The organism is Porphyrobacter sp. SLTP (genome assembly GCF_009905735.1).
GTDB lineage: Bacteria > Pseudomonadota > Alphaproteobacteria > Sphingomonadales > Sphingomonadaceae > Erythrobacter.
Window position 1 is genome coordinate 1 of the sequence record NZ_JAAALE010000013.1, and the last position, 55,586, is coordinate 55,586.

A 55,586-nucleotide genomic window follows, 5' to 3' on the forward strand; every position below is an offset into this window, starting at 1 on the left:
CGCATCACCTTGTCTCCCCGCTCTTCCAGCGGTTCGAGAAATCGTAGCCGGGCCGCGAGAAATATGACGGCGAGGAGGTCTCCCCCGTCAAACTGACCGCTGCCGAGCCGGTTTCCACCTTCGCGGTCGATGTCGATACCGGGGCCTATGCCAATGCCCGGCGGTTCCTGACCCAAGGCATGATGCCGCCCAAGGATGCCGTCCGCACCGAGGAGATGATCAACTATTTCCGCTATGACTATGCCCGGCCCAAGGATCGCAGCCAGCCGTTCAGCGTCACCACCGATGTCGCCAAGACCCCGTGGAACCCGGGCACTTACCTCATGCGCATCGGCCTGCGCGGGTATGATATCACGGGCGATGAGCGTCCGCCTGCGAACCTCGTATTCCTGATGGACGTCTCGGGCTCGATGAATTCCCCGGACAAGCTGCCCTTGGTCAAGACCGCGCTGGCGGGCCTTGCCGGGGAGCTTTCGCCCAAGGATACCGTCTCGATCGTCGTGTATGCGGGCGCGGCGGGAATGGTGCTGGAACCCACCAGCGACACCGCCAAGATTCGCCGCGCGCTGGATAGCCTTTCTGCGGGCGGATCGACCGCAGGCGGCGCCGGGATCGAGCTTGCGTATCGCATCGCCGAGGACAACTTCATCAAAGGCGGCGTGAACCGCGTGATCCTGGCCACCGACGGCGATTTCAATGTTGGAGTCTCGGACACCAAGGCGCTGATCGAACTGATCGAAAAGAAGCGCGAAAGCGGCATTACGCTGACCACGCTGGGCTTTGGCCAGGGCAACTACAACGAAGCGATGATGGAGCAGATCGCCAACAAGGGGAACGGCAACTACGCCTATATCGACACCGCCTTGGAAGCGAAAAAGGTGCTGGGCGAGGAGATGCAATCGACCCTGTTCACGATCGCCAAGGACGTGAAAATCCAGGTCGAATTCAACCCCGCCGCGATCGCGCAATACCGCCTTGTGGGCTACGAGAACCGGGCGCTGCGCGAAGAGGATTTCGACAATGATCTGGTCGACGCGGGCGAGATCGGCGCGGGTCATCAGGTGACCGCGATCTACGAAGTCGTCCCTGTCGGCGGCAAGGGCTGGATCGCGCCGCGCCGCTATGAGGACAAGCCTGATGCAGCGGCGACCGCCAAGCTGGCAGAGGCCGCCAACGTCAAGCTGCGTTACAAGCTGCCCGATGGCGATACCTCGAAACTGATCGAACAAGCGGTCCCCTCCGCCGCGCTCACCTCGGCCACCGCACCCAAGGGCGATTTTGCCTTTGCCGCAGCGGTCGCAGCTTACGGTCAGGTCTTGCGCGGGGACGAGATGATGCTGGGCTTCGGCTTTGACGACATCGGCAGACTCGCAGGCAGTCAGGACAATTTCTGGCGGCAGGAATTCCTGCAATTGAACCAGTTGGCCGCCAGCATGAAGGGCGGCTGATCGCAGGGACTTGGGCGAAGCCGCACGAGGCTGCTAGAGCGCATCGCCGCAACGTCATGATTCGCTTGGGAGCAAAAGCGCCATGTCCCCTGACCTGATGAATTATCTGCCGCTGATCCTGCTCGGTCTGGTTGCACTGGTGCTGGCCGTGTGGGTGCTCGCGCGCCTTAGCCGCAAGGCCCGTGTGATCGAGGACGAAAGCGGCACCCCGCTCGCCCGCGATGTGCTGGAAGATGGCGCAGCCCCTGCGGCGCGCAATCAAGCGTTGATCGATGCGCCGCGCGCAGTCGAGATCAATCAGGGCGCGATGTCGGCCGCTGCCAACAGTCAGGCGGTGGCAGCCGCACCGATGGCAACCGACGCCGAGGCCGGCCCAGCTATCACACCGACCGTCAGCCCGCCTTCCGCCGGCCCATCTGACGATCTGACCCGCATCAAGGGCCTCGGCCCCAAACTGGCTGCGCTGCTGGGCGAACTCGGGGTCCGCAGCTTTGCCCAGATCGCCGCGTGGCAGCCTGCCGATATCGAGCGGATAGATGCCCAGCTTGGCCGTTTCGCTGGTCGCATCACGCGTGATCAATGGGTCGAACAGGCGCAATTGCTGGCCGCGGGAGACGAAAACGCATTTGCGGCACAATTCGGCCGCAATGGATAATATTGCGCAAGGTTGACGTCCAATCCGTGATACACTTTGATTTGTGGGAGTCGGAGAAGCGGGAGAGGGTCAATGGTTTTGCGGATCTTGGTGGCCGAAGACGAGTTCATTACTGGATTTGATCTGTGCGACACTTTTGAGGAAGCCGGATACGAAGTTGAAGGGCCGCATGCCGGAATTTCCTCGGCGATGCTGGCCTGCCAAAAGGAAAAGCCCGATCTGGCGATCCTCGATATCGAGCTGACCGATGGGCTGTCGTATGAGCTGGCGCAGAAGCTGCTCGATGACAATGTGCCCGTGATCCTCCATTCCGAACGGCATTCCGCGACCGAAGTCGCTGCCCGCTTTCCGGGCGCGACCACGCTGGCCAAACCCTGCCCTCCGGCGATGCTCCTCGAAACTGTCAGCCGGGTCATTGCCCCGGCCTGAGCGCATGCTCACTTCCTGCTGGCGTCGCCCCTCTTGCCCCGGCCTGCCAAGCCTGCAAAGGCTGGGAGAAACACAATAAGCAGGAGCATGCCCGTGCACGGCACCAACAGCGCCCCCTCGCGGGCGGATTCGCGAATGGCCCCGTTCAACTGGGAAGACCCGTTCGACCTGGAAAGTCAGCTGACCGAGGAAGAGCGGATGATCCGCGACGCCGCGTACGGCTTTGCGCAGAGCGAACTTCAGCCGCGCGTGATCGACGCCTTTCGCGAGGAAACCGACGCGCCTGAACTCTTCCCGCTGATGGGCGCCGCGGGATTGCTGGGTGCGACCATCCCCGAAGAATTCGGCGGCGCGGGCGCGGGCTATGTCGCCTATGGCCTGATCGCCCGCGAGATCGAGCGGGTGGACTCGGGCTACCGCTCAATGGCGAGCGTGCAGTCGAGCCTCGTGATGCACCCGATCTATGCCTATGGCTCTGACGAACAGCGCCGCAAATACTTGCCCGGGCTTGCCGCCGGGACGCTGATCGGCTGCTTTGGTCTGACCGAGCCTGATGCCGGTTCAGACCCTGCCGGGATGAAAACCTACGCCCGGAAGGACGGGGATGATTACGTCATCTCCGGTAGCAAGACCTGGATCAGCAACGCGCCCTTTGCCGATGTCTTCGTGGTCTGGGCCAAGTCCGAAGACCATGGCGGCGCCATTCGCGGCTTCGTGCTGGAAAAGGGCATGGCTGGGCTCAGCGCGCCCAAGATCAAGGGCAAGATCAGCCTTCGCGCCTCCACCACCGGTATGATCATGATGGACGAGGTGCGGGTGCCGTCCTCGGCACTGCTGCCCAATGTCGAAGGCCTCAAGGGCCCGTTCGGCTGCCTCAACCGCGCGCGCTACGGCATCAGCTGGGGCGCGCTGGGGGCGGCAGAATTCTGCCTCCATGCTGCGCGCCAATATGGGCTGGACCGGCACCAGTTCGGCCGCCCGCTGGCCGCGACGCAGCTGTTCCAGAAGAAGCTCGCCGACATGATGACCGATATTGCGCTCGGCCTTCAGGCGTCACTCCGCGTCGGCCGCTTGATCGACGAGGGCCGCTTCGCGCCCGACATGATCTCGATCGTGAAGCGCAACAATGTCGGCAAGGCTTTGGATATTGCCCGGCAATCGCGCGACATGCATGGTGGCAACGGAATTTCCGAGGAGTATCAGGTCATTCGCCACATGGTGAACCTCGAAACGGTCAATACCTATGAAGGTACGCATGATGTCCACGCGCTGATCCTGGGCCGCGCGATCACGGGGATTGCAGCGTTCTGATGCGTCTGTTCGGCTACTTCCGCTCGTCGACCTCCTACCGCCTGCGGATTGCGCTCAACCTCAAAGGCCTCGCCTTCGAGAATGTGCCGGTCAATCTGGTGACAGCAGAAAACAAGGACGAAGCCTTCACTAGCCGCAACCCCTTCGGCTCGCTGCCGATGCTGGAGGCGGACGGGCGTGACCGCGCGCAGTCGATGGCGCTGCTCGAATGGCTGGATGAAGCCTATCCCGAGCCGCGGTTCCTGCCCGCCGATATCGAGACGCGCTACACGGTGCGCGAACTCGCTTACGGGATCGCGACCGAGATTCACGCGGTCAACAATCTGCCGGTGCTGAAGTATCTGAAAGACCCCCTCGGCCACACGCAGGACGAAATCGACACGTGGTATCGCCACTGGCTGGCGCGCACGCTGAACCCGGTCGAGGCGCGGCTGGCGCAGCTGGGTGCGGGCGATTTCCTCCAGGGTGACGCCCCCGGTCTGTTCGAGATCGTGCTGATCCCTCAGCTCGCGAATGCTCGGCGGTTCAATTACGACCTGACGAGCAGCCCCCACATGACCCGCATCGAAGCTGCCTGCCTTGCGCTGCCCGCCTTTGCTGCAGCGCATCCCGACAAGCAGATCGACGCACCCTAGATTTTTCCGGACGGAGGAACGCCCAATGAAACTCGCAACCCTCGATAATGGCACGCGCGACGGCAAGCTGGTGGTGGTCTCGAAAGACCTGACCCGCTGCTCGGCAGCAGGCTATATCGCGCCGACCCTGCAAGCCGCGCTTGATGATTGGGAGCGGATCGCGCCGGAGCTTGAACTGCTCGCCCGCGATGTCGAGCACGAGACCGTGCCGTGCGAACGCTTCCACGAGCGGCAGGCGCATTCCCCCCTGCCGCGCGCCTATCAGTGGGCCGATGGCAGCGCTTACATCAACCATGTCGAGCTGGTGCGTCAGGCGCGGGGCGCAACCGTCCCCGAGAGTTTCTACACCGATCCCCTGATGTATCAGGGCGGATCGGACAGCTTCCTGCGCCCGCGTCAGGATATCCCGCTGGGCGATCCGGCATGGGGCTGCGACATGGAGGGCGAGATCACCTGCATCACCGATGATGTGCCGATGGGCGTGTCTGCGGAAGAAGCAGCCAGCCACATCAAGCTGCTGATGCTGGTGAACGATGTGTCGCTGCGGGGCCTGATCCCGGCGGAACTGGAAAAGGGCTTCGGCTTCTTCCAGTCCAAGCCGGCCAGTGCCTTTTCACCCGTAGCAGTGACGCCGGATGAACTCGGCGAGGCCTGGGCTGACTATCTGATCCATCTGCCGCTGATGGTCGATCTGAATGGCGCGCCGTTCGGACGGGCGAATGCGGGCAAGGATGCGACTTTCAACCTCGCGCAACTCGTCGCCCATGCCGCCAAGACCCGTAACCTCGGCGCGGGCACGGTCATCGGCACAGGCACGATCTCGAACAAGGGTGCCGATGGCGGCCCCGGTCAGCCAGTGGCGGAAGGCGGCGCGGGCTATTCCTGCATCGCGGAAATCCGCATGATTGAAACGATCCGCGATGGGGCTGCCAAAACGCCGTTCATGCAGGTTGGGGACACGGTGCGGATCGAGATGCGGGACGCGCACAACCATTCGATCTTCGGAGCGATTGAGCAGCACGTCATAGCGGTTTAGACCTTGCTAGACCCCATCTAGACCCCCTCCAGCGCGCCGTCGCGGCGATGTTTCGCGTGGAACATTTGTGCGCGCCCACACCATCAGGAACTGACCGATGACCGACTACCCCACCCTCAAGATGTTCATCAACGGCGACTGGATCGAAGCCGGAGAGGCAGGCACGATGGACGTGATCAACCCCGCCACTGGCGCGGCAATCGGCCAGTGCCCCAAGGCCTCACCCGCGCAGCTCGATGCCGCACTGAAGGCGGCGGACGATGCCTTTGCGAGCTGGAGCCGCACTTCAGGGGCGGAGCGTTACGCGATCCTGCGCCGCGCCGCCGACCTGCTGCGCGAACGCGCGCCTGCGATCGCCCGGGTGGTGACCGCCGAAATGGGCAAGCCTCGCGCGCAGGCCATCGGCGAGATCACCTCGTCCTGCGACGTGATCGACTTTCTCGGCGAAGAGGCCAAGCGTCGCGGCGGACGCCTGATCCCGACACGCGGCGCGGCGCTGATCGCGCAGATGGTGACCCACGAGCCGATTGGTCCTGCTGTCCTGCTCACCCCGTGGAATTTCCCGATCAATCTGCCGGTCAAGAAGATCGCCGGTGCGTTGGCGGCGGGCTGCACTGCCATCCTCAAGCCGGCCGAAAACACCCCGGGCTCGGCGCAACTGCTGGTGGAATGCTTCGTCGATGCGGGCGTGCCCAAGGGTGTGCTCAACCTCGTCCATGGCGATCCCGGCCCGGTGTCCGAACACCTCATCGCCTCGCCCGTCACCCGCAAGGTGAGCTTCACCGGATCGACCGCGGTTGGCAAGCAGCTGGGTGCGCTCGCGGCGACCCACATGAAGCGCTTCACCCCGGAATTGGGCGGACATGCCCCGGTGATCGTCAGCAAGCACGCCGACCTGGACCGCGCGGTGGCGATGTGCGCCAGCACCAAGTTCCGCAACGCCGGACAGGTCTGCGTCTCGCCCACCCGGTTTCTGGTCGCGCGCGAGATTTACGACCGCTTCGTCGCCGAATTCGCCGCCGTTGCAAGCAAGCTGAAGGTTGGCGATCCGGGCGCGGATGAAAGCGTCGACATGGGCCCGCTCGCCCACGGCCGCCGGATTGCGGCCATGGAGCAGGTCGTGGCGGACGCTGGCGGCAACCGCGGCGAAGTCGTAACCGGCGGCTCCGTGATCGCTGGCAGTGGGTTCTTCTTCCAGCCGACCGTGATCGCCAATCCCTCGCCCGACAGCCGCTTCATGACCGAAGAACCCTTCGGCCCCATCGCCGGGATTGTGCCCTTCGATGCGATCGAGGACGCGGTCGGGATCGCCAATGGCCTCCGTTATGGCCTTGCCGCCTATGCCTTCTCGGGCGATCTGGACGAAGCCCATTACCTCGGCCGGGCGCTGCGCGCAGGCATGGTGGGGATCAACCAGCTGATCGTCTCTTCGCCCGAAACCCCGTTCGGCGGGATCGGCGACAGCGGGTTCGGATCGGAAGGCGGCGAGGAAGGCTACCTTGCCTTCACCGATACCAAGCTGGTCATGCTGGCCAAGTCCGGCGGTTAGGCGCGCAGGTTCTTCCAAGCGATCCGCGAAAGTAGCGACTTGCGCTGTTCCATCGGCTGGATTTGACCATAGCGCGCCCGCCGCACCTGTTCATCCTGCAAGCAAACAGTGCGTCGCATCAGATCTGGCCGGCTCGACCAGATGGTTGGTTTTTCCATGTCATGCGTCCCCGAAGTGCGTGTTGTTATATCGCAATGGATAGCATAAATTCCCTGCATAAATAGTGTCTTAATGCAGTTCTAGGTAAGAATCGCGCGGAGGGCCTAGGCCGTCGTGCGGCGAACCCCGGCGGCGCGAACATCGGCGAGCGTCGGATAGCCGTTGACCGCCATCAGCAGGTCCGCCTCGGCCAGGATCGAGCGCAGCACCCAAGCGGCCCCCTCAGCCCCGCCCAACGCCAGACCATAGGTGTACGGCCGCCCCACGCCAACCGCCCGCGCACCCATCGCCAAGGCCTTGACGGCATCGGAGCCGGAACGGATGCCGCTGTCGAACAGCACCGGCGTGTCGCCCGAGGCTGTCACCACATCCTCCAGCAGATCGATGGTCGCGATCCCGCCATTGGCCTGCCGCCCGCCGTGATTCGAACAATAGACTGCGTCCGCCCCGCAATCGACCGCGCGACGCGCGTCGTCGGGGTGGCAGATGCCCTTGAGGACGATGGGCAGCTTGGTCACCGACTTGAACCACGCCATGTCGTCCCACGTGAGCACCTGCCCAAAGGTCGCCGCCCAAGTAAAGATCGCCGCCGCCGGATCTTCCTCGGGCGGCTTGGCCAGCAGCGAGCGGAACACGGGGTCGGTGAAGTAGTTCTGCAAGACTTTGCCGCGCAGCTGCGGGAAGTTCGACGCGTTGAGATCGCGCGGCCGCCAGCCCGTTACCCAGGTGTCGAGCGTCACCACCAGCGCGCTATAGCCAGCCTCCTCGGCGCGGCGGATCAGGCTGGTCGCGAGTTCCCTGTTCTTGGGGGTGTAGAGCTGGAACCACGCGGGCGTATCGCCGCAGGCTGCCTTCACATCCTCCAGCGGATCATTGGCGAGGGTCGAAGCACAGAACGGCACCCCCGTCAGCGCCGCAGCGCGTGCGGCGGCCATGTCCCCATGACGATCCTGCGTCGCCTCTCCGTTCAGGCCGATGGGGGCCATGAACAGCGGCGTGGGATAGGTGTGGCCGAACAGTTCGATGCTGAGATCCCGCACCGAGCAATCGACCATCATCCGCGGCACCATGCCCCAGTGGTGGAAGGCAGAAGCATTGCTGTTTTGCGTATGCTCATCGCCGCAACCGCCCGCGACATAATTGGTGAGACCCGGCCCCAGCGCCTCATGTGCCCGCTTTTCGAGGGTGGCGAAATCGACCGGCCACGTCGGCAGAATGCCCCGCAAACCGGCGTTGTAGATTTCGTTCTGCATTGCGCCGAAATTGCTCATGGCGGCTGGTCTCTCCCGTTGCTTATGGGAACAGATCAGACGATCCACGGGTGCAGGGCAAGCGGTTTTCTAGGCGAAGAAGCGTTGCAGGCGCGGACGTACCTTGAGGAAGCGCAGGTAAGCGGCCTCCAGCACGCGCAACACAAAGCCATTGCGCGCGGCCAGCCCCAGCGGACGCAGCAACGGGATGGCGCGCCACATCGCCGCAAAGGCGGCCGCGCCAGAGTGGACCACGCCGTCTTCCTCGGCATGGAACCGGGCGAGCAGTTTCGCGCGGTCGATCGGGCAGGAAGGATCGGCGCCGCTCGCGACATCAACGAAGGTGATTGCCCCGCGCCGGTCGAGCCGACGCATCAGCGCGATCTCACGCAGGCACAGGGGGCAGGCACCGTCGAACCAGACCTTGACCGTGCCGCTCAAGGCGCGATCCACAGCCGGATCACATAAGCGACCGCGCCCAGCACGGCGACGCTCGCCGCCCAGATGCCCGCCATCCATAGCAAGCGCTGCCACAGGGGCTTCTCAGGTTCTAGTTCCGGCGGGGCGAGCATCAGTGATACCCCTCATGGCCGACCTTGCCGCGGAACACCCAATAGGCCCACACGGTGTAGGCGATGATCAGCGGCAAGGTCAGCGCGACGCCGACCAGCATGAATTCCTGGCTCCGCTCAGGCGCGGCAGCGTCCCAGATCGTGATCGAGGGTGGCACGACATTGGGCCAGATGGTGACACCCAGCCCGCTCATGCCCAAGAAGAACAGCGCAATCGCCAGCCAGAACGGCGCGGAATTGCCGGTCCCCCGGATCGTCCGGATCAGTGTGATTGCCACCAGCGCGGTCACAATCGGCACGGGTGCGACCCAGTACACCTCGGGCGCAGACAGCCAGTGCGCAGCATATTCGGGGTTGAGGGTGATGTTGTAGAGGCTCACCGCGCCCATCAGCACGATTGTCGCAAGCGCGGCCCGGAAGGCAACATAGCGCGCATGGGCCTGCACTCCGCCGTCGAGCTTCCAGATCAGCCACGTGCTGCCGAGCAGCGCATAGCCCGCAACCGTGCCAAGCCCGGTGAGGAAGGTGTACGGCGTCAGCCAATCCCACCAGCTGCCGGCATAGGCCCGACCGTCAACCTCGATCCCTTGCAGCAACGCACCGAGGATCATCCCTTGCGACATCGCCGCGACCAGCGAGCCGCCGAAGAACGCCAAGTCCCAGAACTTCTCATGAGCCGGATCACGCCAGCGATATTCGAACGCCACACCCCGGAACACGAGGCCGAGCAGCATCGCGATGATCAGCGGATAGGTCGCAGGCAGGATCACAGCATAGGCCAGCGGAAAGGCCGCAAACAGCCCGCCGCCGCCCAGCACCAGCCAGGTCTCGTTGCCATCCCACACCGGCGCAATCGAGTTCATCGCCCGGTTGCGGCCCTGCCCGACCCGGAAGGTCGGGAACAGGATACCGATGCCGAGGTCGAAGCCATCCATCACCACGTAGGCAAAGACCGCAAAGGCGATGATGAAGGCCCAGATGACTGTGAGATCCATCACACCGGCTCCTTTTCGGAAGGCGCTTCGGTCGGCAGCGGCTCGTCGCCGCCGGGGTTCTGCGTCGGACCGGGGGTGATCCCGGCGGTGCGGATCGGGCCATCAATCTCGCCCTTGATCCCGCTCTCGCCCGCATGCGGCGGTTTGCCCATCAGCTTGAGGATATACCACACGCCGATGCCGAAGACGGTGAAGTAGACGATCACAAACGCCAGCAGCGACGCCGCGACAGCAGGCGCGTCAAGCGGGCTGGCCGCATCGGCTGTCCTCAGCACGCCGTAAATCACATAGGGCTGGCGGCCCACTTCGGTCGTGATCCACCCGGCCAGCACGGCGGCAAAGCCCGATGGCCCCATGACCACAGCGGCACGATGCAACAACGGCATGTCAAAGAGCCGCCCACGAACGCGCCCGAACAGGCTCCACAGTCCAATCCCGAGCATCGCAAAGCCGATGCCGACCATCACCCGAAAGCTCCAGAACACGGTGCCGACCGGCGGCTCCTTGTCATCGGGGATCGTGTCGAGGCCCGCCATCGGCGCGTTCAGATCATGCTTGAGGATCAGCGAGGAGGCCTTGGGAATCTCGATCGCGTAACGCACTGTCCGGGCTTCGCTGTCGGGAATGCCGAACAGGATCAGTGGCGCGCCCTCGGGGTGGCTTTGGTAGTGCCCCTCCATCGCCATCACCTTGGCCGGCTGATGTTCGAGCGTGTTGAGCCCGTGCATGTCGCCTGCGAAAATCTGCAAGGGCGTGACGATCGCGGCCATCCACATCGCCATCGAGAACATTGTGCGCGCGTGCGGGTTGGCCTTGTCCTTGAGCAGGTGCCATGCGCCCACCGCGCCGACCACGAAGGCGGTCGTCAGATAGGCGGCCATCACCGTGTGGACCAAGCGATAAGGGAAGCTCGGGTTGAAGACGATGTCCCACCAGCTGGGGCCGGGCAGGAACTGGCCATTCGCGCCAATCTCGTACCCCGTCGGGGTCTGCATCCAGCTGTTGACGCTGAGGATCCAGAAGGCCGAAACAAAGGTGCCGAGCGCCACCATCAGCGTCGCGGCGAAGTGCAGCTTCTTGCCGACCTTCTCCATCCCGAACAGCATCACGCCAAGGAAGCCTGCTTCGAGGAAGAATGCGGTCAGCACCTCATAGGCCATCAGCGGCCCGATCACCGGCCCCGCCTTGTCCGAGAATACGGCCCAGTTGGTGCCGAACTGGTAGGACATGACGATGCCGGAGACGACGCCCATGGCAAAGGCAATCGCGAAGATCTTCAACCAATACTTGAACAGGTCGTGATAGACCGACTTGCCGGTCTTCAGCCACAGCCCCTCAAGCACCGCAAGGTAGCTCGCCAGCCCGATCGAGAAGGCCGGGAAGAAGAAATGGAAGCTGACGGTGAACGCGAACTGGATCCGCGCAAGCAGCAGAGCGTCGAGGTTCTCAAGCATGATGAGGGCGTAATCCCGTAGCTGCAGCGATCAAATGCAAAGGCTGCACCGGATATACGGTTTCAGGCCGAAAGGGTTGCAAGGCTCAACCCCAGAGCGCCAGCCCGCTGCGGTAGAGCATGTAGAAGGCCACCACGAAGATCAGCAGCGCGAAGACGGTCTTGAGCTGGCCGCCCGCCGACAGGCGGTGCGACAGCCGCGTGCCGGCCAGCCCGCCAGCCACACCGCCAGCGATGAATACGCCGGCCAGAACCCAGTCGATCAGGCCCGAAAGGGCGTAATTGCCAGCCGTCGCGAGCCCGAAGGCGGTCACCGCCACCAGGCTGGTGCCGACCGCATTGATCATCATCATGTCGGTCGAGGCAATCAGTCCCGGCACGATCAGGAACCCGCCGCCGATCCCGAAAAAGCCGCTGAATGCGCCCGTGCCGAGACCGAAGGCCATGAGGCGCGGGGCATTTTCGCGGTTGAGCCTGACATGGGGATCGCCTTCCGCCTTGCGGCTGCGCAGCATCATCGCGCCGACCACCAGCATGAGCAGCGCAAACAGGAACAGCAGCTTCTGCCCATCAAAGCTCTTGCCGAGGGTCGAACCGCCAAGCGCGCCGACGACGCCAAAAGCTGCATACATCAGGCCGCAGCGCCACCGCACATCTCCCGCGCGGGCATGCTGGAACAGGCCGGTCGCGGCATTGGCCGCCACTGCCAGCGCGCTGGTGCCGATCGCGACATGGGGGTTTGGCACGCCGACCAGATAGACCATCAGCGGCACCGCGAGGATCGACCCGCCGCCGCCCACGAGCCCGAGCGCGAAACCGACGAGCACGCCCGACATTCCGCCCAGCGCAAGGTGCAGCGGATCGATCATCTCTGCGCCGCGCTCACCGGCTCAGCTTTCGATCAGCCGCACGAGAAGCATTCCGCCAAGCATCGCGATTACGAAGATCGCTGCCGAGGCGGGCGCGATGGCCAGCGCGGCAAAGCCGGGCCCGGGGCACAGCCCGGCGATGGCCCAGCCAATCCCGAACAGCGCCGATCCGCCGATCAGGCGCGGGGTGATGTCGCTCCGGTCAGGCAGAGCGAAGCCATCACCAAAGAAGGGGCGCAGCATCTTGCGTTGCACGGCCCAGGCGAACGCCATCACCAGCACCGCTCCGCCCATCACAAAGGCGAGCGTCGGATCCCAGTCTCCGAACAGGTCGAGGAACCCGCGCACCCGCGCCGGATCGGTCATGCCGCCGATGGTGAGGCCTGCGCCAAAAATGGTGCCCGAAGCGAGCGGGACCAGCGTTTCGCGGATCATGGCAGCACCGCAAGGCCGAGCGCGTTCATCGCGGCGACTGTGGCAAAGCCGGTCGCCATGAAGGTGGCGGTGGCGACCAGCGACCGCTGCGACAGGCGGCTGAGGCCGCATACGCCATGCCCGCTGGTGCAGCCGCTGCCGAGGCGGGTGCCGACGCCGACGATCACTCCCGCGATGGCTAGCGTCACCGGATTGGCGAAGGCCGGGGCTGAAGCGGCAGTCTGGCTGGTCACGATCAGCGCCCCCAAGGGCAGGCCGATGATGAAGGCCCATGCGCCGAGCCGCGGTTGCGACCCGCTGGCAAGCCCGAAGGCGCGCGCGGCAATGCCCGAGACGCCAGCGATCCGCCCCGCCCCCAGCAGCATCAGCGCCGCCGCTAGTCCGATCAGAACGCCGCCGATCAGGCCATCAAGCGGTGCGGCATCAGGGAATCCGGGTAATGTCATACGGCGTTGACCGGGATCTTGAGGTAGGTGACGCCATTATCGTCCGGCGGGGGCATATGGCCCGCGCGCATATTCACCTGCACCGAAGGCAGGATCAGGCGCGGCATATCAAGCGTTGCGTCACGCGCCTCGCGCATGGCAACGAATTCGTCCTCGGTAATCCCGTCATGCGCGTGGACATTGCCTGCGCGTTCCGCGGCGACGGTGGTCTCCCACACATAGTCGTTGCGGCCCTTGGGCAGATAGTCGTGACACATGAACAGACGGGTCGCGGGCGGCAGCGCGAGGATCCGGCGCAGCGAGCGGAACAGCGTGCGCGCGTCCCCGCCGGGGAAGTCAGCGCGCGCCGTGCCGTAGTCGGGCATGAACATCGTATCGCCCACGAACACCGCCTCGCCCACCACATAGGCAATGCAGGCGGGCGTGTGGCCGGGGACATGCATGACTGTCACGGGCAGATTGCCGATGGTGAAGGTGTCGCCGTCCCTGAACAGCACATCGAACTGCGATCCGTCCCGCGCGAACTCGGTTCCGGCATTGAACAGCTTGCCGAACACGGATTGGACCGTGGTTATGTCTGCACCGATGGCGATTTTGCCGCCAATCTTCTCCTGAAGATAGGGCGCGGCAGAGAAGTGATCGGCGTGGGCATGGGTCTCCAGCAGCCATGTCACTTTCAGATTATGCGAAGTGACATGGTCGATCACCCGGTCGGCCGACAGCGTAGCGGTCCGCCCAGAGTTGGGATCGAAGTCGAGCACCGAGTCGATCACCGCGGCCTCAAGTGTCGCCGGATCGTGGACGACATAGGTGACGGTGAAGGTCGCCGGGTCGAAAAAGCTCGCGATTTCGGGGCGCAGTGCTGAGTCATCAACGGCCTTCAACACCTGCGCGGTTGCGCTTTGCAGCACAGGGTCAATCGCGCTCATTCCCAACCTCCCGTCATTTTCATAAATCGTGTATATGTATTGCAATTGAAGAGTCAAGTGCTATGACCCGGTCCATGGACCAGACCGCCTCCCCCCTTCCCCCCTGTGCAGGCCTGCGGATCGGCGATTTCGCCCCCGATTTCGAAGCGCGCAGCACCATCGGCCCGGTGCGACTCTCCGATCACCGGGGGCGCTGGCTGGTCTTGTTCTCGCACCCGGCGGACTTCACCCCGGTCTGCACCACCGAATTCGTCGCCCTCGCCCGCGAGGCGGCGGCGTTCGAGGCGCGCGACTGTGCGCTGATGGCGCTCTCGGTCGACAGCCTGTTTTCGCACTTCGCGTGGCTCAGAATGATCCGCGACCGCTTTGGCGTCGAGGTGCGCTTTCCCATCCTTGAAGACCCGACACTGGTGATCGCCCGCGCCTTCGGCATGGTCGGCGCGCAGGACAGCGACAGCGCGGCGGTGCGCACGACCTTCTTCATTGACCCCAAGGGCGTGATCCGGGCGATGACCTGCTATCCCGCAAACCTTGGCCGCTCGGTCCCCGAGATGCTGCGCATCCTCGATGGGCTCCAGGCGATCGACGCGAAGGGCGCCCTCGCCCCTGCCAACTGGCAGCCGGGTGAGCCGCTGCTCAATCCGCCGAGCCAGACCCTGGATGAGGTGTTCGACGCGAAGGACGCGACCAGCTGGTTCCTGCGCGATGAGCGGAGCGGCGACTGATGGCTGACGATGATCTGATCGAAGCGCTCAAAGCCCTCGCTCATCCCTTGCGCTGGCGGATTCTGACGACGTTGGCAGGCGGCGAGCGCAATGTTGGTGAGCTGGAGCAGGCGACCGGGATCGTCCAGCCGGGCCTGTCGCAGCAGCTTGGCGTGTTGCGCAAGGCCGGACTGGTCGCCACGCGCAAGGATGCCAAGCTGGTGTTCTATTCACTTGCGCCGGACGAACTCGGCGCGGTGACGGCGGCAATGGCGAAGGTCGCTCCGGCGAGCGCCACCCCGATCAGCGAGCCTGCCGCACAGCGCACGCCGGCACCCGGCGTCGCCAATTTTGCCCGAATGTCCTAGCCCGCAGCGGGCGGGTTTGCGAGCGCCGCGCGGAAGCGTCGCCGCACCAGCCACGGCTCCAGCCAGCGCCCAACGAGATAGATCAGCGCGAAGACACCCGCCATGAAGTACCCCTCATCCGGCGAATGGCGGCCTTCGTCCTTCTTCTCGTCTTTCTTCTTCTTGTTCGGATCTTCAGGCGCAGGCGCACCGAGGAATTGATCGACCGGGTTGAGCACCTTCACCGGCTTCGGCTTCTCATCCTTCTTCTCAGCCTTCTCCGACGCGTCGGCGCCCGCGCCTTCCCAGGCGTTGATCGCCACCGCCATCTGGGCAAAGCCGAGGAACAGCAGCGGTGCGAGGAAGCACAGCAGCAGCGCGTGGCTGAACAGGTCAAAGCGCAGCACCGCGCCCGCGCCGACCCGCTCGATCCGCAGCTGGCCGCAGGTGAAGGTTGCCAGCTTGTCCTGCGCGGCCGGGTTGTCTTTCGAATAGGTCAGCGTGCCGCCCTCCGCGCGCACGGCCGTCCCCGGCGTGCGCAGCAGCGGATCAAGCCGGGCGAAGACCTCCTCCGGCGCAAGCAGAGGGTCAATCGGCACATCGCCGCGCACCCGCCAGATGTGGTCGATCAGCGGCACCCTCATGGTCGGAAGGCCCGCCGGGCGTTCCGGGGAGGGCGCCGCGCCCCACGGCCCCGTTGTCTCACTGGCAATACCCCCAGACGTTCCGCTCACTCGGCAGGCTCCATCTGGGCTGTTTGAAGCTGCGGGTTGGCCCCGCGCCCGAAGCGCTTGTCCAGCGCGGCCTTGGTGCTGCGCCAGCCTTCGCGGAACGGGAAGATCATCGTCTCGCCAATATGCATCCGGCGTCCGCCTTCCATGCCCAGCACCTCGGCCTCACCATCGACACAGGTGCCGAAGATGCGGTCCCAGATGATCCAGGTGCCCGAGTAATTGCTGCGGGTTGCCTCGTAATCCTGCGAGTGGTGGACGGAGTGATGCTCCACCGTGTTGAAGATGAACCGCCACCAGCGCGGCGTGTTGAAGCGCACGTTGATGTGCTGATAGACGCTCACCGTCATCCCGATGGCCCCTGCCAGCAGGAAAGCGCGCGGCAGGAAGTCGAACAGTCCGCCGATGCCGAGGCCGATCAGGAACAGTTCGATCGGGTTGCCGACCGCGCCTTTGTTGATGTTGAGCTGGGTGATGTAGTGGTGCGGCGCATGGGTCAGCCACAGCGGGTACCAATTGTGCATCGCGCGGTGCATCCAGTACTGGCCGAAGTCGAAGATCATCGAGATCAGCACCGCTTGCAGCAAGAGCGGCAGGCCCGTGAACCAGCTGAACTTCTCCCAATCGAACACGCCCTGTACCGCTTTGATGATCACCCCATCGCCGATGTAGGCATCGACCATGCCGAGGAAGGTCATGCCGAGCCCGACATAGAAGGCGTCCGTGGCGAATTCCTTCCACGTCAGTTGCCAGCTTTCATAGCGCGGATTGACCCATTCGAGCGCCAGCAACAGGATCATCCAGCCGAGCCGGATGGCAATCGCGGTCGAGGCGACGGCGAGCCAATTGGGGGCGTAGTACCAGAACAGGATCGCGGCAAAAAGCATCGCGGGCTGGAAGTACGTGAACACGAATTGCTTGACCGGACCGCCTTGGACCCGGCCGATATTCTCCCAGCCGACAATCACCGGAGCATCTGCTCCGATAATACGCTTGCCCACCTGCACTCCGGCCATGAGGAACTCCCCTTAAGATGTCCGTTTCATTCCAAATACCCATGGCGACCTCCCCCATTCGAGGAAGTGGCCAAATGACGTAGGTTTGCGCGGACCCGTGGAAAGTGACGTGATTTCAGTGAGAAAGTGATCAATCAGCAAGATATCGCACGGCAATGGCCGTCGCGGCGGCGCGGGTTTCGACCCCGAGTTTACGGAACACCTGTTCCAAGTGCTTGTTCACCGTCCGCGGGCTTATACCAAGAATCTCGCTGATCGTCTTGTTGGTTTTGCCATAGCTCACCCACAGCAGCACTTCCGCCTCGCGCCGGGTCAGGCCGTTATGCTTTTGCAGGTCGGCGATCTTGCCATCTTCCCGCACTTCGGTGACGCGGATCAGGCTTTCGCCCGGCCGACCGGTTTCGACCAAGGCGAGATCAATCTCCAGCCCGCGCACATCGACGCGTGTGCTGGCCGGCGGCTGGACGGCGTCTGCGGCGATCAGACCGAGGGCTGCGCCGATCAAGGCTTCCGGCAGCACGCCGCGATCGGCGGTCCAGTCGGGATCGACCGCGATGAACAGCGCTTCGGCCTGCGGCGTGCACCAGATCAGCCCCGCATCCTCGCCCAGCGCCGCCAGACTGCGCCCGGCCAGACCGAGCGCCAGCCGGGAGCGATAGGTTGTGCGGGCATTGGCGAGGTGCACCTTCATCCGCGCCAGCAGTTCCTCGATCACCACCGGCTTGCGCACATAATCGACCCCGCCGGTGCCGAGCGCGGCGACCACGTGTTCGGGATCGTTGAGGCCGGTCATGAAGATCACCGGGATATGCGCGGTCGCCGGATTGCGCTTGATCGCCTGCGTGGTCTCGATCCCGCCGATGCCGGGCATGATCGCGTCCATCAGGATGAGGTCGGGCTGCACTTCGGCCAGCAGTTCAAGCGTCGCCTCTCCGCTGCGGGCGATCAGCACGGTCATGTCCTCGGCTTCGAGGGTATCGACCAGGAACCGCAGCGATTCCGGGCTGTCGTCAACGACGAGGATGCAGTCCTTAGCGCGCATCGGCAGCCACCGCTTTGGCAAGGTCGGCCAGCGCTTTCAGATCGAAGCTGTCGAGCACCCGCCGCATCCGTTCGGCCAGCGGCGCCGCTTCGGGAGCGAGGGCGGCGATGGCGTCGATCTCCGCTTCAATGGCGCGGACGTGGCCGATCCGCACCAACCGCTCGATTTCGGCGCAATGGGCAGCGGCACGGGACGCGATGCCTGGCGACAGGTGCGGAACGCCAGCTTCGGGCAGGTCACGGGCGGAGCCACCGGCCCGGAGCCATTCGAGCCCCAACTGGTCGGCAATCACATCGAGCAGCACAGTAAATTCGAACGGCTTCATCACAAACGTATCATTGGCCGGGCCGTCCGCAGGCCATGTGGCGGAATGGGGTCCCTCACCCGATAGCATCACGATCCGCAACGCCGCGCCGTGGCGGCGGCGCAGTTTCGCCGCAATGTCCCATCCGGACTCGCGTCCCAGCATCACATCGCACAGCACCAGATCGGGCTGCACCTGCGCGGCGAGCGCAAGGCCGGTCTCGCCATCGCTGGCGGTGTGCACCCGGAAACCCAGCGGTTCGAGCAGGCCGCGCACCATCGCCAGATGCGCCGTATCGTCATCGATCAGCACCACCCAGCGTTCACGCCCGAGATAGCCGGTGACAACGCCGGGCTCCGGCGCCGGATCGGTCGGCGGGCTGAGCGGCTGCGACAGCATCAGCCGCACGATGAAGCGCGAACCTTCCCCCGGTGCGCTCTCGACCCGGATTTCGCCGCCCATCATATGCACCAGCGCCTGCGTGATCGCGAGGCCGAGCCCGACGCCGGGCCGCTCGCCCGCCGGCCCCGCCACCCGCTCGAACGGCGCGAAAATCCGCTCCGCATCGCCGGGCGCGATGCCGATGCCGGTGTCTATCACCGTGAAGGTCGCCAGCTGGTTGCGATATTCGACCTTGAGCGTGACCGACCCGTGATCGGTGAACTTGATCGCGTTGGTCAGCAGATTGATCAGCACCTGCCGCAAGCGCTTGGGATCGGCATGGACGAACTCGGGCAAGCCCGGGGGATGGTCGAGCACCAGCGCGATCCCCTTCGCCTGCGCTTGCAGATCGAGCATGGCGATCAGCTGGGCGAGGAACTCGGGGAAACGGATCGCCTCCCGGCTCAGCTTCAGTGCGCCGCCTTCGACCTGCGCGATGTCGAGCAGGCCTTCGACCAGGTGCGACAGGTGTTCGGCGCTGCGGCGGATCACCCGTGCGGCATTGAGCGCGTCCTTGCCGTCATTGCGCTCCAGCAGCTGGGCATAGCCATAGATCGCATTGAGCGGGGAGCGGATCTCGTGGCTGACGCTGGCGAGGAAGCGGGTCTTGGCTTCGTTGGCGGCTTCAGCAGCTTCCTTGGCGGCGCGCAGCTGTGCGAACGCGTCGTCGGTCGGCCCTGTTGTGCCGTCGCCCTTCAGCCAATTGGTGATCCGCCCCGCCATCATGTCATCGCGAGGCGATATAGGCGCGCCAGCCGCCCAGATGGGTGATGTCCTCCGCCCCGGTCAGCGCGCGCGGTTCGGCGACGAAGCCCTTCACGCTGCTGCCGTCCGCCAGCGTCACCGTGCCGATGGCCAGCGGCGGCGGGACTTCGGCAACGAAGCTGCCGAAGCTGGCGAAGTCGAGCTCGTAGACTTCCAGCGCGATTTCCGCCCCGTCCTCGCTGTGCACCAGTGCGGGCTTGGGCGGGACGCTATCGGCCATCGCATAGAGCCGGTAATTGGGCGCAGTGGTGAAGGCGCCCACGAAGGTCGCTCCGCGCGAGGTCAGCTGCCAATGCAGCGGCATCCCTTCAAGATGTGCACCAACGACGGCGAGTTTGACGGTGTCCATGCGGTCTCCAAGATCGAGCGGGGGCGGAAGGGGAAGGTCGGCCGAAGCCAGATACGAACGCGCAAGATCAATGAGCGCACAATCGCTGTGTGCAGGCCCGATCAGCGTGATCCCGAAGCCCGTGCCATTGTCGCGCGCACCGGCGGGCACGGCCAGCGCGGCCATGTCGAGCAGATTCACGAAATTGGTATAGAGCCCGAGATTGCTGTTCAAGGCCACCGGCGCTTCAAGCAATTCGGCCACGCGATAGGTCGTGCCGGTGGTGGGAAAGGCGAGCACATCGACCTCGCCCCACATGCTCTCGGCATGGCGCTGCAACTCGGCGAGGCGGTAGATGCCGTTCCACAACTCGGTCGCCAGCATGGCGCTGCCGGGCGCGATGACTTCACGCACCACCGGGTCAATGGCGAGCGGATTGCTCTCGAGCAACGGAGCGATGGCGGCCGTGCGTTCGGCCACCCACGGCCCGCCGTAGAGCAGGCGCGCGGCTTCGAGCAGCGGGGCGATGTCGATCTCGACGATGTCGCCCTGCGCCGCCAGCACGCTGAGTGCGCGGTCGTAGAGATATTCAGCCGCGACATCGCCGAAGAACACTCGCTGGTCGCGGCGCGGCACGCCGATCCGGCGCCCGCTGATCGCCACGTCCGCAAGGGTGCGCGAGAAGGCATCCTCGGCGTCGAACCCGGCGATGACGGCGTCAACCGCCTGCGCATCGTGCAGGGCATCGGTGAACACCGTGATGCAATCGAGCGTGCGGCAGGCTGGCACCAGCCCGCGCGTGCTCCAGCGGCCCTTGGTCGGCTTCAACCCGATCAGGTGATTGAACGCGGCCGGCACCCGCCCCGATCCTGCCGTATCCGTGCCAAGCGCGAAGGCCACCAACCCCGCCGCCACGGCAATCGCCGAACCGGAGCTCGACCCGCCGCTGACATAGTCGCGGTTATAGGCGTTGCGCGGAATGCCATAGGGGCTGCGCGTGCCGACAAGGCCCGTGGCGAACTGATCGAGATTGGTCTTGCCGACACAGATCGCGCCCGCTGCCTCCAGCCGTTCGATCACGGTGGCGGAACGCTCGGGGCGGTAGGCGAAGGCTGGGCAAGCAGCAGTCGTCTCCAGCCCCGCAACGTCGATATTGTCCTTCGCCGCGAATGGCACACCGGCCAGCGGCAGGTGCTCGCCAGCAGCAACCCGTGCGTCAATGGCGCGGGCTGCGGCGCGCAGGGCGGCAGGATCGGCTCGGCTGATCCACACCTGCGGCTGGTGCGCATCATAGGCAGCGAGGCGGGCGAGCGTATCCTCGATCACGGCGAGCGCCGTGGCCGCGCCGCTGGTGACGCTTGCCGCGATGGCGGTCGCGCTGAGGCGGGCGAAGGCGCTCATGATGCTTTCCTCAAGGCCAGCATCGGCGCGCCGGGTTGCAAGGCCTGATGCTCGGTAATGTAGAGCGCGGCCACCGTACCGCTGGCAGGGCTTTCAAACGGGCATTCCATCTTCATCGCTTCGATCACCGCAATCACGTCGCCTTCCGCCACCACATCGCCGGGGGCGACCAGCAGCTTCCACACAGAACCGCCGAACGGGGCTTCGATGACGTCCGCGCCGTCCGGCACCTCGATTGCCGCCACATCGCCGCCGCCTGCCCCGCCCTCAAGCAGGTCGCTGACCCGGTCGAACTCGCCCGAGGCCTGCCACGCGGCGCGTTCGGCATCAAAGGCGGCTTGGCGGGTGGTCTCGAAAGCGGCGATGCTGGCGGCATTGTCGGCCAGGAACGCGCGGTAATCGGCGAGGCGGAAAGTGGTCTCCTCCACGCGGATCGACCGGCGGCCATGCGGGAAATCGCGGCGCCAATCGGTCAGTTCGTCGGCGGTGACAGGGAAGAACCGGATCTGGTCAAAGAACCGCAGCAGCCACGGCTTACCATCAACAAAGGCATCAGTCTGCCGGTGCGTGTTCCACACCTGAATGGTGCGCCCGAACAGCTGATAGCCGCCCGGCCCCTCCATCCCGTAGATGCACATATAGGCCCCACCGATCCCGACCACATTGGGCGGGGTCCAGGTGCGCGCGGGGTTGTATTTGGTGGTGACGAGCCGGTGGCGCGGATCGACCGGCGTGGCGACCGGCGCGCCGAGATAGACATCGCCGAGGCCCAGCACGAGGTAGCTCGCATCGAAGATCAGATCTTCGACCGCCTGCGCATCGGGCAGGCCATTGATGCGGCGAATGAACTCGATATTGTCCGGGCACCACGGCGCATCATCGCGTACCGTGCCGATATACTTCGTTATGGTCTCCTCAATCGCGGGATCGCGCCAGCTCAGCGGCAGGTGGACGATGCGCGAGGGCGCTTCGAAATCATCGAGATCCCCCATCGCCTCCTCGGCCGCCATCAGGGCAGCGAGCGCGCGGGGCTGGTCCAGCGTGGTACCGTCGAAGTGCAATTGCAGCGAGCGGATGCCCGGTGTGATGTCGATCACGCCGGGCAGCTTCATCGCCTCCAGCGCCTGCATCAGGGCATGGATACGGATGCGCAGCTCGATATCGAGCACGATGTCGCCATACTCGACCAGGATGTTGCGGTCGCCCTGCTGGCGATAGGTGGTCTTGGGGCGCGCGCCCTGCGCGGGGAACGCGGCGAGGACCGGCGAAAGGTCTGCGATGGGCACAGCAGGGCTCGGCGCGGTCGCTTGGTCCAGCGGTTCGGCGTTGGCCGCCATGGCGTCAGCAATCGTGACTGGCACGAAGCGCAGCCGGTCGTCGGGGCTGAGCTGGCCGATCTTCCACCGGTCCGCCGCGATCACGGTGAAGGGGCACACGAACCCGCCAAGCGACGGCCCGTCCGGCCCCAGAATGATCGGCATATCCCCGGTGAAGTCGACCGCGCCGATGGCATAGGGGTTGTCGTGAATATTCGAGGGATGCAGCCCCGCCTCACCCCCGTCGCGCCGCGCCCATTCGGGCTTGGGGCCGACAAGGCGAACCCCGGTGCGGTTGGAGTTGTAATGCACCTGCCATTCAGCTTCGAGGAAGCGGGCAATGTCGTCCGGCGTGAAGAAATCGGGCGCGCCGTGGGGGCCATAGAGGACGCGCAACTCCCATGTCCGGGCAAGCTCAGGCAGCGCAGCCGCGATACCCGCGCCGATCGCAGCGTCGCCCAGATGCAGCACATCGCCTGCCACCAGCCCCCGCGCGGCGTGGCCGCCAAACTGGCCCAGCGTGAAGGTCGCCGCGCTGCCGAGATAGGGCACCACATCAAGCCCGCCCGCGAACAGGATATAGCCGCGCATCCCCCCGCCGGTCGCCCGGCCCAGCGTCAGCGTTTGTCCGGCAGCAATCGCGATCGGCATCCCGCGCGGGGCTGGCGCGCCGTCGAGCTTTGCGCCGAAATCCGCGCCGGTCAGGCAAATAGTTGAAGGCGCCTCGAACAGCAGCGTCGGGCCGCTGGCGGTGACTTCCAGCCCCGCTGTGCCTTCGGGGTTGCCGAGCATGAGATTGCCCAGCCGGAAGCTCCGATCATCCATCGGCCCGGATGGCGGGACGCCCACATCCCACAGCCCGAGCCTGCCGGGAAAATCCTGCACCGAAGTCGCCGTGCCGCCTGCAATCACCCGCACCGCGCGGCGCGTATGGGTGACGGTGTCGAGCATCCGCGTCGAGACTTGCCCGCTGGTGAAGCCCTCGTGCCGCACGACATCGCGCAGCCACCGGAGGTTGGTCTCGATCCCGTCCACGCGGCTCGCATCGAGCGCCGCCTGCATCGCGCTGATCGCGCCATCGCGGGTGTCGGCAAAGCTGATGAGCTTGGCCAGCATCGGATCGTAGAACGCGCTGACCTCGCTGCCCGCCATGACCCAGGTCTCGGCGCGGATATTGTCCGGGAAGGCGACATTGGTGAGCGTGCCGATCGTCGGTCGGTATTCCATCGCCGGGTCTTCGGCATAGAGCCGCACCTGCACCGCGTGCCCGTGGGCGACGGGCGCGGGGGCATCGAGAAAGGCGAAATCGCCCGCTGCGCCCCGGATCATCCATTCGACCAGATCGATCCCCATCACCTCCTCGGTGACGCCGTGTTCGACCTGAAGCCGGGTGTTCATTTCGAGGAAGAAGAAATCGTCGCGCTGCGCATCGTACAGGAACTCGACGGTGCCTGCCGAAAGATACCCCGCCGCTTCGCCCAGCCGCACGGCGGCAGCGATCAACTCGGCGCGCTTGGCATCCGAGAGGCACGGTGCGGGCGCTTCTTCCACGACCTTCTGATTGCGCCGTTGCAGCGAGCAGTCGCGCTCGCCCAGCGCCATCACCCGGCCCTGCCCGTCGCCAAAAATCTGCACCTCGATATGGCGCGCGCGGGCGACATAACGCTCAAGGAAGACGCCCGCGTCACCGAAGCTCGCTTCGCCCTGCCGGACGACGGCGGCAAAGCCCTCGCGCACCGCCGCCTCGCTCTCGCAAATGCGCATGCCGATGCCGCCGCCCCCGGCAGTCGCCTTGAGGATCACCGGATAGCCGATCCGCGCCGCAGCCTCGGCCGCCTCGTCCTCGCCGGTCAGCAACCCGGTGCCGGGGGCGAGTGGCAGGCCATGCGCTTCGGCCAGCGCACGGGCGGAGTGCTTGAGGCCAAAGGTGCGGATATTGTCCGGCGTCGGCCCGATAAAGGCGATGCCGACGGCCGCGCAGCTTTCCGCAAACTCCGCGTTTTCGGCGAGGAAGCCGTAGCCCGGATGGATTGCCCCGGCGCCCGTCGCCTTGGCCGCTGCGAGAATGGCCTCGACATTCAGATAGCTCTGCGCCGCTGGCCCCGGCCCGATGCACACGGCCTCATCCGCCGCGCTGACATGGAGCGAACCTGCGTCCGCCTCGGAATAGACCGCCACGCTGCGTAGCCCCATCGCCTTGCAGGTGCGGATGATCCGCGTCGCAATCGCGCCCCGGTTGGCGATAAGGACGGTATCGAAACTCATGCGTTGGCGTTCTGGGCCACGATCATGCGCACCGGCGTCGGGTTGAAGCCGTTGCAGGGGTTGTTGATCTGTGGGCAGTTCGACACGACCACGATCACGTCCATCTCGGCGCGCAGATCGACGGTGAGGCCCGGCGCGGAAATGCCGTCAACGATACCCAGCGTGCCGTCTTCCTCCACCGGAACGTTCATGAAGAAGTTGATGTTGGAGACGATATCGCGCTTGCCGCGCCCCTCGGTAAGGTTGGCCTCAAGAAAGTTATCGACACAGGCATGCTGTGACTTGGTGTGATGACCATAGCGCAAGGTATTGGATTCGCACGAACACGCTCCGCCGATAGTGTCGTGATATTCCACCGCGCTGTCCACGATGGTCATCAGCGCGCGGCCTTCGTTCGAGAGAAGCATGGTTCCGGTGCGCAGGAACAGATTGCCCTGCGCTGCCACCGTGTCCTGCGCCGAGTACCGCTCGGCATCATCGGCGGCGGCATAGATCAGGAAATCGACCGCCTGATTGCCTTCCAGATCGACAATCCGCAGCACCTCGCCCGCCGCGACATGGTGCAACCACGGCGCGCGGGCGGGCACGATCTCGTCGTGAATGATGCTGCCGGTAAGGCCGGAGAGGGCCGGATCGCTGGTCATGGTTTGCCTTGCTTTTTGCGCGGGTTATCGGCGGTAGTAGTCCTCGGTATTGAGGAAGGCGCGCTGCCCTTCTGGCGTGGCATTGCGCACGGGGTCTTGTTCAGCCGCGATCGGGCCGCGCCATGCGGTGACGCGCAGCGGAGCGGAGTTCCAGCCCTCGCGCGGGTCGAGCACATGGGGGCAGTTGGCGATGACGACGACGACATCCATCTCGGCACGCAGCAGAACTGCGCGGCCCGGTGCGAAAGGGCCGACAATCGGCGTGATCGTGCCGTCGGTTTCGATCCGGGTGCCCTTGAACAGGTTCACGCACGGGTGGACATCGCGCCGCGTCAGCCCGTGCTTGGCCGCGCCCAGGATCAGCCGGTCGCGCCCATTGGGATAAGCGCCGGAATTACGACCCTCACCATATTTCCGCAGGTTGCTGGCGGCATTTGAGACACCGCAGAAGGTATCATGCGTGCCCGCGTCATCTTCAACGAGGCTCATCATCACCCGCCCCATGTCGCTGAGGAGCAGCTTGCCCGCGTCGAGATAGGCGTTCCACTGCACCTTGACCGTATCGGCGACGTTCAGCCGCTCGGTCGGCATGTCGGCGTTGAAGATGTTGAGGCTCGCACAGGCATCGCCTGCCTTGTCGATCAACCGCAGCCGCGTGCCGCGCGCGATCCGCCGGGAGGCATAGCCGCCCGGCGCGATGGTTTCTTCCCAGAGCAGGTCATCACCTGCGACGCCTTCGGGCAGGTCGCTTGCGACGGGCGGCAGGGTCGGCATCGCTTCGACCCGCGTACCGCCTTGCGCGCGGGCATGGTCGCGCGCGGCCTTGGGATCGGCGGTCGCGCTCATTCCGCCGCCTCCTGCCGCGCGGGCGGGAAGTCCTGTTCATGCAGCGGCGGCAACAGTGCCGTGGTGGTGACGAGCTGCAATTGCTGCACGCCTCGGATTGCGCGCAGGGCATCGCACAGCTGCTTGAGCCGCACCGCAGGCCCCTGCACCAGCAGCACTTCGAGCGACTGGTCCTCTTCGAGGAACACGTGCTGCGACGAGATTACCTCTTTCAGGTAATCCACCTGCGTTTCAGCGAGTTGCTGGCGCACCCTGCCACCGCCTCCAGCATAGACGATGGTCACGGTCCCCGCGAGCGTCTCGTCCGGTCGGGTCAGCGCCTCATGCTCGGCCAACGCGTGGCGGATCAGCTCGGCGATCAGCTGCGAGCGCGAGGGTAGCCCGCGTTCCTCCACCATCATGTCGAGCTGGCGGAACAGCTCAGCCGGCAGGCTCATGCTGAGACGCGCGAGGCGAGAGGGTTCGGGGGAGCTCATGCAGCGATCATTTCAATTATTACCAACTCTGTCAATCGTAATACCGTCGACCTCGACCTGTTCATCCGCCCCCGCTTCCGCAGGGACGTGCTGGACTTTGCGGGTCAATTCGAGGTCATAGACCACGGCTGCCCCATACCGTTGCGGGGCGTGCGGATCATGGCGGCGCTTGTCGAGCGTCAGCACCCGTGTGCCGAGCGAAAACGCCTCTTTGATATCGTGGGTGACCATGATGATCGTCAGCCCATGCTCGCGCCACAGCCGGGTGATGAGCGCGTGCATATCCTTGCGGATGCCGGGATCGAGCGCGCCGAAGGGCTCGTCCAGCAATAGGATACGCGGCCGCTTGATCAGCGCTTGGGCGATGGCGAGGCGCTGCTGCATCCCGCCCGACATCTGCGCGGGGTAGAGGTGGCGGCTGTCCGCCAGCCCGACTTGCTCCAGCATCGCCTCTGCCTCTGAGATCGCGGCGCGCCGGGCGCTACCGAACAGGCGGGCGGTGAAAGGCGAGGCGGAGAACTCCAGCCCCAGCAGGGTGTTACCCAGCACTGTCAAATGCGGGAACACCGAGTAGCGCTGGAACACCACCCCGCGATCCGGCCCGCATTCCGGCGGCAGCGGCGCGCCGTCCAAAGTGATCGTCCCGCGCGTCGGCTTCTCCTGCCCCAGCACCACGCGCAGCAGGCTGCTTTTGCCCGCGCCCGAAGGCCCGATGATCGACACGAAGGAACCCTCGGCAATATCGAGCGAAATCCGTTCGAGCACGACCTTCTCGCCATACTCGACCCACAGGTTTTTCAGGCTCAGCAACGCCATCAGTGCGCGGCCCCGTGCGCCCAGCCGAACAGGCGGCGGCTGCCGCGCGACAGGGCGAAATCCATCACCACGGCGAGGATCGCGATCCAGGCGACATAGGGCAGGATCACGTCCATCGCGAGGTAGCGGCGGACGAGGAAGATGCGGTAGCCCAGCCCTACGTCAGCCGCGATGGCTTCGGCGGAGATCAGGAACACCCAGGCCGGGCCCAGCGACAGGCGCAGCGCCTCGATCAGGCGCGGCATCGCTTGGGGCAAAGCCACCCGCAGTATCACGCCCCAGGAATTTGCGCCCAAAGTCAGAGCCTTGATCACCTGTTCGCGCGGCAGAGCGGCGATGTGTCCGGCCACGTCGCGGATCATGAACGGGGCGACCCCGATGACGATCAACGCCACTTTGGCCGTCTCGCCCAATCCGAACACGATGAACAAGATCGGCAGCAGCGCAATGGGCGGGATCACGGCAATCGCGGTGACAAGCGGGCCCAATGTGGCTCTCACCGGGGGCAATGAACCGACAACCAGGCCGACGCAAAGTGTCGATGCCGTAGCAATGCCAAGGCCTAGCCCCAAGCGCGTGAGACTGGCGAGGGTATCGGCCCAGAACAGATATTGGCCGGACAGCGGATCGGCTTCGAAGATCAGCGCCGCCATCGCTGCGGCCATTGCTCCGGGCAGCGGCAGGATCTTGTCCGCCGCGTTATCGGAATGGCGCGCGGCAGCGGCGACGATGTAGGCGAAGGCCAGCACCACCAGCGGCAGCGCGCCCAACAGGATCGCCCGGCCTCGCCCCGGCTGGGCGGTCACCCAGCGCATCGGCCTAGAGCTTCCCGTCGGCGGCGAGTTGCATATAGGTCGGATCGAAGCGCAAGGTGATCGCGGCCTTGTCACCCAGGGTCTTGCCGCCCGGGAACTCCATCCCAACCGCATCGGCCGAACGGGCACCTTGGCCGAACAGGCCTTGAGCAAAGCTGAAATCGCGCACGCGGGTCATGGTGGTGACCAGATCGGGCGAGGCCATTGCCATCAGCGCCGCCTTGGGATCGGCGTAGAGGAAGGTGGTGGCGAGCTGGCCTTCGAATTCCTCCGGCGTTGTCCCCGCCAGCTTCGCCATCGCGGCGCGGGCGGCAGCGCCCTCGGCATCCTGCCGGGCCATCAGCGTCATCGTTTCGTACCAGATCCCCGCCAATGCCTTGCCGAGATTGGGGTTCGCCTTCAGCACCGCCGTATCGACCACCATCAGGTCAAGAATCTCACCCGGGATATCGGCCGAGGTGAACACAGCCTTCGTGCCAGCGACACCCTTCATCGTGGTCACCTGCGGGTTCCACGCCACTGCCGCAGTCACATCCGGAGCGCTGAAGGCGGCGGCGATATCGGCGTCGGACGTGTTGACCGTCTTCACGTCGGTCAGCTTCATGCCAGAGGTCTCGAGCGCGCGGGCGAGCAGGTAGTGCGAGACCGAAAGCTCGGCGAGGTACACCTGCCGCCCCTTGATCCCCGCTACAGAATCCGCGCCCTTGAGCAGCACCGCATCATTGCCGTTGGAATAATCGCCAAGGATGATCGCCGAGGTGTCCTTGCCGCCCGCCGCCGGAATCGTCAGCGCGTCCATGTTGGCCACGGTCACGCCGTCCAGCTTGCCAGCGGTGTATTGGTTCACGCTCTCGATGTAGTCGTTGACCTGCACGAAGGTGATCTTGACGCCGTACTTGTCTTCCCACTTCTTCACGATTCCGGCCTGCTGGGCATAGGGCCAAGGCATCCATCCAGCATAGATCGACCAACCGATGTTGAAGTCGGTGCGGGGCGCGGATGCGTCCTCCTCGCTGCCCGAACAGGCCGTCACCGCAAGGGCGAGCGCGATAAGCAGGAAGCGGGCCGCGCGGCGGGCCAAGTGGCGCATGATTCGTCCCCTATGTTGCGGGTGCGAACATCCCCTCGTTTGCTGCGTTTGTCTATGGGGAATTATTACGATTGATTGCAAAAGTAATATGCGCAAGGTTGCGTCAGTCTGGCAGGCATTGTGCCCTTGCGGCGCTCCTCTCCTTTCCCTGCCATGCGTGGAGGCTCAGAGACCCATGACACCCATGATGCGCAATTCCGCTGCCCGCCCGCTTGCTCTTGCCCTTGCCGCCAGCCTTGCTGTCGCGGCGTGTGCGGCTGAGGAGAGCGAACCACCCACGGAGATGGTCGGCCCCGCGCCCGACCTCACCGAAACCGCGCTGAAAGTGCCAGGCTTCGCCGATTTCCTCGCGGTCGATGGCGATACGGTGTGGGTCACCAATGACGGACGGGTCGAGCAATGGTCGCCTGCGGGCAAGCTTGCCAGCACCCCTGTCCCCCGCCCCTGCGGCACGATGGCGATTGCGGCCGGATCGCTGTGGGTCGCCAATTGCGACGACGGTGAGCTGTGGCGCATCAACCTCAAGACCGCCGCGGTCGAAGCCAAGATCGCCACTGGCCTCGCCAATCCCAAGGGCGAAACCAATGTGATCGCGGGCGCAGGCTCTGTCTGGGTGCCGAGCGATCCGGCAGGCAAGCTGGCGCGGATCGACCCTGCGACCAATGCGATCGTCGCGACCGTCACCGTCACACCCGAGACGTGGTATCTCGCCTATGGCTTCGATGCGGTCTGGGCGGTGTCGAGCGAAGGCAAGGTGCTGGAGCGGGTCGATCCGGCGACCAACGCCGTCACCGGATCAGCCGCCCTGGGCGACACGCCCGGCTTCCTCGCAGCGGGTGAAGGCGCGGTGTGGGTGCAGGAACAGGGCGATGGCACGGTCGCCAAGGTTGATCCGGCCAGCCTCAAGATCGCGGGCCGCACCAAGGTCGGCGATAACCTCAAATGGGGCGATATCGATGCCAATGGCGGCGCGGTGTGGCTGCGCACCACGGATGATCAGACGATGGTGGTGATCGATCCCGCCACGCTCAAGATCCGCGCGCGGATGGGCGATGCGGTGGGCAGCGGCGCGCTGCGCTGGACACCCAAGGGCGTGTGGACCTCGGCCCATGACAACCAGACCCTGTCGTGGTGGAGCGCACCCGCGGCCCCGGCAACGGCCACACCCGCGCCCTGATCGGAGCAAAAAAGAAGCGCGCAGAGCGGGTCGTCTCTGCGCGCTTCAATTGGTTTTGCGACGCCCGCAAGGGCTCTTGTTGTTTTAGAACTTGTAACCGAACTCCACCCCGAAGCGCTGACGCGCACCCGGCGAGATGAACGATCCGCCGAACTCGACCGCGGTGATGACCTCGTTCAGATACTTCTCGTTGAACAGGTTTTCAGCATAGGCCGTGATCGACCAGCGCTTCGCATCCAGCCCGACGCGCAGATCAAACACACTGAAGGTGTCGCGCTGCGAAACCGAGTAATCGGCATCGCCCACGAAGGCCGGCAGCGCCAGCGCCGAACCCGGCAGCAGCCCGCTGAACAGCGTCGGGTTGGGATCATCCTGCAACGTGTGGAACCACGTCGGGCCGGTGATGCGGTAATCCGCGCGGGTGACGAAATCGATGCTGTCCGAAACCGGCAGATCAAGCTGCGTCCCGAAGTTCAGGGTGTAATCGGCGGTATAGGGCGACTTGTTGCCCACCGTCACCGGGCGCGAGGCGTTTTCGAGGATTTCGCTCTCGGTCACGTTGCCCGAACCGAACACCGTCCAGCCATCAAGGATTTCTGCCGACAGGTTAAGCTCGGCGCCGTATAGCTCGACCTCATCGATGTTCGACACCACGCGGAGCAGGCCGAAGCCGCCCACGAAGAATTCGAAGAACTGCATGTCTTCGACCTTGGTGTAGTAGCCCGCCAGATCGAAGGTCACTGCGCCGTCCAGCAGCGTGCCCTTCACGCCCGCTTCGAAGGCGCTGGAGACTTCCTTGCGGTACTGGTCGTCAATCAGCACGTTGGTGCCGATGAAATCGTTGAACGCGGAATCGACGATTGCGGCCGAGCCCTGGTTGTTGAACCCGCCCGATTTGAAGCCGATCCCCCAGTTGCCATAGAGGTTGATGTCGTCGGTCAGTTCATACCGCAGCGAGATTTTGGGCTGGAACTGCTTGAAGGTTTCCGATTTCGGCGCAATCGGCTGAACCGCGCCGCCCACGACGGTCTGGCCGGGGTTGATCGGCCCGCCCGTGATCGGATCGAACACCGCCGGCACAAGGCTGGACACCTGACGGTCCTCAATGTCGTAACGGCCCGCAAAGCTGACGTTGAAGCGATCGGACACATCGGCATCGATGGACGCGAAGGCCGCATAGACGTCGGTCTTGAACGCATCGTGGTAAAGCTGCGTGGTCGGGTTGTCCGATCCCGGCGCGTTATACAGCTCGCGGATGATGCCGCGGCCAAGGTCCGCCCCAAGGCTCACCCCAACCTCGCGGTCGATGTGGAGGTAATACGCGCCGACCTGCCAGTTGATCGCGCCGTCCCCATTCGAGGCGAGGCGGATTTCGCCGCTGATGTCTTCCTGCTTGCGGATCTGGAACTGGGTGCCGTCACAGGTGGTCGGGCTGTAGGGGCCGAAAGTCGAACCATTGACCGGATCGAAGATGAACGGGACCGGGTTATTGCCGATGAAGGTCGGCTGGTTCAGCGGGAAGCCGGTCAGCGCGGCGGTGCTGGCAAAGCAGGCGTTGGACGCCGCCACCGATGCCGGTGTCGCGCCGGGGAAGGTGAAGCGGGCAAAGTCGGCCGAGGTGCTGTCTGCAGTGAGCGACTGGTCGACATCGCTGTAGAGCACCCATGCGGTCAGCGTGGTGCTTTCAAACTCATGCTCGACCTTGGCCGAGGTTTCGAAGGTCACCTGATCATTGGTCGGGCGAATGTTCGAATAGAAACCGAAGGGATGCTCGTTCACATCTTCGAAGAACGCCGGGTTCACCGCCGCAAAGTTGGGCAGGTGGAAGCTGGCGTTGAAGTTGATCGAAGCGCCGCGCAGGTCCGCATAGCGCGCCTTCACGTCGAGCTCGGTGTTCGGCCCCAGCTGCGCCACGAAGCGCCCGTCGATGCCGAAGACTTCCTGATCGTCGATTGTCTTGGAATTGCCGAGGAAGCTGTTGCGGAAGAAGCCATCGGTGGTCGAATAATTGGCCGAGAGCACCAGCCCCGCGGTGTCGCCGATCGGGGTCGAGATGAAGCCATTGGCAAGGTAGGTGTTGTCCTGCGCCGCGCGGACCAGCATCCCGCCTTCCAGCGCATCGCCGGGCTTCAGCGTTTGCAGCACAATCGCGCCCGCCGCAGCATTGCGGCCATAGAGCGCGCCTTGCGGACCTTTCAGGATTTCGACCTGGCGCAGCGTGCCCTGGTTCTGGTTCAATTGCGCGGTGTTGGTCTTGAGGATTCCGTCGACCACCAGCGCGACCGAGCTTTCCGCGTCGCGCGCGCCGTTGATGCCGCGAATGTTGATCTGGGTGTCGCCCGCTTCGGCGGTGCCGGTGACGATGGTGACGCCCGGCGTCAGCTGGATGAAGTCATCCGCGCGCTGCACCCCGGTCTTGGCGAGCGTTTCCGCGCCGAACACGGTGACGGCGGCGGGGACGTCCTGCAAGCTTTCCGACTGGCGGCGAGCAGTGACGATGATCCCGCCTTCCTCCTCGGCAGCAGGTTCAGAGGCGGGGGCGTCCTGCGCCAGAGCGGGCGAGGACAGGGCAATGGCGCCGAGCGCCGCGCCAGAAGCAAGAACCAAACGGACATTCATGGGACGGCTCTCCTGAAGAGGATTGAGAGATAGGCGATCAGACGAGGACGTTGGCCCCGCTCATGTAGACATAGACTTCCTGGAACTTCGGGCCGTCCGCACCGGGGCGCAGTCGCCAGAAATTGGTGTTTTCCAGCAACGTCACCTGCCCGGCTGCATCATGCAGTTCGGCGGTGAAGCTCGCCGTGATGCGGCCATTGGCTTCGTCTACCGTGCAGGTGAAATCGCGGTGGATGATGGTTTCGTAGGCGCCGAAGAAATCTTCGAACATCCGGCGGATTTCGGCCTTGCCGGCGTGGCGCGTGAAAGCGGTCTGGACGCAGAACAGCGCGGTGTCATGGAAGCAGTCGAGCGCGCCTTCCATGTCCTTGGCATCGACGCGGGCGAAGTATTTGTTCAGCGCAAAGTCGATCAGCTCGGCGCGCGAGAGAGTGGGTTCGTACTGCATCAGACGTCCCCTTCTTTCAGCAGGTTGTCACCCGACATGTAGACATAGACGCGGTGGAACAACCGATCCTTCAAGTAGAAGCGGTTGCAATTTTCATACCGCAACTCCTCGCCCCCGTTGGGAGTGATCAGCACGGTGAACTGCGAGCAGATCGCGTTCGTCTCCGGGTCGGCGGTGTGGACGAAATTGCCGTGCCAGATGCTTTCAAAGTCGGCGAACAGCTTCACGAACATCGCCCGGATCGCCTCGCGGCCCTGATGGACGGTGTTGCTGGTCACCTCAGTCAGGATGGCATCCGGCGTGAAGCAATCGAGCACCTTGTCCATGTGCTTGTTATCGACCCCGTCGAAATACCGCTTGGTGACGATATCGACATAGACCGGATAGGGCAGCGCGGTCTGGCCCGACCCGCCCTCTTGCCACTCACTCATCAGTACCAGCCCTTTCGGATATCGGCGTGCTTGGGCACTTCGGGTGCGGGAAACGCTTTCTTGGAATGGGTCATCCCCAGTTCGATCAGCGTTTCCAATTGCTTGTAGGCGACCTGCCCGGGGTTGATCACCGGCACCGGCAGTTCGCTTTGCAGATAGGTCGCCGACTGGTGCATGGTGGTCGAACCCAGCACGATCACGTCCGCGCCATCTTCATTGATGGCGCGCATGGCCTCAGCTTTCAGCTTGGCGAAGACGACCTCTTCCTTGCCTTCAAGCAGTTCGGTCACGTCAGGCCGCGTGTCGATTGACCGGACCGATGCGCAGCGATGGTCCCAGCCGTGCTGGTTCAGCACCTTTTCGTAGAGCGGGAACCACTGCGGCCACATGGTGATGACGCTGAACTTCTTGCCCAGCATCATCGCGGCGGCAAAGCTCGCCTCGCCAGGGCCAACGACGGGGATGTTGAGAGCCGAGCGCAGCGGCCACAGCCCCGAATCGCTGACCGTGTCGATCAGCACTCCGGCGTAGCCTTCATCCTCTGCCGTCACCCCAGCCTGGAACACCGTCCAGTCCATCAACAGCGTATCGTGATAGGAATCGCCGAGCGCCGCGCCCCAGCGCACCGCTTCGAAGGTGGGCGCGAAGCCCGGGCGCACGAAATCGGCCGGAAGCTGCTGCGCGCGATTGGCGACGCCTGCTTCGTCCATTGCGATCGGTACGATGACCTTGATACGCTTCACGGCACTCCCCTGTTGCCCTGGTTCGCGTGGTTATTGTATACAAAACCATCTCGTCAAGTGCATAACTGAATTGCCGTGACAAGGCTGATGGGGTGTGTTCTTGCCGCCGCACAGGCTTGCGACTGGCGTCGGACGGCCTAGAACAGGAAGGGCATGATCATCCCCCGCACCTCCCCCCTCCCCCGGACCACAGCCGCATGAGCCGCGCATCCGAACAGGCCTATGCCAAGATCCGCTCGCATCTGATGAGCGCGGCGTTGAAGCCCGGCGAACAGCTCACCGAAGATCAGCTTGCGCAGATCACCGGGGTCAGCCGTACGCCTGTGCGTGAAGCGGTGCGGCGGCTGGAGGATGAATTGCTGCTGGTGCGCAGCGATACCAAGCGATTGTTCGTGGCCGATTGGAGCCGCGACGATATCGAGGAGATGTTCGCACTGCGCCAGATGCTTGAATGCCACGCGGCGGAGCGCGCCGCCCAGCGCCTTTCCCGAGAGCAGATCGGCGACCTGGAGGCGATCAACCGCGCTTTGAAGGCCGCGATCGAACAGCCCGAACCCGACGTCGTGCGCTTTCTCGAAGCCAACCGCGCCTTCCACGAAGTGATCATCGAAGCGGCCCATTCGCCGCGTTTGGGGCAGTTGCTGGGCCGGCTGGTTGAAGCGCCGGTGGTGCTGCGGACGGCACGCACCTATTCGCAGGACGACCTGCGCCAATCAGCCCGCGATCATGACGAGTTGATCGCCGCTTTTGCTGCCCGCGATCCCGATTGGGCCCGCGCGGTGATGGGCAGCCACTTGCGCCGCGCCTTCCACACCTTCGCCAAGACGGTTGGCCCGCCAGCGCCCCGCTATGGTAACGGCAAGGCGTAACAACGCACGTTCCCGGCCCGCGGTTCCAGCCGAACTTCCCGACCCAAGCATGATTGCAATTGTATACAAACCCGGTAATTGACCTACCGAAGCTTACCGCATCAGCAACAGGCGATTCATCATGTCAGGCCCAAAGTCCGTCTGCGCGATCGAACTGGTCGAAGTGGGCCCGCGCGACGGGTTGCAGAACGAACCCGACATTATTTCGACCGAAGTGAAGCTCGACCTCATCAGCCGCATGATCGGCTACGGTGCGCGGCGGCTGGAGGTGGCGAGCTTCGTCCATCCCCAGCGCGTCCCGCAAATGGCCGATGCCGAGGCGGTGATCGCGGGCCTGCCGGATCGGAGCGACTGCACCTATATCGGCCTCGTCCTCAACAAGCGCGGCGTGATGCGCGCGCTGGCCACCCGCGAAAATGGCGCCCGCGGGGTTGATCAGGTCGGCTGCGTCATCGTCGCCAGCGATACCTTCGGTCAGAAGAACCAGGGGCAGACGATTGCGGAAGGCATCGCCGAAACCCGCGCCATGCTGCGCTTCGCCCGCGCGGAGGGAATGCGCGCGCAGGTCACCATCAGCGCCGCGTTTGGCTGCCCGTTCGAGGGCGAGGTGAAGCACGAAACGGTGCTCGCCATCGCGGAGGAAATCGCCGCCGAAGCGCCTGAGGAAATCGCGCTGGCCGATACCATCGGCGTCGGCACGCCGTGGGAGGCGGGCGAATTGTTCGGCAAGCTGGGCGAGACGCTCGGCGGCACAATCCCGATGCGCGCGCATTTCCATAACACGCGCGGCACCGGCATTGCCAATGCGTGGGAGGCTTACAAGGCGGGCGTGCGCGTGTTCGATGCCTCGCTCGGTGGCCTCGGCGGCTGCCCCTTTGCCCCGCGTGCGACCGGGAACATCGCGACCGAAGACCTCATTTACATGATGGCACGTTCCGGGGTGGACACGGGCATCGATCTCGCAGCCGCGATTGCGGCCAACAAGTGGTTTGCGGATGTGCTGGGGCGCGAATTGCCCTCGGCCGTTGCGCGCGCAGCATAGAGCATAAGGACACAGCATGACGTACAGGTTGGGTGTTGATGTGGGCGGGACGTTTACCGACCTGCTGCTGTTCGACGAGGCGAGCGGCGCGTTCTGGCGGCACAAGACGCCGTCGACCCCGCATGATTCCTCGGAAGGCATCCTGACGGGCGTGAAGGCGATCATGGCGCAGGCGGGCATCACCGCCGAGGACATCACCTATTTCCTGCACGGCACCACCGTCGCCACCAATGCCGTGCTGGAAGGCAAGGGCGCAAAGGTCGGCCTCGTCACCACGCAGGGCTACCGCGACATCATGCAGATCGCGCGCAGCTTCGTGCCCGGCGGGCTTGCTGCATGGATCGTGTGGCCTAAGCCGCAGCCGCTCGCGCGCTTGGAGCACACGGTCGAAGTGCCCGGCCGCATGGATGCGCAGGGCCGCGAGGTCGCCCCGCTGGATGAAGACGCGGTGCGCGCGGCTTTGCGCAAGCTTAAGGGTGACGGGATCGAGGCGCTGACCGTCTCGCTGATGAACGCCTACTTGAACGGCGCGCACGAGGCCCGCATCGGCGAAATCGCGGCGGAAGAACTGCCCGGCATCCCCGTCTCGCTCTCCCACGAAGTCCTGCCCGAAATGCAGGAATACGAACGCACGCTGTCCACCGTCGCCAACGCGGCGGTGCGCCCGGTGGTGAGCAAGTATGTCTCGAACTTGCGTGACCGCTTGGCGACCGAGGGCTTCAAGGGCCGCTTGTCACTGCTGCGCTCAGACGGCGGCTTGATGTCGAGCCAGAAGGCCGAGGAACACCCGGTCAACATCCTCATGTCCGGCCCTGCGGGCGGGGTCACCGGCGCATTGTGGGTGGCGAAGAATGCGGGCTTCGAGAACATTCTGACGCTCGATGTCGGCGGCACCTCCACCGATGTCGCGCTGATCCAGGGCCTCGAACCGCGCCGCCAGCGCACCACCGAAGTGGGCCACCTGTCGGTCCGTGCCTCAGCGCTCGACGTGAAGACCGTGGGCGCAGGCGGCGGGTCGATTGCCCACGTGCCGCAGCTCACCGGCGCGCTACGCGTCGGGCCGGAGAGCGCGGGCGCTGTCCCCGGCCCGGTGGCCTACAACAAGGGCGGCACGCTCCCCACAGTGACCGACGCCAATGTGGTGCTCGGCTACCTGCCTGAAGACCTGCTCGGCGGCAGCTTCAAGCTCGACCGCGAAGGCGCGAAGGCGGCGGTGCAGACCATCGCCGATGCACTGGGCGTCACACTGATGGAAGCCGCGCGCGGGATCATCGACATCGTTAACGAGAATATGTTTGGCGCGCTGCGGATGATCAGCGTGCAGCAGGGCTACGACCCGCGCGAGTTCGCGCTGATGGGCTTTGGCGGCGCGGGGCCGCTCCACGTCAATGCGGTCGCCCGCCTGATGGGAAGCTGGCCCGCGATCTCGCCCGTCTCCCCCGGCGTGCTGTGCGCCTTGGGCGATGCCACCACCCGGATGCGCACCGAAACCGCGCGCAGCTTCTCGCGCCTCGCCAAGGACACCAGCATCGCCGATCTCGTCGCGGTCCTGGATGAAATGGCGGCGCAGACGCGCAGTGAATTGCTGGCGGACGGCATCCCCGAGGATCAGATCACCTCGCTGTTCGAAATCGACGTGCGCTATGCCGGGCAAGCCTTCGAAGTGCCGCTGACGATCACGCAGGATATTCTTCAGACAGACGGGATCGCCGGCATCCTCGCTCGCTTTGACGAGGAGCACCTACGCCTCTTCACCTTCAACATGGATACCCCGCACGAGATCGTGAACCTGCGCGCAGTGGCTCAGGGGCAGGCCCCCGCCCTCCCCGCTGCCGAGCTGCCCAAGGGCGACAGCGATCCGTCAGCCGCCAAGATTCGCGACCACACGGTGTGGATCGACGGGACGGAACGCGCCGCGGTGATCTACGACCGCGCGAAGCTGCGGCAGTGCGATGTCATCCCCGGCCCGGCGATCATCACCGAAATGGATTCGACCACGCTGGTCGAACACGATTGCACCGCACGCGTTGACGCTGTGGGCAACATCCTCATCACTCTGACAGCGAAGGGCTAAACCCATGCCGGCTCGCATCATCGAACCCAACACCACCCCGTTCCAGAAAATCGCCATCGACCCGGTGACGCTCGACATCATCGAGAACGCGCTGCGCAACGCCCGCATCGAAATGGACGCGACGCTGGTGCGCACCGCCATGTCGCCCGGCATCCGCGAACAGGGCGACGCCTTCCCGCTGATCTCGGACCCCGCCGGCAAAATGATCGTCGGCCAGTTCGGCAGCTTCATCGACGGCTTCCTCAAGCAGTTCGATGGCACGATTGAGGACGGGGATATGATCTTCCTGTCCGATCCCTATTCCTGCGGCGGCGCGGTAAGCCACTCGAACGACTGGCTGGTGCTGCTCCCCGTGTTCAAGGACGGCCGCCTGCTCGCCTACACTGCGATGTTCGGCCACCAGAGCGACATCGGCGGATCGGTCCCAGGCTCGATGCCCATCGGCGCGTCGTCGATCTTCGAGGAAGGCGTGCGCATCCCGCCCGTCAAGATCTGGAAAAAGGGCGAATACAACGAAGACCTGATGAAGCTGGTGATGCACCAGACCCGCAAGCCCGACTGGTGCCAGGCCGACCTTAACGCGCTCATCGCCTCCTGCCGCGTCGCCGCGCGCCGGGTGGTCGAGATGGCCGACCGCTTCGGCGATGACGTTTACGTCTCCGCCACGCAGGAGCTGCTCGCACGCAACCACCGCGCGATGAAGGCGCTGCTGGCGATGGCGGTGGCCGAGGAGCCGGTGAGCTTCGAGGATTACATCTGCGACGACGGCAAGGGCTATGGCCCCTACAAGATCCGCTGCACGATGTGGCGCGACGGCGACAAGGTGATCCTCGATTTCGAGGGCACCGATCCGCAGTCGGCGGCATCGATCAACTTTTTCCTCAATGAAAACATGTTCAAGATGTTCTTCGGCATCTACATGATCATGGTCTTCGATCCGCAGATCCTGTTCAATGACGGGTTCTACGATCTGATCGAGGTGCGCATTCCGTCGGGCTCGCTGCTGAAGCCGCACTTCCCCGCCGCGCTTTCGGGCCGCACCCATGCGCTGGGGCGCATCTTCGACATCTTGGGCGGGTTGCTCGGCCAGAAAACGCCGGAATTCCTCAACGCTGCGGGCTTCTCCTCCAGCCCGCACCTGTTCTATTCGGGCTGGGACAGCCGCGAGGACGGGACGCGCAACTGGTTCCAGCTGTTCCAGATCGGCTTCGGCGGCATCCCGGGGCGTCCGCTGGGCGACGGGCCGGACGGGCACTCACTGTGGCCGGGCTTCACCAACGTCCCCAACGAATTCCTCGAACGCTACTTCCCCTTGCGGATCGAACGCTATGCCACCGCGCCCGATAGTGGCGGAGCGGGCCTGCATCGCGGGGGCAATGGCATCCACATGACCTACCGCTTCCTCGCCGATGGCGAGATCGCGATCCATGACGACCGCTGGTTCGTCCCGCCCTGGGGCGTCAATGGCGGGCATCCCGGCAAGCGCGCGCGCAAGGTGCTCGAACGGGCCGATGGCTCACAGGAAATCGTCGGCAACAAGGTCGAAAGCGTCGCGGTGAAGGCGGGCGATCTGCTCCACTTCATCACCTGGGGCGGCGGCGGCTGGGGCGACCCGCTCGCGCGCGATCCGGAGCTGGTCGGCCTCGAAATCCGGCAGGGCCTCGTCACGGCTGAAGGCGCGCGCGCCTATGGTGTTGTTGCGGACGGAAACGGTGCGGTCGACACCGCTGCCACCGAAGCGCTGCGTGCCGAAATGACCAACTCGCGCGGGGAACTGCCGCTGTTCGACTACGGCCCGGGCATCGATGCCCTGCGCGCGAACTGCGAGGCCGAGACCGGCCTTCCTGCCCCGATCCAGCCAGTCTGGAACACTGTCCCCGGAATGCGCGAGGCAGCAGAATGAGCGCGCTTCAAGGGATCAAGGTTGTCGAAATGGGCCAGCTTCTGGCAGGCCCGTTCTGCGGGCAATTGCTCGGCGATATGGGCGCGGACGTCGTCAAGATCGAGCCGCCGGGCGCGGGCGATCCGATGCGCAACTGGGGTCAGGGCGACGAGAAGGTGCAGTGGGAAGTCATCGCCCGCAACAAGCGCTCGGTCACCTGCAACCTGCGCGTGCCGGAAGGTCAGGCGCTCGCCAAGCGGCTGATTGCCGAAGCCGATGTGCTGATTGAGAACTTCAAGCCCGGTACCCTTGAACGCTGGGGCCTCAGCCCGGCCGAGCTTCACGCGGTGAACCCCGGCCTGATCATCGCCCGGATGTCCGGCTATGGGCAGGACGGGCCGTACTCCGACCGCGCCGGGTTCGGCGGGATTGGCGAGGCGATGGGCGGGTGGCGCTACATCGTTGGCGAACCCGACCGTCCGCCGAGCCGCATGGGCATTTCCATCGGTGACACCCTGTGCGCAACCTATGGCGCGCTGGGCGTGCTCGCTGCGCTGCACCACCGCGAGAAGACCGGCGAGGGTCAGGTGGTGGACTCCGCGCTCTATGAAGCCGTGTTGCAGGTGATGGAGGGGCTGGTGCCCGAATATGACCGCAACGGCGTGATCCGTGAGCGTTCGGGTTCGGTGCTCAAAGGCATCGCCCCGTCCAACGTCTACACCTGTAAGGATGGCAGCTACATGATCGGCGCCAATGGCGATGCGATCTTCGCGCGGCTGTGTCAGGCGATGGGCCGCCCCGAACTGTCGAGCGACGAGCGCTATTCCTCGCATATCGCGCGCGGCATCCATCAGGACGAGCTCGACGCGCTGATCAATGACTGGACCGGCACGCTCACCGTCGACGAGGTCGATGCGCTTATGATCGAGTATTCGATCCCCGCCGGCCGGGTCTACCGCGCGCCCGATATGCTCGCCGATCCGCATTTCCAGGCGCGCGAGGCGATCATTGAGGTCGAGACGCAGAACCGTGGGCGGATCAAGATGCAGAACGCCTTCCCGAAGCTCTCCAAGACCCCTTCGACCATTCGCCGCCCTGCCCCTGCCGCGCCGGGTCAGGACAATGCCGAGGTCTTCGCCGAGCGGCTCGGTCTGGATGCCGCCGAGCTCTCGCGGCTGGCAGAAGCGGGGATCATCTGATGAGCGGCCCCTCGGCATCCGACAATTACGCCGGGGTGTACGAGGGCCGGCTCCAGCCGGGGTCGCGCCCGGCGCTGCTGATCGTTGATGTGGTGGTCGCCTACCTCACCGAAGGTTCGGCGCTGTTCATGGAGACCGCCGCTGCCGCGAAAGATGCGAACCGGCGCTTGGCCCAAGCGGCGCGCGCGGCGGGGGTGCCGGTGGTTTTCACCAACGTCCAATACAAGCCCGATGGCTCGGATGGCGGGGTGTTCTATCGCAAGGCCCCGGTGCTGAAAGCGTTTGTCGAGGGTTCACCGCTTGGGGCCTTTCCCGATGATCTGACCCCCGCACCGGGCGAGCGGGTGTTCACCAAGCAGTACCCTAGCGCCTTTTTCGGCACCGGCCTCGCTGACGTGCTCCATGCCGACGGGATCGATACGCTGCTGATCACCGGCTACTCCACCTCCGGCTGCGTCCGGGCGAGCGCGCTTGACGCGATGCAACACGGCTTTGTCCCGCTGGTGGTGCGCGAGGCCTGCGCCGACCGCCACCCCGCCCCGCACGACGCCAACCTGTTCGACCTTCAGGCCAAATATGCCGAGGTCATCTCCGAGGCCGAAGCACGGGCGGTGATTGCCGCGCACGCTGCTTGATCGAAACCAGCGATACTGGCCACCCGCTCTTTTGGGCTTGTGCGCGACGGTCTGGGCCTTCAAGTAACGCCGCAGCGGGCATCAACAGGGAGAAGCGCCTCGTGGCATTTGCAAAGTCGAGGCGATGGGCAATCGCCGGTCTGACGGGAACCGCCCTCACCGGCATCGCTCTCATAGCGAGCCCTGTGGCAGCGCAGGAACGCCCGGTTGCCTTCACCGGCGCGCGCATCCTGACCATGGCGGGCGAACCGGTCGAGAACGGCACAATCGTGATCAAGGATGGCAAGATCGTCGCGGTCGGCGCCAATGTCGCCATTCCCGCTGATGCCGAGCGCCGCGCGGTTGATGGCCGGGTGATCATGCCCGGCATCGTCGACACCCATTCGCATATTGGCCAAGTCGCAGGCGCGGACGGCTCTGGCCCGATCCAGCCCGAAGTCCGCGCATTGGATTCGATCAACCCCTTCTCGACCTCGATCGACAAGGCGCGCGCCGGCGGGGTCACCACCGCCAACATCATGCCCGGATCGGGCCACCTGATGAGCGGGCAGACCTTCTACATGAAGCTGCGCAAGGGCCGCACCGTCGATGACATCGCGTTCGAGATGAAGGGCGGCGCGGCGCTCGGCGGCATGAAGATGGCGAACGGGACCAACCCGATGGGCGGCAGCGGCTTCCCCGGCACGCGCGCCAAGTCCGCGTCGCTGGTGCGCGAGCAGCTGACCGAGGCCAAGGCCTATTGCGCCGGCGACCGCAAGAAGCGCGATCTGGGCAAGGAAGCGCTGTGCGAGGTGCTCTCGGGCGAGCGGCTGGTGCATTTCCACACCCACCGCGCCGATGACATCATGACCGTGCTGCGGCTCAAGCAGGAATTCGGTTTCAGCGTGCTGATCCAGCATGGCACCGAAACGTGGAAAGTCGCCGAGGAACTGGCCAAGGCCGGGGTGCCGGTATCGAACATCACGCTGGATGCACCGGGCGGGAAGCTCGAAACGGTCGACCTGCGGATGGACAATGCCGCCATCCTCGAACGCGCGGGCGTGCTCGTCTCGATCCATTCGGACGACGCAATCGTGGATTCACGCATGATGCTGCGCGAGGCCGCGCTGGCGGTGCGCGGCGGGATGAGCCGTGATGGCGCCTTGCGGGCGCTCACCATCAACGGGGCCAAGCAGATGCGGCTCGATGCCCGCATCGGCTCGCTCGAAGTGGGCAAGGATGCCGACTTCCTCGTGCTCGATGGCGATCCGTTGTCGACCTACACCCACGTGCTCGAAACCTGGGTGGAGGGCGACAAGCTGTTCGATCGCAGCCTGCCTGAGGATTTGTTGATGGCCACGGGAGGCTTTGGCGCGGGCAGCCCGATGGAAGCCTCGCACCACCACTGGGAAATTGCCGAAGCGGAAGGGCACAACTGATGCGTATCGCCGGATATTGCCTTGCCGCCGCCAGCGCACTCGCGCTTGGCACAGCGGTCCACGCGCAGGACATCGCGATCAAGGGCGGCGAGGTTCACACCATGGCCGGCCCTGCCATCACCGACGGGGTGGTGGTGATCGATGACGGCAAGATCGTCGCCGTTGGCCCCGCCGCCAGCACACCGATCCCCGAGGGGTTCACCGTGATCGAGGCCAAGGTCGTCACCCCCGGTCTGGTCGATGCCCGCACCGTGGTCGGGCTGGCGGGCTATCTCAATCAGGAGCATGATCAGGACCAGCTGGACGAAAGCGCCCCGGTGCAGCCGCAGCTGCGCGCAATTGACGCCTATAATCCCGGCGAGGCGCTGGTGGCATGGCTGCGCGGGTTCGGGGTCACCACGATCCACACCGGCCACGGCCCCGGCGCGCTGGTTTCGGGCCAGACGATGATCGCCAAGACGGTCGGCAACACCGCCGATGCCGCGGTCATCGTGCCCCGCGCGATGGTCGCCGCCAATCTCGGGTCCGGCGCGCTGGCCGAGGGCGGCAAGGCCCCCGGCACCCGTGCAAAGCAGATCGCAATGCTGCGTCAGGCGCTGCTCGCCGCCAAGGAAGGCGAAGCGCCCAAGCCCGCGAAGAAGGGCGAGGAAAAGTCCGGCCCTGACAAACCGCCCAGCCTTGACGTGCAGGTGATGCGCGATGTGCTCGCCCGCAAGCTGCCGCTGCTGATCACCGCCCACCGCGCGCAGGACATCATGAGCGCGCTGCGGCTGCGTCAGGAGTTCGGCATTGATGTCGTGCTCGACGGGGCGGCTGAGGCCTATCTGCTGACGGCCGAGATCAAGGCTGCCGGGGTCAAGGTCATCCTGCACCCGCCCATGGCGCGGCAATATGGCGAGTTCGAAAACGCCAGCTTCACCACCGGCGCAGCGCTGCGCGCCGCGGGCATTCCGTTCGCCTATCAGTCGGGGTACGAAGGCTACGTGCCCAAGACGCGGGTGATCCTGTTCGAAGCCGGGGTCGCGGCGGCCAACGGGCTGGCGTGGAATGACGCGCTGGCGAGCATCACCATCGATGCGGCGCGGGTGATCGGGCTGGAAAAGCGGGTCGGTTCGCTTGAAGTCGGCAAGGACGGCGATGTCGCGCTGTTCGACGGCGATCCCTTCGAATACGCCTCGCACACGGTGGGCGTGGTGATCGACGGCAAGGTGGTCAGCACCGCCACGCAGTGACGGGCTGACACGCCGCGATTAGCCCAGCGCCGCGGCTTCCTTGATGGCGCGGCGGATGCTCATATAGGTGGCGCAGCGGCACAGGTTGCCGCTCATCGCTTCGTCGATGGCCGCGTCATCGGGCGCGGGATTGTCCCGCAGCAGCGCGGTCGCGGCCATGATCTGCCCGGATTGGCAATAGCCGCATTGAGGGACGTCATTGGCCACCCAGACCTGGCGGATGGCGTCGGCGGCCGCGCCTGCAACGCCTTCGATGGTGGTGATCTCCGCCCCTTCGAGCGAATCATGCGGCGTCACGCACGAACGGGTCGGCGCGCCATCGACATGGACGGTGCAGGCGCCGCATTGGGCGACCCCGCAGCCGAACTTCGTGCCCGTCATCCCAAGATGATCGCGCAGCACCCACAGCAAAGGCGTGCCCGGAGCCGCATCGACGCTTGCGGATTTCCCATTGATTTTGAGGGTAATGGCCATGCTCGGCTCCTGATCCTAAACGGTCTTTGTCGCGGGCAGCTTGAGCGTGTCGCCCTCGGCCCCGATCAATGGCAGCGTGCGCAGCCGGTGCCCGGTCGCGGCGAAGATCGCGTTGGCAAGCGCGGGGGCAGCGGGCGGCGTTGCCGGTTCCCCCACCCCGCCCGGCGGCGCGTCCGAAGCGATGATCTCCACCTTGAAGTCGCGCGGCGCCTCTCCCATCCGCATGAGCCGCCAGCTCGGGAAGTTGTCCTGCACGACCGCGCCATCCTTGGCGGTGATCGCGCCATAGAGCGCGTTCGACAGCCCGTAGATCGTCCCGCCCTCCATCTGCGCGCGGACGTGGCGCGGGTTGATCACGGTCCCCGCATCCACCGCCAGCCACACGCCCGGAATGCGGAGCGTGCCATCCTTGCCGACCGCCACTTCGATCACCGTGGCGATGTAGGTGAGGAACGAGCGGTGCACCGCGATCCCCAAGCCTCGTCCGGCGGGTAGCTTGCGGCCCCATTCGGCCATCGCTGCGGCCTTCTCGACCACATTGCGCAGCCGCCCGGTGTCGATCGGGTATTCCGACAATTCCGCGCCGTAATTGCCGTAAGTCGCGCCCTCCGCCTCCGGGTCGATGGTACGCGGCGGACCGATCAGTTCGAGCAGATAGTCTTTCTGATCACGCCCCGCCGCATGGGCGAGTTCGGCGGCAAAGCTCTGCACCGCAAAAGCGTGGTAGATATTCGCGACCGAGCGCAGCCAGCCGATCCGCATATGACCCTTGGCGTCGCCGGATTCGACCCGGAGATTGGGCGCGGCAAAGGGGACATCGGTGGCGCCCATGCTCATCTCGCCATCACTCGGCTCGGCCACCGTGTTGTCGAAGGTCGAGCTGATCGGCGGGAACACCGTGCGGTGCAGCCACGCGGTGCATGTGCCGTCCGCGTCGAGCCCAGCCTCGCAATACTGCGCACTGACCGAGTGGTAGAAGCCGTGGCGGATATCATCCTCACGCGTCCAGGTGACCTTGACCGGCTTGCCGACCTCGCGGGCGATCAATGCTGCCTCAATCACGAAATCGGGCTTGGACTTGCGCCCGAAAGCACCGCCGAGCCAAGTGGGCGTGACCTTGATGTTTTCCTTGGGAATCCCCAGCGCTTCGGCGAGCGTATCACGGGTGTTCTGCGGGTCTTGCACGCAGGCCCAGCATTCGAGCCGATCGCCATCCCATTCCGCTGTCGCGCTCGGCGGTTCCATCGGTGACTGGTTGAGGTGCGGAGCGTAATATTCCGCCGTCACGCGCTTTGAGGCGGAAGCCAGCGCAGCGCTGACATCGCCGCGCGACCGCCGCACCTTGCCGCTGCGCTTCGCGGTGGCCTGCAACTGTTTGGCATAGGCTTCGGAATCGTAACCCGCATTGGGGCCGTCCTGCCACGCGATCTCCAGCTCGCGCCGGCCCTCGATTGCGGCCCAAGTGTCGCGCGCGACCACGGCCACACCGCCCAAGGGCTGGAACAGCGCGGGCGGCTTGGCATCGGGCAGACGCATGGTGCTGAGCACGCCGGGCACCGCCAGCGCCTTGGCATCGTCAACGCTGCCGACCCGTCCGAACAGCTGCGGCGGGCGGGCGACCACGGCATAGACCATCCCCGGCCGCTTCACATCGATCCCGAAAGTGCTGTCCCCCTTCACAATGCGCGGCACGGTCAGCGAAGGGATTTCCTCGCGGATGTAGCGCCATTCCTTGGGGGTCTTGAGCCTGATATCGGCCTCGGCCGGAATAGCGAGCCGCCCGGCCAGTTCGGCCAGATTGCCATAAGACAGGGTCTCGTCGTTCTTCGTGTTGCTGACCAGCCCGCCCTTGGCCGAGCACTGGTCCCGCGGCAGCTTCCAGTAGAGCGCGGCTGCGGCGACCAGCATATGCCGCATCGCCGCGCCAGCCACGCGCAACCGGTGGAAATTGAACCGGACCGAGCGCGAACCATCGGTGTTCTGGTCGCCGTAGCGCTCATGCCCTTCGGCCTGAACGATGGCGACCTTGTCCCAGTCTGCCTCAAGCTCATCGGCCACGATCTGGGCCATCGCCGTCCAGGTCTGCTGGCCCATCTCAGAGCGGTGGCAGGTGATCTTGACCGCCCCGTCCTTGTCGATCGCAATCCACAGCGACGGGGTGGCATCCCCGCCCTTCACCCCCGTGAGCGGGCTAGCGCCGGGGTCCGGCAGCTTGAACGCGTCCGCATCAATGACCGGCTCGACATAGCTCGAACAGCCCGCCAGCGTTACGCCAAGGACGAACAGTCCCGCCCCGCCCACAAAGGCGCGGCGGCTGAGATTGACAAAGGGGCTTGGCCCATCGCCTGTACCGTCCGCCTTTGGTGCAGGAATGATCCCGAGATCGCGCATCAGCATCGGCTTTTCCCCTTCAGCCGGATCGTCGGCTCATGTCCGACGACACAATCTTGGGCGAGGTCGCGCGCTGTGGCAAGCCGCCATGCGCAATGGCGGGCGTGGCAAGCGATGTTGCCGCAGCAAGCGCGGCGATGGCGACCCGGTTCATCGCCATTCTGTCTGTGAAACGCGTGCGGTCACCCCACCAGCCGTTTCAGTTTCGCGAGAGCGTTGGGGCCCGTTTCGTCATAAGCGATGATCGACTGAAGCTTGCCCGACGCGTCCATCAGGTACACGCTGGCGGTATGGTCGATGGTGTAGTCGCCGCCCTGAGTGGGCACCTTCTGGTAGAAGGCGCGGTAGGCCTTCACGGCGCGGTCGACCTCCGCGTCGGTGCCCGTCAGCCCTAGGATCGGGGTGCCGAACAGCGCGACATAGCGGCCGATATCCTCCGGGCTGTCATAGCCGGGGTCGACCGAAACGAAGACGATCCGGAACTTGTCGCCATCCGCCCCCATTTGCTTGCGCAGCTGCGCCATGCGCGACAGCGTGGTCGGGCAGACGTCGGGACAGCGGGTGAAGCCGAAGAAGATCGCAAAGGGTTTGCCCTTCAGCGTCGCGTCGGTGACGCGTGACCCGTCCGGCGCGGTGAGCGCAAACGGCCCGCCGACGCTGGCCGAATAGACGTTCTCGCCCTCTGGCGACGTCGCGCGATCGGGGGCGAACATCGCCACCAGCCCGACCCCGATCACCAGCGCCACCAGCAGCCACAGGATTAGCCGTAGTGTCTTGAGCCCCTCGCTGCGGTCCGTGAGCGAGGGTTCATCCTCGTGTTCAGGAAAGGGATCAGTCATGCCCGCCGTGCTCCCCTTCGCCATGCTCCATGCCGGGAGCCATCGCCCCGGCGGGCTTGACTGCAAGTTCGGTCACGACCGGGCCCGCGCCTTCGAAGGTCAGCGTCAGCGGCACGGTCTCGCCTGCCTTGAGCGGCTGCTTCAGATCCATCAGCATGATGTGGAAGCTGCCTGGCTTGAGCGTCACTTCGCCGCCTGCCGGCACGTCCAGCCCGTCTTCCAGCTGGCGCATCCGCATCACCCCGCCGTCCATGCTCATGGTGTGGATCTCGACCCGTCCGGCAACCGGCGTGCTGCCGCCTGTGATGCGGTCGGCGGCGGTGCCGGTGTTGGCGATGGTCATGAAAGCGCCGCCCGCGTTCTGGCCCACAGCGGTCTCTCGCGACCAAGGCTCGGATATCGCGATGATGCTGGCGCCGGTCTCAGTGGCCGCGGGCGTTTCGGCAGCAGGGTTGCAGGCGGTGATGATGATCGTGCTCGCCAACAGGGCGGCGGCAAAGAACGGGCGGGTCATGCTGAAATCTCCTCGGGTGATGGATTGTGGCGTGCGCAATCTTGGCGCGACGCGGCAAAAGCGGCGGGTTGATCCGCTGTTGGCTGCCCGGTGGGGCAGTCCATGATTGCAAACATGGGAACGATACTCCGACAGCCCGGCGCATCATGAAGCGACGCGCGGCGGGCCTACCGATACACAGGGGTGCAGGGTCAGGCGGTCGCCGGAGGGCCGCGCAGTTGCGGGCGCAGGAAGGGAATGTCGCGCAGCGAAAGCGCGGGTAGCGGGGCAATCCCGATCAGCAGGATAAAGGCCAGCGCGGTGGCAAGCAGAACCGGGTCTACCCCGCCGAGCGCGAAATGGCCGAGGCCGGAGAAGGCGCAAGCCTGCCCCTTGTCTGCCATGTCGGAATGATCACCACCCGCGGCGTGCTTGCCCCCAATCGCGATCTGCATTGGCTTCGGCGTGCCGCTGGCATCCGAGCAGATCGTGACCGTCAGGAACCGGTCACCGCTGGCCGCCAGCATGAAGCCCGAGGGCACCACGGCCTTCACCGCCAGCGCCAATGCCAGCAGCATCAGCGTCAGCCGGGCATGGTCACGGAACAGGGCGCGCAGGCGGTTCATGCCTGCATGCCCATAACGGCTGAGGCACGCCCTGTCATTACGTCTCGGCCCGCAATGGCAGCGGCCGCCGCTGCGTCAATGCCGGTGCACCCGGCGCAGGCGCGCCCCATGCGCCGCCAGCAGCAGCGCTGCTCCAGTGACCGTCAGTGCCTGCTCACCGGCCTCATTGCCGACGAACAGTCCCCCGATCAGCGCGGCGAAGGCCGCCAGCACCAGTCCGGTCTGCCAGCGCCCTGGGCTCGCGCGCAACAGCACCGGGCCGCTCACCAACAGCACGGGCAGGATAAGCGCGGCGTGGAGCCACGCATTTTCGCGCAATCCTTCGGGCAAGGCGGCGAGGATCACCACCGGCAGGCTCGCCAGCAGCCACGGCAGGGCGAGGCAATGCACGAGGCACAACGCCGACAAGCCCATGCCAAAGCGGTGCCACGGTGCCTCGCTGCGCGTCTGTGGTGGTGAACCGGCCATGCCTCATCCCTGTTGCGTTATGTTACAACATCACTTAATTAGCAGCGACGTCTTTGCAAGCCGCACACCACAGGATTTCCGCATGACCGCCCCTGCATCTGCTCGGCCCACTACCGATCCCCGCCTGCCCGTCACTGTCCTGTCCGGCTTTCTCGGCGCGGGCAAGACCACGCTGCTCAACCACATCCTCGCCAACCGCGAAGGCAAGCGCGTGGCGGTGATTGTCAACGACATGAGCGAGGTGAACATCGACGCTGATCTGGTGCGCGGCGGCGAGGCGGCGCTGTCCCGCGCGGAGGAAACGCTGGTCGAGATGACCAATGGCTGCATCTGCTGCACCCTGCGCGATGATCTGCTGAAGGAAGTGCGCAAGCTCGCCGAGGAGGGCCGCTTCGATTACCTCGTGATCGAGAGCACCGGGATCTCCGAACCCCTCCCCGTTGCCGCCACCTTCTCCTTCCGCGACGAAAATGACGAATGCCTTGGCGATGTCGCGCGGCTCGATACGATGGTTACGGTGGTGGACGCGCTCAACCTGCTGGCCGATTATTCGAGCACCGACCTGCTTTCCGCCCGTGGTGAGACTGCGGGCGAAGGCGATGATCGCAGCCTTGTCGGCCTGCTGGTCGAACAGATCGAATTTGCCGATGTGGTGATCGTCAACAAGGCGAGCGCCGTGTCGCCCGAACAGCTTGCCACGGTCAAGCAGGTGGTCGCGTCCCTGAACGCCGATGCCCGCATCATCGAGGCGGATTTCGGCAAGGTCGCGCTGGACACCATCCTCGACACCGGCCTCTACGACGAGGAGCGTTCCGAACAGCATCCGCTGTGGATGAAGGAGCTCTACGACTACGCCAGCCATCGCCCCGAAAGCGAGGAATATGGCGTCGAAAGCTTCGTCTATCGCGCCCGCAGGCCCTTCCACCCGGCGATGTTCTATCGCTTCCTGACCAGCGACGCGCTCGACACAGTGATCCGCGCCAAGGGCCACTTCTGGCTCGCCACCCGCAGCGAATTCCTCGGCGAACTGGCGATTGCGGGCCACCAGAAGACCGTCAGCCGCATGGGCCGCTGGTGGGCTGCGGTGCCCAAGAACCGCTGGCCTGACGACGGCACCTTCGAGGAATTCGTGATCCGCCACTGGGACGCGGTGTGGGGCGACCGGCGGCAGGAGCTGGTGTTCATCGGCATCGGGCTCGACAAGGACGCGATCACCAAGGCGCTTGATGCCTGCCTCATGCCGACAGCCGCATTCACGCCCGAAAAGTGGGAGCGGCTCAACGACCCCTTCCCCGCATGGGGCGAGGCGCAGACGACGCTCGAACCGGCGGAATGACGCCAGCGACGGCCTTCTAGCCGATCCGAACTTCGCACCCTGTCATCAGGGCATTCTGCGCCTGATCGAGCACGCTCGACAATGGCGGGGACATCCCACAATGTCCGCCGCATGACGTCTTCGCTCCCGCATCAGCCACCCACGTGGCCGCTTCTGGCATGGCTGACGGCAGGCCTGGCAGGGATCGCGGCCCCTGCACTCGCCATGCTGCTGTTGCCCGAGGCACCTGACACTGCGCCGATCGCTGAGATCGCCGGACCGATCCTCGCGGTCGGCCTGATGGGCACCGGCATGATTTCAGCGGCCATCGCCGGGAGGCTGTGGATCGGTATCGCGCTGGCGCTGCTGACGGGGGCTGGCCTTATCTGGCTCGCCTCTGCGCTGGGAATGGCGCCCATTGCGCATCTCATGGCAACCGGATGGGCCGTCATCATCGCCAGCACCAGCTTCGCTGCCCGCGGCACCCTGTTTGCCCGCAGCGCAGCCGACAAGGGCTGGTGGATCGCCGTCGCCGTGGTTGCAGGAGAGGCCGCGGTTGTCGCAACCGCCGCGGCGACGCCGGGTGCCCTGCCCGGCTGGCTGTTGGCCTTGCTGCCAGCACAATGGGCCAGCATGGCCATCCAGTCAGCACTCACCGGCCCCGCCACACCGGCAGCAAGCGCGGCCCTGTTCGCCCTCGGCGGAACGGCGGCAGCGACGTTACTGGTCGCCCACTTATGGCCAAGCCGCTGGCCTTACCTGATCATGTTTACGACTTGGCTCGGATTCTCAGCGCTGGTCTGGCACCAGATCGGGTGATCGCCAGCGGGCGATACATGCGACAATTGGCGTGATCTTAATGTGATCAAACGGCAGCTTGACGCTCAAGCGAGCATCGGCATGTCAGGCGCCACGTGATCAGTCACGCACCAGAACCGGCTTGGTAAGTCCTTCGGCCAGAACTCCCGGTGCGTCATCGAACGGGGCGATGCACGAGACGACATGAGCGGGATCGGCGCGTCCCTGCGCCACCCATGCCAGCGCCTCGGCCACGTTCGGCCCGCCGCGTCCGCGGCCGGTGTAGAAGCGCACGCCGCGCCGATACATCTCGAACAGCGGGAGGGCGACATCGCCGAAATGCCCGCCAACCGATGACACGATGCCCTCAGGCCCGACCGAGCGCAGGGCGCACAGCAAAGCCGCCTGATCGGCGCTGGCATCGACCACGATCGGGAACTCGCCCGCGCGGCGCGGGGGCGGACCTTCGACGACATCGGCGGGTGCTGTCAGTCTAATCGCAACTCGTCTCCAATTTACGGAGTGCGCGCTTTCCTAGTGTGAGATCAGGCCATGATGTTTTGCCACTCAGCCAGTGCGGCTGAGCGGGCGGTCTTGTAGGTCTGGCGGTCGGTGAGATGGCGATCGAGGTTGAAGTGGTTGTGGACGTTGGCGTGGACCGAAGCGAACTTCTGTAGGCTCTTCATCTGCCGGAACCGGAGCATTGCCCGCTCGCGCCGTCGGAACGGCAGGTGGCTATTCTCCACCCGGTTATTGGCCCAGCGCCCCACCTCCTGCTTATCGGTGTTGCCGAGCTCTTTCATTGCCGCCTTGTACGAACGCAGCCCGTCGGTGGTGATTGTCTCAGGTGATCCGTGGCGTTTCAGCGCCTTCTTCATGAAGATGAGAGCTGCCCGCTTGTCCCTCGTCTTGGTGACGTAGCTTTCCAGCACCTCGCCCTCTTGGTCGACGGCTCGCCAGAGGTAATGCATCTCACCGTTGATCTTTACGTACACCTCATCGAGGTGCCACTTCCATTGGCGGAAACCCTTCATCCGGCTGACACGCTGCTTCCTGACATCAGCAGCGAACAGCGGACCAAACCGGTTCCACCAGTGCCGCACCGTCTCGTGGCAGATATCGATCCCGCGCTCCGCCAGCAGGTCCTCCACGTTTCGCAAGCTCAGCGGGAACCGCACGTACATCATCACCACCAGCCGGATGACCTCCGGCGAGGAGTTGAAATACCGGAACGGGCTGGCTGGCTTACGGGGTCGGGGCATAGCCCTATCCTAGCTTATCGCACCCGTTCCGCCATCACGGTGTATTTGCTTTGACAGAGCCCGAGGTTGGCATTGTGGGTCACCATGATGACCTGCCGATGCGCCTTGGCTGCGATGAACAGGCTGACCAACTCCTCGAAGACTGACTTCGGGTCGAGATTTTCCTCCGGCTGATCAATTATTAGAGGACGATTGTCATGATCGTCGAGGGCCAGATAGAGCAGCAGGAGGACGATGCCCCGCGTGCCTGGAGAAAGCTTGCGGATATCTACGCCATCATATTCGATGCCGTATCGAATGGCGATGTGGTCTGTGCTGAACAGCCACTGGGCGAAGCGCTTGGACCAAGCGCGAAATTCAGCTTGATCGGTATGCGCGACCGGGGAATGGTCCAGCAGCTCTTTTTGATAAAGCCGCCTAAACTCCGCCATTGCGGTAACGACTTCGGCGGACCCTCCGGTCTCCCAAGCGCATTTTAGCGCTTCATTGGCCTTTTGCAGCAAGGTTCCCTTGCCCTTGAAGGCGCCTGCCTTCCTCAGGTCGATCAGCCCATCTTCGGCTTCCGAGGCCCATTGCTCCACATTGGCTATACGGGCCACCGAGAAGGAAAGCTTCTTCAGGGTTCCTTGAGCGGCGGCGAGCCGGTTCATCAGGGGCTGATAAAGGGCTTCGAGCACTTGTTGTTCGGCCACCAGCGCATCGATGGTGCGGCCGTAGGCAGCTTCGCGTTCTGTCTGAAGTGTTACCGCACGCTCGCGTGCCCCCTTGGCGTCTGTGAGCTTCTCGGTCAGCGTCTGCCACGCGGCGGTTTCGGTCGCGATGCGGGTGGACAGGGCGCTGTATTGTCGCTGCGTCTCCTTGTCGGCGCTTACGAGCTTTTCGAGCCGCAACATTTCGGCTTCAAGGGCGGCCTGAGGCAAGGTCGCCAGATCGGTGCCGTCAGGGAAATAAGGCGTGTTTGGATCGCCGAGAGGGGAAGGCGGAACGCCTTTCAGTTTGGCGACTTCTCCATCGACCCACCGAATGAAACCCGCGAGGTCGGTATCGACCGGCCCTTTATAGTCCAGCAGGAAGGAGGCCCATTGGTCGGCTGACATGCCGCTATGGTTATGTCGAGCCTGTGTCTGCCGCAGGGCCTCCGGTGCCTGATTTCTGCGCAGGTCTCTGACTTCATCCTGCATGGCGAGGAAGGTTTGGCGCCGGGTCGCGAACTGCCGCAGTTTGCTCGTGATCTGGCTGGCGGCGCCTGCAAGCTGGGTGTGCCGTTGCGCGCGCTGTTCGCTGCCTGCCGAGACAAGCTTAGCGCGATCTGCGGTATAGGCATCGACAAGCTGTTTCTTCTGGGTGGCCTGAGCCTCATAGCTGGCGGCCAGCTTTTCCTTCTCCAGTTCGGTGCTGATCCGTTCCGAAATCTGTGAGACGGCCTCCGCTTCTCGTTCCTTGGCGAGGCGATGACGTGATGCGCGTTGGTCGAGAAGCTCATCGAAATCGAGTGCGCCGTCGCGGGTATTGACGGGATGGGCTTCGAAGATGACCCGTTCTATCTCTCGAAGGAGGCCGTCGGTCAGGCCGTTTGAGGAGCAGAGTTCCTCGACAAATTGCTGAGAGAGATACTGAACACGGGGATAGCTGA

At 64.8% G+C, this 55,586-nt stretch carries 56 protein-coding genes and 1 pseudogene (1 of these 57 running past the window's edge); 21 read left to right on the forward strand and 36 right to left on the reverse strand.

Going from position 1 to position 55,586, the window contains the following annotated elements; translation table 11 throughout:
* Positions 1–65: 65 nt before the first annotated feature.
* From GVM20_RS16545 to GVM20_RS11605, 8 genes and pseudogenes are all read left to right on the forward strand, one after another.
* Positions 66–317 (forward strand): annotated as a pseudogene (locus tag GVM20_RS16545) (von Willebrand factor type A domain-containing protein); the annotation flags it as partial.
* Between the two features lie 6 nt (positions 318–323).
* On the forward strand, positions 324–1,448 hold the full coding sequence (locus tag GVM20_RS16550) for a vWA domain-containing protein (protein ID WP_353653152.1): 1,125 nt from the start codon (positions 324–326) through the stop codon (positions 1,446–1,448).
* A gap of 82 nt (positions 1,449–1,530) precedes the next feature.
* Positions 1,531–2,103, forward strand: a complete 573-nt coding sequence (locus GVM20_RS11580; RefSeq protein WP_166547356.1) for a helix-hairpin-helix domain-containing protein — start codon at positions 1,531–1,533, stop codon at positions 2,101–2,103.
* A gap of 72 nt (positions 2,104–2,175) precedes the next feature.
* On the forward strand, positions 2,176–2,532 hold the full coding sequence (locus GVM20_RS11585) for a response regulator (RefSeq protein ID WP_166547357.1): 357 nt from the start codon (positions 2,176–2,178) through the stop codon (positions 2,530–2,532).
* 135 nt (positions 2,533–2,667) lie between these two features.
* Complete coding sequence (locus GVM20_RS11590) at positions 2,668–3,843, forward strand: acyl-CoA dehydrogenase (protein WP_166547358.1); 1,176 nt, start codon at positions 2,668–2,670, stop codon at positions 3,841–3,843.
* Complete coding sequence (maiA, locus tag GVM20_RS11595; protein WP_166547359.1) at positions 3,843–4,478, forward strand: maleylacetoacetate isomerase; 636 nt, start codon at positions 3,843–3,845, stop codon at positions 4,476–4,478. The genes GVM20_RS11590 and maiA overlap by 1 nt, the downstream gene beginning before the upstream one ends.
* Positions 4,479–4,503: 25 nt before the next feature.
* Positions 4,504–5,514, forward strand: a complete 1,011-nt coding sequence (locus tag GVM20_RS11600) for a fumarylacetoacetate hydrolase family protein (RefSeq protein ID WP_166547360.1) — start codon at positions 4,504–4,506, stop codon at positions 5,512–5,514.
* 97 nt (positions 5,515–5,611) lie between these two features.
* Positions 5,612–7,063 carry an NAD-dependent succinate-semialdehyde dehydrogenase gene (locus GVM20_RS11605; RefSeq protein WP_166547361.1) on the forward strand — a complete coding sequence of 484 codons (1,452 nt, stop codon included), beginning with the start codon at positions 5,612–5,614 and terminating at the stop codon, positions 7,061–7,063.
* Here GVM20_RS11605 and GVM20_RS11610 read toward each other — a convergent pair.
* The 10 genes from GVM20_RS11610 to GVM20_RS11650 form a co-directional block, all read right to left on the reverse strand.
* Entirely contained in the window at positions 7,060–7,221 is a 162-nt protein-coding gene (locus GVM20_RS11610; RefSeq protein WP_166547362.1) for a hypothetical protein, read from the reverse strand. The genes GVM20_RS11605 and GVM20_RS11610 overlap by 4 nt on opposite strands.
* A gap of 105 nt (positions 7,222–7,326) precedes the next feature.
* The gene (locus GVM20_RS11615) at positions 7,327–8,493 is read right to left on the reverse strand and encodes an alpha-hydroxy-acid oxidizing protein (RefSeq protein ID WP_166547363.1); all 1,167 of its coding nucleotides are present in this window, start codon (positions 8,491–8,493) and stop codon (positions 7,327–7,329) included.
* 69 nt (positions 8,494–8,562) lie between these two features.
* Positions 8,563–8,913 (reverse strand): thiol-disulfide oxidoreductase DCC family protein, encoded by a 351-nt coding sequence (locus GVM20_RS11620; protein WP_234031975.1) that lies wholly within the window; start codon positions 8,911–8,913, stop codon positions 8,563–8,565.
* Positions 8,910–9,044, reverse strand: a complete 135-nt coding sequence (locus GVM20_RS16355; protein WP_234031976.1) for a DUF2474 domain-containing protein — start codon at positions 9,042–9,044, stop codon at positions 8,910–8,912. The genes GVM20_RS11620 and GVM20_RS16355 overlap by 4 nt, the downstream gene beginning before the upstream one ends.
* The gene (gene cydB, locus GVM20_RS11625; protein WP_166547364.1) at positions 9,044–10,039 is read right to left on the reverse strand and encodes a cytochrome d ubiquinol oxidase subunit II; all 996 of its coding nucleotides are present in this window, start codon (positions 10,037–10,039) and stop codon (positions 9,044–9,046) included. The genes GVM20_RS16355 and cydB overlap by 1 nt, the downstream gene beginning before the upstream one ends.
* Positions 10,039–11,493, reverse strand: a complete 1,455-nt coding sequence (locus tag GVM20_RS11630; RefSeq protein WP_166547365.1) for a cytochrome ubiquinol oxidase subunit I — start codon at positions 11,491–11,493, stop codon at positions 10,039–10,041. Before GVM20_RS11630 ends, cydB begins: the two co-directional genes overlap by 1 nt.
* Positions 11,494–11,578: 85 nt before the next feature.
* Entirely contained in the window at positions 11,579–12,361 is a 783-nt protein-coding gene (locus tag GVM20_RS11635) for a sulfite exporter TauE/SafE family protein (protein WP_166547366.1), read from the reverse strand.
* A 21-nt stretch (positions 12,362–12,382) separates the two neighbouring features.
* The gene (locus tag GVM20_RS11640) at positions 12,383–12,796 is read right to left on the reverse strand and encodes a DUF6691 family protein (RefSeq protein ID WP_166547367.1); all 414 of its coding nucleotides are present in this window, start codon (positions 12,794–12,796) and stop codon (positions 12,383–12,385) included.
* Entirely contained in the window at positions 12,793–13,242 is a 450-nt protein-coding gene (locus tag GVM20_RS11645) for a YeeE/YedE family protein (RefSeq protein ID WP_166547368.1), read from the reverse strand. Before GVM20_RS11645 ends, GVM20_RS11640 begins: the two co-directional genes overlap by 4 nt.
* Complete coding sequence (locus tag GVM20_RS11650) at positions 13,239–14,171, reverse strand: MBL fold metallo-hydrolase (protein WP_166547369.1); 933 nt, start codon at positions 14,169–14,171, stop codon at positions 13,239–13,241. Before GVM20_RS11650 ends, GVM20_RS11645 begins: the two co-directional genes overlap by 4 nt.
* A 74-nt stretch (positions 14,172–14,245) precedes the next feature.
* Between GVM20_RS11650 and GVM20_RS11655 the strand changes: the two genes are divergently transcribed.
* Positions 14,246–14,896, forward strand: a complete 651-nt coding sequence (locus GVM20_RS11655; RefSeq protein ID WP_166547370.1) for a peroxiredoxin — start codon at positions 14,246–14,248, stop codon at positions 14,894–14,896.
* Positions 14,896–15,243 carry an ArsR/SmtB family transcription factor gene (locus tag GVM20_RS11660; RefSeq protein ID WP_166547371.1) on the forward strand — a complete coding sequence of 116 codons (348 nt, stop codon included), beginning with the start codon at positions 14,896–14,898 and terminating at the stop codon, positions 15,241–15,243. The genes GVM20_RS11655 and GVM20_RS11660 overlap by 1 nt, the downstream gene beginning before the upstream one ends.
* Here the strand turns inward: GVM20_RS11660 and GVM20_RS11665 are convergent.
* The 12 genes from GVM20_RS11665 to GVM20_RS11720 all read right to left on the reverse strand — a co-directional run bounded on the left by GVM20_RS11665 (position 15,240) and on the right by GVM20_RS11720 (position 29,518).
* Positions 15,240–15,866, reverse strand: a complete 627-nt coding sequence (locus GVM20_RS11665; RefSeq protein ID WP_166547372.1) for a hypothetical protein — start codon at positions 15,864–15,866, stop codon at positions 15,240–15,242. The genes GVM20_RS11660 and GVM20_RS11665 overlap by 4 nt on opposite strands.
* Positions 15,867–15,952: 86 nt before the next feature.
* Positions 15,953–16,969, reverse strand: coding sequence for a sterol desaturase family protein (locus tag GVM20_RS11670; RefSeq protein ID WP_166547373.1), 1,017 nt, complete (start codon positions 16,967–16,969; stop codon positions 15,953–15,955).
* 130 nt (positions 16,970–17,099) lie between these two features.
* Positions 17,100–18,011 (reverse strand): response regulator transcription factor, encoded by a 912-nt coding sequence (locus GVM20_RS11675; protein WP_166547374.1) that lies wholly within the window; start codon positions 18,009–18,011, stop codon positions 17,100–17,102.
* Entirely contained in the window at positions 18,001–19,482 is a 1,482-nt protein-coding gene (locus tag GVM20_RS11680; RefSeq protein WP_166547375.1) for an ATP-binding response regulator, read from the reverse strand. The genes GVM20_RS11675 and GVM20_RS11680 overlap by 11 nt, the downstream gene beginning before the upstream one ends.
* Before the next feature lies 1 nt (position 19,483).
* Positions 19,484–21,250 (reverse strand): allophanate hydrolase, encoded by a 1,767-nt coding sequence (atzF, locus tag GVM20_RS11685; RefSeq protein WP_166547376.1) that lies wholly within the window; start codon positions 21,248–21,250, stop codon positions 19,484–19,486.
* A complete protein-coding gene (gene uca, locus GVM20_RS11690; RefSeq protein WP_166547377.1) occupies positions 21,247–24,831 on the reverse strand; it encodes an urea carboxylase in 3,585 nt (1,194 codons plus the stop codon). The genes atzF and uca overlap by 4 nt, the downstream gene beginning before the upstream one ends.
* Entirely contained in the window at positions 24,828–25,475 is a 648-nt protein-coding gene (locus GVM20_RS11695; protein ID WP_166547378.1) for an urea amidolyase associated protein UAAP2, read from the reverse strand. Before GVM20_RS11695 ends, uca begins: the two co-directional genes overlap by 4 nt.
* A gap of 24 nt (positions 25,476–25,499) precedes the next feature.
* Positions 25,500–26,321: an urea amidolyase associated protein UAAP1 gene (locus GVM20_RS11700; RefSeq protein WP_166547379.1), complete on the reverse strand. Its 822-nt coding sequence runs from the start codon at positions 26,319–26,321 to the stop codon at positions 25,500–25,502.
* Positions 26,318–26,797, reverse strand: coding sequence for a CopG family ribbon-helix-helix protein (locus GVM20_RS11705; protein WP_234031977.1), 480 nt, complete (start codon positions 26,795–26,797; stop codon positions 26,318–26,320). Before GVM20_RS11705 ends, GVM20_RS11700 begins: the two co-directional genes overlap by 4 nt.
* Positions 26,798–26,809: 12 nt before the next feature.
* Positions 26,810–27,616 (reverse strand): ABC transporter ATP-binding protein, encoded by an 807-nt coding sequence (locus tag GVM20_RS11710; RefSeq protein WP_166547445.1) that lies wholly within the window; start codon positions 27,614–27,616, stop codon positions 26,810–26,812.
* On the reverse strand, positions 27,613–28,428 hold the full coding sequence (locus GVM20_RS11715) for an ABC transporter permease (RefSeq protein WP_166547380.1): 816 nt from the start codon (positions 28,426–28,428) through the stop codon (positions 27,613–27,615). The genes GVM20_RS11710 and GVM20_RS11715 overlap by 4 nt, the downstream gene beginning before the upstream one ends.
* A 4-nt stretch (positions 28,429–28,432) precedes the next feature.
* The gene (locus tag GVM20_RS11720) at positions 28,433–29,518 is read right to left on the reverse strand and encodes a putative urea ABC transporter substrate-binding protein (protein ID WP_166547381.1); all 1,086 of its coding nucleotides are present in this window, start codon (positions 29,516–29,518) and stop codon (positions 28,433–28,435) included.
* A 187-nt stretch (positions 29,519–29,705) separates the two neighbouring features.
* Here GVM20_RS11720 and GVM20_RS11725 point away from each other — a divergent pair, with 187 nt between their 5' ends.
* Positions 29,706–30,695 (forward strand): Vgb family protein, encoded by a 990-nt coding sequence (locus GVM20_RS11725; protein ID WP_166547446.1) that lies wholly within the window; start codon positions 29,706–29,708, stop codon positions 30,693–30,695.
* 84 nt (positions 30,696–30,779) lie between these two features.
* Here the strand turns inward: GVM20_RS11725 and GVM20_RS11730 are convergent, their stop codons facing one another.
* The 4 genes from GVM20_RS11730 to GVM20_RS11745 are packed head-to-tail and all read right to left on the reverse strand — an operon-like array spanning position 30,780 to position 34,936.
* Positions 30,780–33,314 (reverse strand): TonB-dependent receptor, encoded by a 2,535-nt coding sequence (locus GVM20_RS11730; protein ID WP_166547382.1) that lies wholly within the window; start codon positions 33,312–33,314, stop codon positions 30,780–30,782.
* Positions 33,315–33,351: 37 nt separating this feature from the next.
* A complete protein-coding gene (locus GVM20_RS11735; RefSeq protein WP_166547383.1) occupies positions 33,352–33,762 on the reverse strand; it encodes a nuclear transport factor 2 family protein in 411 nt (136 codons plus the stop codon).
* Entirely contained in the window at positions 33,762–34,193 is a 432-nt protein-coding gene (locus GVM20_RS11740; protein ID WP_166547384.1) for a nuclear transport factor 2 family protein, read from the reverse strand. Before GVM20_RS11740 ends, GVM20_RS11735 begins: the two co-directional genes overlap by 1 nt.
* Complete coding sequence (locus GVM20_RS11745; protein WP_353653151.1) at positions 34,193–34,936, reverse strand: aspartate/glutamate racemase family protein; 744 nt, start codon at positions 34,934–34,936, stop codon at positions 34,193–34,195. Before GVM20_RS11745 ends, GVM20_RS11740 begins: the two co-directional genes overlap by 1 nt.
* Before the next feature lie 197 nt (positions 34,937–35,133).
* Between GVM20_RS11745 and GVM20_RS11750 the strand changes: the two genes are divergently transcribed.
* The 8 genes from GVM20_RS11750 to GVM20_RS11785 all read left to right on the forward strand — a co-directional run bounded on the left by GVM20_RS11750 (position 35,134) and on the right by GVM20_RS11785 (position 45,287).
* Positions 35,134–35,805, forward strand: a complete 672-nt coding sequence (locus GVM20_RS11750) for a GntR family transcriptional regulator (RefSeq protein WP_166547385.1) — start codon at positions 35,134–35,136, stop codon at positions 35,803–35,805.
* 121 nt (positions 35,806–35,926) lie between these two features.
* Entirely contained in the window at positions 35,927–36,847 is a 921-nt protein-coding gene (locus GVM20_RS11755; protein WP_166547386.1) for a hydroxymethylglutaryl-CoA lyase, read from the forward strand.
* Between the two features lie 16 nt (positions 36,848–36,863).
* Positions 36,864–38,921, forward strand: a complete 2,058-nt coding sequence (locus GVM20_RS11760; RefSeq protein ID WP_166547387.1) for a hydantoinase/oxoprolinase family protein — start codon at positions 36,864–36,866, stop codon at positions 38,919–38,921.
* Positions 38,922–38,925: 4 nt separating this feature from the next.
* The gene (locus tag GVM20_RS11765; protein ID WP_166547388.1) at positions 38,926–40,824 is read left to right on the forward strand and encodes a hydantoinase B/oxoprolinase family protein; all 1,899 of its coding nucleotides are present in this window, start codon (positions 38,926–38,928) and stop codon (positions 40,822–40,824) included.
* Entirely contained in the window at positions 40,821–42,002 is a 1,182-nt protein-coding gene (locus GVM20_RS11770) for a CaiB/BaiF CoA transferase family protein (RefSeq protein ID WP_166547389.1), read from the forward strand. The genes GVM20_RS11765 and GVM20_RS11770 overlap by 4 nt, the downstream gene beginning before the upstream one ends.
* Positions 42,002–42,637, forward strand: coding sequence for an isochorismatase family protein (locus GVM20_RS11775; protein WP_199799578.1), 636 nt, complete (start codon positions 42,002–42,004; stop codon positions 42,635–42,637). The genes GVM20_RS11770 and GVM20_RS11775 overlap by 1 nt, the downstream gene beginning before the upstream one ends.
* A gap of 101 nt (positions 42,638–42,738) precedes the next feature.
* Positions 42,739–44,055, forward strand: coding sequence for an amidohydrolase family protein (locus tag GVM20_RS11780; RefSeq protein WP_199799579.1), 1,317 nt, complete (start codon positions 42,739–42,741; stop codon positions 44,053–44,055).
* Positions 44,055–45,287, forward strand: coding sequence for an amidohydrolase family protein (locus GVM20_RS11785; protein WP_166547390.1), 1,233 nt, complete (start codon positions 44,055–44,057; stop codon positions 45,285–45,287). Before GVM20_RS11780 ends, GVM20_RS11785 begins: the two co-directional genes overlap by 1 nt.
* Before the next feature lie 18 nt (positions 45,288–45,305).
* On the opposite strand, the gene GVM20_RS11790 is transcribed toward GVM20_RS11785, so the two are convergent.
* The 7 genes from GVM20_RS11790 to GVM20_RS11815 form a co-directional block, all read right to left on the reverse strand.
* Positions 45,306–45,761 carry a (2Fe-2S)-binding protein gene (locus tag GVM20_RS11790; RefSeq protein WP_166547391.1) on the reverse strand — a complete coding sequence of 152 codons (456 nt, stop codon included), beginning with the start codon at positions 45,759–45,761 and terminating at the stop codon, positions 45,306–45,308.
* A gap of 15 nt (positions 45,762–45,776) precedes the next feature.
* Positions 45,777–48,158, reverse strand: coding sequence for a xanthine dehydrogenase family protein molybdopterin-binding subunit (locus GVM20_RS11795; protein WP_166547392.1), 2,382 nt, complete (start codon positions 48,156–48,158; stop codon positions 45,777–45,779).
* 13 nt (positions 48,159–48,171) lie between these two features.
* Positions 48,172–48,306, reverse strand: a complete 135-nt coding sequence (locus GVM20_RS16470; RefSeq protein WP_286166009.1) for a hypothetical protein — start codon at positions 48,304–48,306, stop codon at positions 48,172–48,174.
* Between the two features lie 28 nt (positions 48,307–48,334).
* Positions 48,335–48,991, reverse strand: coding sequence for an SCO family protein (locus GVM20_RS11800; RefSeq protein WP_166547393.1), 657 nt, complete (start codon positions 48,989–48,991; stop codon positions 48,335–48,337).
* Positions 48,984–49,505 (reverse strand): copper chaperone PCu(A)C, encoded by a 522-nt coding sequence (locus GVM20_RS11805; RefSeq protein ID WP_166547394.1) that lies wholly within the window; start codon positions 49,503–49,505, stop codon positions 48,984–48,986. The genes GVM20_RS11800 and GVM20_RS11805 overlap by 8 nt, the downstream gene beginning before the upstream one ends.
* A 191-nt stretch (positions 49,506–49,696) precedes the next feature.
* Complete coding sequence (locus GVM20_RS11810; RefSeq protein WP_166547395.1) at positions 49,697–50,110, reverse strand: DUF2946 family protein; 414 nt, start codon at positions 50,108–50,110, stop codon at positions 49,697–49,699.
* Positions 50,111–50,185: 75 nt separating this feature from the next.
* Complete coding sequence (locus tag GVM20_RS11815; protein ID WP_166547396.1) at positions 50,186–50,578, reverse strand: MerC domain-containing protein; 393 nt, start codon at positions 50,576–50,578, stop codon at positions 50,186–50,188.
* Between the two features lie 82 nt (positions 50,579–50,660).
* On the opposite strand from GVM20_RS11815, the gene GVM20_RS11820 reads away from it, so the two are divergent.
* Together GVM20_RS11820 and GVM20_RS11825 are read left to right on the forward strand one after the other, a co-directional pair.
* Positions 50,661–51,914 (forward strand): GTP-binding protein, encoded by a 1,254-nt coding sequence (locus GVM20_RS11820; protein WP_166547397.1) that lies wholly within the window; start codon positions 50,661–50,663, stop codon positions 51,912–51,914.
* Between the two features lie 111 nt (positions 51,915–52,025).
* The gene (locus tag GVM20_RS11825) at positions 52,026–52,712 is read left to right on the forward strand and encodes a hypothetical protein (RefSeq protein ID WP_234031978.1); all 687 of its coding nucleotides are present in this window, start codon (positions 52,026–52,028) and stop codon (positions 52,710–52,712) included.
* Between the two features lie 99 nt (positions 52,713–52,811).
* Here GVM20_RS11825 and GVM20_RS11830 read toward each other — a convergent pair whose 3' ends face one another.
* The 3 genes from GVM20_RS11830 to GVM20_RS11840 form a co-directional block, all read right to left on the reverse strand.
* Positions 52,812–53,120: an MDR/zinc-dependent alcohol dehydrogenase-like family protein gene (locus GVM20_RS11830; protein ID WP_166547398.1), complete on the reverse strand. Its 309-nt coding sequence runs from the start codon at positions 53,118–53,120 to the stop codon at positions 52,812–52,814.
* Positions 53,121–53,236: 116 nt separating this feature from the next.
* Positions 53,237–53,953, reverse strand: coding sequence for an IS6 family transposase (locus GVM20_RS11835; protein ID WP_166547399.1), 717 nt, complete (start codon positions 53,951–53,953; stop codon positions 53,237–53,239).
* 14 nt (positions 53,954–53,967) lie between these two features.
* Positions 53,968–55,586, reverse strand: partial view of a TrlF family AAA-like ATPase gene (locus tag GVM20_RS11840; protein ID WP_166547400.1) — the 3' portion only. 1,213 nt of this gene lie beyond the right edge of the window; only the last 1,619 of its 2,832 coding nucleotides appear in the window; its start codon lies off the right edge, out of view — the gene reads right to left on this strand; the stop codon is at positions 53,968–53,970.

Bases quoted from the DNA above. Each gene is read 5' to 3' on its own strand.
- GVM20_RS16550 (WP_353653152.1), top strand. From the start codon at position 324: ATGCGCATCGGCCTGCGCGGGTATGATATCACGGGCGATGAGCGTCCG.
- GVM20_RS11580 (WP_166547356.1), top strand. From the start codon at position 1,531: ATGTCCCCTGACCTGATGAATTATCTGCCGCTGATCCTGCTCGGTCTG.
- GVM20_RS11585 (WP_166547357.1), top strand. From the start codon at position 2,176: ATGGTTTTGCGGATCTTGGTGGCCGAAGACGAGTTCATTACTGGATTT.
- GVM20_RS11590 (WP_166547358.1), top strand. From the start codon at position 2,668: ATGGCCCCGTTCAACTGGGAAGACCCGTTCGACCTGGAAAGTCAGCTG.
- maiA (WP_166547359.1), top strand. From the start codon at position 3,843: ATGCGTCTGTTCGGCTACTTCCGCTCGTCGACCTCCTACCGCCTGCGG.
- GVM20_RS11600 (WP_166547360.1), top strand. From the start codon at position 4,504: ATGAAACTCGCAACCCTCGATAATGGCACGCGCGACGGCAAGCTGGTG.
- GVM20_RS11605 (WP_166547361.1), top strand. From the start codon at position 5,612: ATGACCGACTACCCCACCCTCAAGATGTTCATCAACGGCGACTGGATC.
- GVM20_RS11610 (WP_166547362.1), bottom strand. From the start codon at position 7,221: ATGGAAAAACCAACCATCTGGTCGAGCCGGCCAGATCTGATGCGACGC.
- GVM20_RS11615 (WP_166547363.1), bottom strand. From the start codon at position 8,493: ATGAGCAATTTCGGCGCAATGCAGAACGAAATCTACAACGCCGGTTTG.
- GVM20_RS16355 (WP_234031976.1), bottom strand. From the start codon at position 9,044: ATGCTCGCCCCGCCGGAACTAGAACCTGAGAAGCCCCTGTGGCAGCGC.
- cydB (WP_166547364.1), bottom strand. From the start codon at position 10,039: ATGGATCTCACAGTCATCTGGGCCTTCATCATCGCCTTTGCGGTCTTT.
- GVM20_RS11630 (WP_166547365.1), bottom strand. From the start codon at position 11,493: ATGCTTGAGAACCTCGACGCTCTGCTGCTTGCGCGGATCCAGTTCGCG.
- GVM20_RS11635 (WP_166547366.1), bottom strand. From the start codon at position 12,361: ATGATCGATCCGCTGCACCTTGCGCTGGGCGGAATGTCGGGCGTGCTC.
- GVM20_RS11640 (WP_166547367.1), bottom strand. From the start codon at position 12,796: ATGATCCGCGAAACGCTGGTCCCGCTCGCTTCGGGCACCATTTTTGGC.
- GVM20_RS11645 (WP_166547368.1), bottom strand. From the start codon at position 13,242: ATGACATTACCCGGATTCCCTGATGCCGCACCGCTTGATGGCCTGATC.
- GVM20_RS11650 (WP_166547369.1), bottom strand. From the start codon at position 14,171: ATGAGCGCGATTGACCCTGTGCTGCAAAGCGCAACCGCGCAGGTGTTG.
- GVM20_RS11655 (WP_166547370.1), top strand. From the start codon at position 14,246: ATGGACCAGACCGCCTCCCCCCTTCCCCCCTGTGCAGGCCTGCGGATC.
- GVM20_RS11660 (WP_166547371.1), top strand. From the start codon at position 14,896: ATGGCTGACGATGATCTGATCGAAGCGCTCAAAGCCCTCGCTCATCCC.
- GVM20_RS11665 (WP_166547372.1), bottom strand. From the start codon at position 15,866: ATGAGGGTGCCGCTGATCGACCACATCTGGCGGGTGCGCGGCGATGTG.
- GVM20_RS11670 (WP_166547373.1), bottom strand. From the start codon at position 16,969: ATGGCCGGAGTGCAGGTGGGCAAGCGTATTATCGGAGCAGATGCTCCG.
- GVM20_RS11675 (WP_166547374.1), bottom strand. From the start codon at position 18,011: ATGCGCGCTAAGGACTGCATCCTCGTCGTTGACGACAGCCCGGAATCG.
- GVM20_RS11680 (WP_166547375.1), bottom strand. From the start codon at position 19,482: ATGATGGCGGGGCGGATCACCAATTGGCTGAAGGGCGACGGCACAACA.
- atzF (WP_166547376.1), bottom strand. From the start codon at position 21,250: ATGAGCGCCTTCGCCCGCCTCAGCGCGACCGCCATCGCGGCAAGCGTC.
- uca (WP_166547377.1), bottom strand. From the start codon at position 24,831: ATGAGTTTCGATACCGTCCTTATCGCCAACCGGGGCGCGATTGCGACG.
- GVM20_RS11695 (WP_166547378.1), bottom strand. From the start codon at position 25,475: ATGACCAGCGATCCGGCCCTCTCCGGCCTTACCGGCAGCATCATTCAC.
- GVM20_RS11700 (WP_166547379.1), bottom strand. From the start codon at position 26,321: ATGAGCGCGACCGCCGATCCCAAGGCCGCGCGCGACCATGCCCGCGCG.
- GVM20_RS11705 (WP_234031977.1), bottom strand. From the start codon at position 26,797: ATGAGCTCCCCCGAACCCTCTCGCCTCGCGCGTCTCAGCATGAGCCTG.
- GVM20_RS11715 (WP_166547380.1), bottom strand. From the start codon at position 28,428: ATGCGCTGGGTGACCGCCCAGCCGGGGCGAGGCCGGGCGATCCTGTTG.
- GVM20_RS11720 (WP_166547381.1), bottom strand. From the start codon at position 29,518: ATGCGCCACTTGGCCCGCCGCGCGGCCCGCTTCCTGCTTATCGCGCTC.
- GVM20_RS11725 (WP_166547446.1), top strand. From the start codon at position 29,706: ATGCGCAATTCCGCTGCCCGCCCGCTTGCTCTTGCCCTTGCCGCCAGC.
- GVM20_RS11730 (WP_166547382.1), bottom strand. From the start codon at position 33,314: ATGAATGTCCGTTTGGTTCTTGCTTCTGGCGCGGCGCTCGGCGCCATT.
- GVM20_RS11735 (WP_166547383.1), bottom strand. From the start codon at position 33,762: ATGCAGTACGAACCCACTCTCTCGCGCGCCGAGCTGATCGACTTTGCG.
- GVM20_RS11740 (WP_166547384.1), bottom strand. From the start codon at position 34,193: ATGAGTGAGTGGCAAGAGGGCGGGTCGGGCCAGACCGCGCTGCCCTAT.
- GVM20_RS11750 (WP_166547385.1), top strand. From the start codon at position 35,134: ATGAGCCGCGCATCCGAACAGGCCTATGCCAAGATCCGCTCGCATCTG.
- GVM20_RS11755 (WP_166547386.1), top strand. From the start codon at position 35,927: ATGTCAGGCCCAAAGTCCGTCTGCGCGATCGAACTGGTCGAAGTGGGC.
- GVM20_RS11760 (WP_166547387.1), top strand. From the start codon at position 36,864: ATGACGTACAGGTTGGGTGTTGATGTGGGCGGGACGTTTACCGACCTG.
- GVM20_RS11765 (WP_166547388.1), top strand. From the start codon at position 38,926: ATGCCGGCTCGCATCATCGAACCCAACACCACCCCGTTCCAGAAAATC.
- GVM20_RS11770 (WP_166547389.1), top strand. From the start codon at position 40,821: ATGAGCGCGCTTCAAGGGATCAAGGTTGTCGAAATGGGCCAGCTTCTG.
- GVM20_RS11775 (WP_199799578.1), top strand. From the start codon at position 42,002: ATGAGCGGCCCCTCGGCATCCGACAATTACGCCGGGGTGTACGAGGGC.
- GVM20_RS11785 (WP_166547390.1), top strand. From the start codon at position 44,055: ATGCGTATCGCCGGATATTGCCTTGCCGCCGCCAGCGCACTCGCGCTT.
- GVM20_RS11790 (WP_166547391.1), bottom strand. From the start codon at position 45,761: ATGGCCATTACCCTCAAAATCAATGGGAAATCCGCAAGCGTCGATGCG.
- GVM20_RS11795 (WP_166547392.1), bottom strand. From the start codon at position 48,158: ATGCTGATGCGCGATCTCGGGATCATTCCTGCACCAAAGGCGGACGGT.
- GVM20_RS16470 (WP_286166009.1), bottom strand. From the start codon at position 48,306: ATGAACCGGGTCGCCATCGCCGCGCTTGCTGCGGCAACATCGCTTGCC.
- GVM20_RS11800 (WP_166547393.1), bottom strand. From the start codon at position 48,991: ATGACTGATCCCTTTCCTGAACACGAGGATGAACCCTCGCTCACGGAC.
- GVM20_RS11805 (WP_166547394.1), bottom strand. From the start codon at position 49,505: ATGACCCGCCCGTTCTTTGCCGCCGCCCTGTTGGCGAGCACGATCATC.
- GVM20_RS11810 (WP_166547395.1), bottom strand. From the start codon at position 50,110: ATGAACCGCCTGCGCGCCCTGTTCCGTGACCATGCCCGGCTGACGCTG.
- GVM20_RS11815 (WP_166547396.1), bottom strand. From the start codon at position 50,578: ATGGCCGGTTCACCACCACAGACGCGCAGCGAGGCACCGTGGCACCGC.
- GVM20_RS11820 (WP_166547397.1), top strand. From the start codon at position 50,661: ATGACCGCCCCTGCATCTGCTCGGCCCACTACCGATCCCCGCCTGCCC.
- GVM20_RS11825 (WP_234031978.1), top strand. From the start codon at position 52,026: ATGACGTCTTCGCTCCCGCATCAGCCACCCACGTGGCCGCTTCTGGCA.
- GVM20_RS11835 (WP_166547399.1), bottom strand. From the start codon at position 53,953: ATGCCCCGACCCCGTAAGCCAGCCAGCCCGTTCCGGTATTTCAACTCC.